The sequence below is a fragment of the Cupriavidus sp. GW822-FHT06G04 genome, assembly GCF_058799075.1.
On the sequence record NZ_JBXALD010000016.1, the window covers coordinates 1 to 56,458 of the forward strand.

Below are 56,458 nucleotides of genomic sequence, written 5' to 3' on the forward strand. Positions count from 1 at the left end.
GGAGCCCGGTGCGCGAATCGCGCACGCCGGGATCTGTGCGGGGGGTGCCCAGTAATGGGCATTCCTACCGCGACATTCGATCGACCGGCAACCCATGCCTTCCCATCGCCATCCGCCAACCAAGGGACCGCCCACTAAAGGCCGCGGCGCAGTCAGCAACCTCCAGGGACGCTTCGAGCGCGACCAGCGCGAAGCGTTCGACGACGGCTGGCTGACGTCCGAAGCTGAGCCGTTGCAAGCGGTCGAAGCTTGCCGTCGCGCCGACGGTCCGGCACAGCCGGCCGGGGCGTCGTCATCGAAACTGATCACGCAGGTCACCATCGAGCAGGCGCGGTCAATCCTCACGCGCAATGCGTCGCCTGACATTCCGTTCGATGTCTCGCTGAATCCGTATCGCGGCTGCGAGCATGTTATGCGACACTGCATTGTGTTCACAGACTGTAGTACCCTGAATTTGGGGTTGGAAGTCTATTAGGTTGGGCGCCTGCGAAGCGGGCGAACCTTCGAGTGTGGGCAACCTGTGAACCTCATCGAAGGCCGTGCATGGCTTCGGGGTGTGGGCGGGCGAACTGTCCACATAGGGTATACCCACACGATTTGATATGAGGAACGCCCAAATGTCAGATTTGGATGCGGTATCCAAGGATCTGGTCGGTGAGACCGACGAACCGGTTGAATGGGTCGTACGGAAGTTTCGCAAGAAGTCGGCCGGAAGACTTCCTGATAACCCCGGCCAAGCGCCTAATGCTGCAACTATACCCCGCGGCTTCCCATTTGTTATCGACAATATCAGCGGAGCTATCGCCGAGCTCATCTTTTTCTATCTTTACGAAGGGCATTACAAAGAAAAAGCCTGGGTTTTTGTGGAAAACAAACTCAGTTCGTATGCTTTTGATTGTAAAGATTGGTTGATTTTCCTGGATGCATTTGGAATTGTGTGGCATCAGGCAACAGTCGATGATCTTGAAAGCTATATCGGGGTAATGAATGCGACCGTCTCCCCAACATCCGGGGAGGAATATCGTAATGCAACTCCGCGGAGGCGAGTTTCGACGATAGAGGGGCTTTATAAATGGGCGCGCGAGAAAAAATTATATGATGGCCCCCTTCCGTTGAAAGCACTTTTGCTGCCGGCAGTCAAAGAGGGTAATGATGGCGGAGTCGAGTCGCGGCGGAAAATTTACGTGAGCAAAATCGCCGAAGAGGACGAGCCGGTTCGGGTAATGGAAATTGAGCAGGCCCGATCTATTATGAATAGCCTCGGCCGCTTACCATCCGACTTTCTAAAATCCCGAGAAGAAGGAACCTTTGATTCTGTCGACGAGGAGATTCAAGAGTTAGGATTTGATGTGGGTTCCTCGCGTGACAGACTCGCTGGTGAGTATGCGCTGAATTCGGGATTGCGCATCAGCGAGATCCGCAATCTCAGTTATCGACTATTTGAAAAATTTGATTCTAATCTGTTGGCAGATAATCGGAACTACAAAATTCGAATTGTAGGGAAGGGTAGGAAACCGCGAAAAGTCGATGTTCCCGGATGGTTGATTAAAGAGACGCTCGTATATATCGCGTATGAACGCCGACTGATCGCGGAGAAAATCAACATTGCCACCAGTAGCGACGCTCTAATTATAAATCCAACATTTACGCATCAGCACGCGGGAAAACGAGTATCAGTTCGCACGCTCGAGCGCAGATTCGCAAAGGCATGTATCGATGTTGGGCAATGCCAGTTCGAAGAGAGAGCCAGTATCCGGCAGAGAGGGATTCGAGTCGAGAAAAAGGCTTTCGAAAAACAGTTTCCGCTTTTTGTTTTTCATGATCTACGGCATACCTATGCCGTATGGACCTACTATGCGAGAAAAAAGGCTGGAGACAGTGAGCCCTGGCTGTATATCCAGGCCCGTTTAGGTCATGCTCATCTGACGACGACGATGGACACGTATCTGAAAGCCGCTGGCGACTTCGAGGCTGCCGTGTCGGACGCTTTAATGGAGCACATCGGTGGCATCAGGTAATCATTTGCGTTACGCGCAGCTTAGTGACGAACAACTCAAGGCTATTGAGAGTAGGTCGAAGAATGTGATCGTCTCTAGTGAACTGAATTCGTATGTTGGTCCTAAGGAAAATCTTGAATTTTTCGAAAGAGCGCTGGAAAAGCTCCAAGCGACGCTTGCCGGGTGCGCTTGTGCTGAAGAGTTTGCGTCGGCTTTTGTAATTTGGAGTAACAACCCGGATCGTAAAGCGAAGCTCCTGTTTGAGCGAATGCATTCGAGGATTGCAAACAGTTGGGTTAACTATCTGAAGAGGCGTAACTTCGAAAGCCTTAGAACGGAGGAAATTACCCGACTGATAATCGATGATTTTATAAAGTTCATCAGAAAGGAGTGTCACGTTAGTTACAGCACCCAACGTGGCTACTGGGGGGCTTTTCGCAGCCTCCTAGAAGTTATCAGAGAAAGTCCGAGGCTGAGGCATCGGTTGTCCCCAGAGCTCTCTTGGCCAAGCCGACCGTTTCGACGCGAAGGGGCTTCCCATAATCCGACTGAAGCGTTGGATGCAGCAACTCTGCGAGCATTGTTGGTTGCTTGTCGGGCTGAGGCAGCGGAAACGATTCGTGAATTTCGAGAATTACGGCCGATTATCGAAGGGGGAAATCCCTATCTTGGCGACCAAGACCTTGATAGCCGGGGGCGTTATAAAACGATAGAAAGCGCCTTGTGGAGGCTAAAGGAAATCGGATTGCTGCCTATTCCCTGTCTGGCCGATATTAAGAAAATCGATGGAAATTTGGGAAATGCAATTCAGTTTTTTCACGGGATGAGGGCCGTGATTTTGCCATTTTACCCAAGCGCTGACCGATTGGTTCCCTTTATCTTGCTCCATGCTATCTATACGTCTGGAAACACCGGGTCACTTCTCGGTATGCGTCTTCGCCAGATTACTCATAAGAAGGTAATGGGTGTCAAGCGAATAGTTTACAGATTTGTCAAGCCCAGAGCGAAAGGACAGTATTCTAGGAGTTTCGCGCATCAAGATGACGACATTCTCTCGCCTGCGATGCTGCACTCTTTTCTGTTGGAGTGGACATCCTTAATTCGGGGCAAGGCAGGGAAATTCGCTGGCAATCTATATGTGTTTGGCACTCGAGAGGGCACAGTTCGAGGTTTTCTGACAGGCGCGCAGGCAGGGGTTTCTTTTGACGTCTTATGGAAGCGCGGACTGGAAAATTTTATCGACCGCCATAAATTACCAAAATTTGGCATTAAGAACTTGCGGACTACAGGGTTAGACCTAGTCCGCGTCTTGAGTGGCGACGACCTTCGTGCGGTACAGGCCGCAGGAGGTCAGAAAAGTGGACAAGTTGTGCAGGCTCATTATGAAGGCGCCTCCGCCCGGAACCGCAGAAATGAAGCCTTGAGCGAAGTGATGACGACGATGGAGGGCTGGGTTGGCTCTGCCGGGACGCTTGACCCGCGTGTGACACCGACCTACAGCGATATCCTGGCGGCAACCCCTGGGTGGCATTGTGCGGATCCGTTTGATTCCCCCGTTCCCGGTGAAATCAAAGGCCGCCGATGTCAAGCGTTCGGCAGGTGCCCAGGTTGCCCCTTCGGTGCGGTCAACAAGTTTTCTGCCTATTCCCTCGCCCGGGCTTTGCAGCTTCTCGACGAAGTGATTAATGCGAGAGCCTACCTAGACGTACGCCGGTGGTCCGCTGCATATGAAGAAGTCCAACTGGCTCTGCAGAATAGATGGATTCCGTCGTTCGATGACGAAAGCGTCTGGGAAGAAGCCAAAAAGTTGTCACTCAACCCGTTAGGAAGGTTGGAATGAAACCATCGGCGAAAGCGCCGTCAGCGGCGCACAAAGTTGTGGAGGTCGACACTCCCCTTATACGAGTGTCCACGCACTCAATTTGGCCCGACTATTCCTGGCGATTGGACACCACCACTCCCGGGCAGACCAACCGGATGTTTTGGGATTTCGCGTTGCCGGACGGATCGCGCTCAACTGACAGCCAGCATCAGGTCTTACTGGAATCATTCCGCGAAGTTTGCTGGGGAATGCTCGAGGATGGTGGTTGGTACGGGGCAGCGCTTTCGCCTGGAAGTGGGCCTGCAATGTCCGCGGGCTCGAAAGAGCTTTTTTGCTGGATGAACTATCGTGGCCTTCGGGACTTCGGTGAGCTAACCGAGGAGGCATGGGCACAATACCATTCCGACCTTCCGACTCTTCTTTTGAATCGATTGCGTTTCTATGACGACAAGGACGCCCTGTATGGCAGCGTGGAATGGGGGGAGGTTGAGGATGCAGCAGATGAGGAAGGCTTCAACGACGACGATGCCACCGGTGACCAGGAAAACGAGATCGATGAGACGTTGAACGAAGAGCAGGCGGGCGATACCGCGACCCCTCTCGATGAGGACGATAAGATCACTTACAACCAAGTGAGCACGAGAATTAAGTTAGCTTATTATATTTATGCTCAGCGCTCACGATTAGAAAAAAGAGGGTTGCCGTGTACCGATTTGGTACCGTTCGCGGGGCGGAAAGTGAACGTAGTAGCGGGCGAATTGGCAGCGCATGTTATTAAGCGCATTCCTCCGTTGCCCGATGAGATAGCACAGTTGTTGCTTAAGGCTGCGCTGAAGTGGGTCGACGAATATGCGCCGGATGTGATTCGCCTTCAAAACACTTACCTTGATGCGCGCGAAGAGGCGATTGAGAAGGGACTTGCACGCTCCACCATCAATAAATATGTTCGTACGGCAATTTCAGGATTTTCATTCAATAGCGAAGGTAGCTGCGATGGATCATGGCGAGATCAGCTCACCGCTTTCAATACTCTGATTCAAGACGGTCGAGAAACAATCTTCCGGCAGGTCGAGGCGCTAAGGTACTTCATCGTTCGAGTGCGGACCGCGGCTGTCTGCATTCTTCAGTATCTGGTGGGTCTTCGGGGTAGCGAAATCTGCGGCTTGACTGGTGGTTGGAACGAAGAAAAGGGATTGCCCGTTTGCATCTCCCGAAGGCTTTCCAGCAACGGTCTGATGGAAATGTTCTATTTGCAAGGTGTTGTCAGCAAGGGAAGGCCTGACCCGAAAGAGACGGAGTGGCTACTTGGCTGTCGTCCAGTTGGAGCAGACTATCTGCCCCCTCCAGTTCGCGCTGTCTGCACTCTGGAAAAGCTACTCGCTCCATGGCGCATCTTAGGGGGGAGATCTGAACTTGTTGTCCACTTTGTCGCAGGCCGCGGAGTAGCGTGGAATCCAAAGAAAATCACTGCATTCAAAATCACAACTTTGCTGCGGACATTCAAGAGTTTTGTGGCTTCAGAGGTGAACTTCAATAGACTGCCCTTCGATAGCAAGCGAGGAGAGGATTTATCGATCTACATAGCGACTGGAGGAAGATGCATTACGCCGTCGCAGGGGCGCAAGACCTTCGCTGCCTACGTACTCGATGTCAGAACTTCGCTGCTTCCGGCCGTGCGCCAGCATTTTAAGCACTACAGTGACGCAACCACCGAATCTGCATACTACCCCGCAGACGCCCGACAACGTCGCGATGTCGACGACCTCATTGAGTCAGAGACAATTAACTTCTTTGTTGCCGCTGTTCAGGGAGAAAAACTCACAGGCCGCATGAGCGATGTTATCGCTGAATACTTCAGCCGCGAACAGTTCACTGGGGCTAACGACTATGCTGAGTGCGTTCGCCGCGTCACGGAAGTAGTGACGACACACGATTTGCGGATTTTTTTCTCCGACCACGGAAACTGTTTTATCCGTGCAAAGCCCCTAGAGTCTAGATGCCGAGCGGCGTCGGGAACCGTGAGTTGGGGCGCGACCGTGCCTGATTTTAGTAGTCGAAACCCCGGGATGTGCGCCGCATGTGGTTGCTTTGCAATTGACGTAACGCATCTTAACTTCTGGGCCGAGCGGCACGAGCATTACGCGTTTATGGTAAGACGAGCCAAGCGAGCCGGGCGTGAGCGGGAGTTTGCAGTCCACAAGGCGCGAGCTGATCAAGCCGAGAAGGTGGTGGCGGTGCTTATCGAAGCCTGGGAAGCGAAAAGAGGTTCCTTCTATGGAAACTAACGACGACTCGATAAGCGCCGACTTCATGTCTGCGCTTAAGCGCCTGATAGAGGGCACGCCTACCAACCCAAAGGTCAAGCTGAAAGCTGCAAATGGCAAGCTACGTGTCAACGTTCTCAATGTCTCACTCGAAGCCGGGCACTCGCGGTCCCTCGTTGGGCTTGCGAATTGTGCTTACCCCAAAGTGCGCGAAGCGATTCTCGAAGCAATGGACGACCCCACCGGCCCTCGGGAAGCGCTCAAAGCCCACATCCGGCGGCTACGAAACCTCAATTCGGAGCTTGAGGACATGTTGGCCGAACGCGATAGCTACAACGCGCTGCTGCTTCTGCGATTGAGAGCTTACGAGCAAGGCAATGACATGGCTGGAAGACGAAGAAAGCCAGCGACCAGCGAAGAGCGCAAGATGGCGATGTCTATTGTCAAGGCGCCTAAACAAAAGGGCGAGGAGTAGGTCGCATTGGACTCGCTATGGAGAACCCTCTCCGTTGCGGCTATCTATTGCGAATTGCTGAAGATCCAGTTCGAAGGCTTTCCGTTTTCGGAGGTTGACGGCCATCAAAGCTGGCGTGCGTTGGGGGCTTCCTGATATCGAAAACGGTAGGACGGGCAAACTGCTGACACGCCCGACCTAATATTCCGTTGGCTATTTCCCGTCCGCGTCCTGCCCATCTGGCAACGCAGCCTTTTCAATCAACGGCAACAACGCCTCTGCTTGCAGCAGTAGCTGGGAAACGCGGATGTCCAACGCCGCCGCTATTCGCCCGAGCGTACGCAAGTTCGGCGATCCATCGCCTCGCTCAAGACGGCTCACCGCAGCCGTCTGCAAGCCAGATCGCTCGGCTAGGGTCTCCTGGTTCATGCCTAGGCCCTTGCGCCGAAATCGGACAGCCGCACCGACGGCCTGCTCAAGTTTCATATCCAGCACTTCGCTGTGAAAAACCTTAAGTTTTTCGGCCACGCGAGATGCCGTCCAGATTGCGTTTTGATAAAAATATACGTCAACGTATAATATGGTATAGAAAAGCTATTTTATCTACGCAGTTGGAGCCACTGCGAGCTATCTGACCATGCCGGAACGCCGTTGACTGGCAAACGGAGTGCCTGGCGTTTTGACTAAGGCGGCAGTGGTCACTTACTTAATAGCTGCGAGCCGAGCATCGCTTTAGAGTTGGTGCCTATGGTGCAATCGCGCGGCCGTTGGAGGGCCTGGAAGTGGAAATGGAACACATACGTAAAGGGCTGGCCGCACTGCTGGAAGAGTGGCCCGAGGGGACGGCTAACACTAGGTACAGCGCCGGCAAGGCCATTGATCAGATGAACGAGCTGGAACTGATGTACCAACTGTGCATAACAGATGGGCTCGAAATCATTGGCGATCCCGCAAAGGCCTTCGCTGCGTACGACGCGAGCAGAGGCAGTCTTCGGGTCTACTCAATGAACAACGCCCATGTTCAGCTGACGCCTTGCGACTCTACGAGCCGACTGGCCGTCCTCGAGTACGCTCAGACTCACGGTGCAAGCTTTACCGCCACCCGTGACGAAGTCGTTTGTGCAATAGAAGACGTCACAGCAACGGGGAAGACATACTTCGTGGCGGCGCTAAGGGCCATGGCGAAGTATCACGCCGCCCACAAGCCTGAATAGCAAAGTCAATGATGCCGAAACGAGCCGTTTTTCCTCGTTTCAACTGGCAACAAGTTGCCTGCAGTAGCCAGAACGGCCCACTAGCGGCAGAAATGCTCCCATTGTTGCAGAACGCTTTAGCGCCAGGAGAGTAGTGACATGGCGCGCATAGACCCCTCTCGTTTGTACACGCCAGAGGAGCTCGAATACGAGATTGGCTCCAATCTCAGGCGACTCCGTATCAATCGCAACCTGGAACAAGCCGTCCTTGCCGAGCGCGCTGGCGTGAGCACACGCGCATTGCGTAACCTCGAGTTGGGTAACGGCTCGTCATTGCACACGCTGGTCTGCGTCGTGCGAGCGCTTGGCCGGCAGGAGTGGTTCGACACCATCGGTCCAGTAGCCACCATCAATCCGCTGATGATGACTAGGGATGCAGAGCCCCGCCAGCGCGCGAGCAAGCCTCGCGCAAAGAAACCGGAGACGAACAATGAACCTCAATGACGTGCCAGAGGACTTTCCTCGCAGCACTATGTCCTCGGTAGTGACCGGCGTTCAACCGAAAATTGGTGTCCGCGAAATCGACGGGCGCTACGTCGCTGGGGAGACCGAGGAAGAGCGCTACGAGCGGTGGGACATCTGTGAAGACTTGGCGCGACAGTTGTTGCCAGTTGCGCAGAAGGATGAGACCGAGCATGCGGGGCAGCCGCGCGAGAAGACGCTCTGGCGGATACGCATCTCAGTGTCGCGGAAAGGCTGGTGTTCCGAAGACGAGCTGGATTGGCTCATTGGACGATTGACGGTGCTGCTCCGGGCTTGAGTAGCCAACCAAGGAGAAACAGGCGTGCCGCTTCAGTTGAAAGATGCCCTCGACAAGCTCTACCGACCGCCCAAAGACGGCAAGCGTCAGGTATTGGCAGTGTCGCGGGGTGTGGCTGAGAAATTGCCTCGCCTGGAGTCAGTGGCGGTCATTTCAGTGACTGCGCCAGGGAGGCCGCTGGCCAGGCTGGATGGATTCAATCATGTTTTGCGTCTGAGTTTCGCTGATGTCGACTTCATGAATCCGCAGCTTTCGGCTCGTGGAAAGGAGAAGCTGCCGAATGCTTTCCGGCCAGAGCATGGGGAGCAGATTCGAAGGTTTGTCACGGGGCTGCATGGAGAGATCGCGACCGTTGTCGTGCATTGCGAAGGTGGATACTCCCGATCATGCGCGATTGCGCTGGGACTGCATCGGCTGTATGGCTACGAGGCGGACGCGCGACAAGTTTCGACTGCTAACCCTTCAGTTTTGCACGTCTTGATGACCGTCCAGAAGAAGGTCCCCCGGAAGCCGTAGTCGGCCACATAGTGCTGTTCTCCTGATCAGCCAAGTCACTATCCTCAATTTCGCGATATTCCAACCCGTTGCGTATCGCATTGATGGGCGTCCCTATACTCGGGATGCAATCACAATCGACCGCCTACCTCGACGCGCACGACCTTGCCGCCATCCTCGAGGTCACTCCAGCCACCGTCCGTCGCCGCTCCAAACGACGACCCCATACGCTGCCTGCGCCCGCATACCTCGGCCCCCGTTTCCCACTTCGCTGGCGCCGCGCAGACGTAGAAGCTTGGCTGCGGGGAGTCGGCAAACCTTCCTCGCAAAAAAGTTCACCGCCGTTCGACTGTGAGAACGCCCTTGGTGCCTAGGCGTATTCCGCTACTGCACATGTCAGGGTAGGGCGCGCAACAACTGGCGCCCAAATCATGGCGCCAACGCGAACCTACACTTATATACAGGCGACACATGCCCTGTGCGAGCCGCTGATTGGCTTGGCTCGCAACCCCCTTTCAATCACCAAGCATGAACAACGAACAATCGAGCCACCGGCTCACCGCAGACGACGTCTATGAGGAAGTCGCGAACACCGTCGTCACTTACATGGTCGACTGTGGCCTGAAGGATATCGATGTGATTGCCGGCGAGTTTTTCTTCGCCTTGGATCACGCCTACAAGCCGCTTCCGCGGTTCTGGCGCGACTTTAAATTGCAGCCTGTGATTCACGCTGTATCCACGCAGTATCCTCAGTGGTTTTCCGTAGCACTGCGGCGCGACCGGAATGCAAAAAATGTGGTGCGCATCGTAGAGAAGTTCTTGAAACGAAGCGCATTCGACGAGGCGAACGCAGAAATGCTGATGGTTTTGCCGCCGCAGGACCGGCCGGCGACTGCTGACGACGCCTTGGACTGGATTTGTGAGCGCTTCATTGCCGAAGGCCACTATTCCAAGCTCAGGTTTGCACAATGGATAGGCCTTGATTGTGGGGCGCAGGCGCTCCAAGTGATGCGTGGCCTTGAGCTGGCTGCAGCGGGCATCGAATACTCGAGCCCTTGTGCTTCCTTCGCTCGCGAGATTCGGGACCAGTGCATTGCGAAGCGTCGTGCGGCCCTCAGCTTGGCGTGATGCTTGGCTTGGCCAGTCCCTTGCTTTCCGCTTCCTTGATGACGAGAGGTCATCGACCTCCTTGTTCACCGAGCGAAGCGTGTCTTGATGCCTGCCACGGTGTAGAAGGGTTGCGTCCCCGCGAAACTTCGAAAATTAGAGTAAAACCTCTAATCCGGAAATCTCTGCTCGCTCCAAACCAGTTTTTTCAGTCGGCTTCGGGGCGCCTCAAGAAGCGCGCATCGGGCCTCTTTTCCCCAAGAAATTCACCCCTTAAGATGCGGCCATCGCAGCAGAAACACTCTGCATCCGGGTGATTCCGGGTCATGTCAGATGCAGGAGTTTTGGCGCTATACGGGTTGCAGATCGCAGATATCCACGACGGTGCGGGACACCTCGGGGACCTCATCTGCCGCGTTCGGTTCGACCTGAGCGCGCAATCCTTGTCATAACTTCAGCAGGACATTAGAGATGGAAACGAACTTCATTACGGGCTTTGGCCCGAACTGTGTGCCGGTCGGAAAACTGCATGCCTTGCAATCGGTTGGAGCAAGGTTCAAGCAAGCGCGAGGCTTGCCTGGCAACCTTCCGGTGCTGACATGCCCTATTCGCCAGGAGGACAGGCGCATGTTCGGCCCGTCGTACGAGAATACCAACCTGGGGTTCGGGTGTATCGATCTCGAAGATGGTAGCAAGCTGCAGACAATCCGCTTCCAGATGGAAGATTTGCAGTTCTACTGGGTGGCCGATATCGTCGACCCGGTGATGTGGGCAGCTATCGATGTGTGGCGGATAGTGGGGCGCTTCCCGTTCCTGTTTTACATGCAGAACGGCGACACTTGGGATGCAACTTTCAGCGTTGTCAACGCACCGTTTGGGTCGCTTCGGAATGAAGCGTTTCGACGTGGTGCGAATGTAGCTCCTAGTGCGGCTACCGCGACCGAACTCCTCAGCCTGGTAGCGAGCGGAAGTCTGCAAGCGGGAGCGACAAGCGATATCCCTGGGGTGCCGCTGCGCCACGTATTTGTAAACGCGTTGGTGACGGAATGGGCGAAGGATGTCGTCCACCAAGTCGCGAAGGCGAGCATCGAAGAAGGAACATACGCTTAAGAGCATCTTCAATGCGCGGCCTTCGAGGTCGCGCATTCTTTTTTAGGGCCGCACTGCAGCAAGGCCCTTGGGCGGGGAGGGTTGCAACGATGGCGCGGAGGCGTCTCAAAGCTTCGCGCGCAAGGGAGATTGCGCTACCGCCGGCCGCCCAGGAAGTCAAGCCAGTCCGATGCGTAAGCGCATTGCATCGGCTCAGGGTCTTCTTCGATGACCGGACATCCCGAGAACTCAATGCGCTTGCGGAAGAATGTCGCTGCCGGCTCAGGGATCTCCGAAAGGCGGACGTACCTGGTGTCTCCCGATTGGTGAATGGGGACGCTCGGCACTTGAGGTCGCGGCGGCAACACTTCGATTCCAGTCAATCCTACTGCCAATGCGCGGGCCACCAGGTCAAAAACCGACGCCGCGTAGCGGGGATAGGCATGCAGTGTGCGCTTCTCCCGGTCGCCAAAAGGCGGCTCGCTCAATTGCACGACGTAGTCGGACACTGCGCTACGCTCAAACCTCCCTATGTAGGCAGTAGCAATCTCCTTTCCGGATTCGTCGCGTCCCGGCCGGACGACTTCCACGGTGATTTTCAGCATGATGGACGTCGCTACAGCGACTCTCCTGCGTGACAGCGGAAGCCCAGTGTATGGCGTTCGCAACGTCTGTTGCAAAAATCTTCACGTAACCGGCACAACCTTGCCCGTTGCCGGTGGCGGCTACGAAAAGTGGGGCATCGAGCGTTGCAGCGACCATTGCCGGACCACATAATCTCTCCGTCATGAAGGGGAGGCAAGCGTGCGTGTGGTGAAGTGTTGGCGGTCAGGCGCATGCGGCGCGCATCAGGAGATGACGCTGTGGCCGTGACGCAAGCAGAGACATCGTCGGTCCAACCGCTACACGTGCTCTACTTGGACTTCGATGGCGTTTTGCATCCGGACGCCGCGTACAGGACGAGGAATGGCATTGAGCTTTTGCATCATCCCGGGCACAGCTTGTTTGAGAACGTCCCTCTGCTCGATCAGCTGCTAGCTCCCTATCCCGACGTCAAAATCGTGCTATCCACATCCTGGCTTCTCATCAAGGGAGGGTACGATCACGCGAAGGCTCGACTCTCTCCGAGGCTGCAGGAGCGATGCATTGGTGGAACCTTCCATCGCCGCGAGATGCGCAAAGCCTGGTTCGAAAGCAAGTCTAGGCCGGACCAAGTACTTCTCGACGTCCATCGGCGAAAGCCGGCACGCTGGCTTGCAGTGGACGACTCGCCGGATGAGTGGCCCGACTGGGCAGGCGCGCATGTAGTCCGCACCGACCCTACGCACGGCATTGCCGAAGACCGAGTACTCGCGGAGCTGCGGGCGACGCTGGATTGCCAGTTCCGAATTCATTCTGCGGCGGGACGATGACGCTTTGACTGTCAGGAGTGTAGTGAACTATCGGCAGTCAAGCGCACGCGGCGAAAATCTGAAGATGGCGCACTGACGGCGACTACAAGAGAGACATCGTCGGTCCAACCACTGCAAGTGCGCTAACTGGACTTCGGGCGTGCTGCATGCGGATGGTACCTACCAAACGAGAAACGGCTTCGAGCTCCTGCATCATCCGGGGCACAGCTTGTTCGACACGTCGCTCTGCTGGATGCGGTGCTAGCTCCTTACGCTGACGTCAAGATTGTGCTGTCCACCTTCTGGATTCTCCTCGATGGAGGATACGAGTTCGCCAAGTCTCAGCTCTCGCCAGGCTTCCAGGAGCGATGCATCGGTGGAGACTTCAATCGTCGTGAGACGCGTGAGGCTTGGTTTGAAAGCATGTCCAGGCCAGAGCAGGTCATCCTGGACCTCAACAGAAGGCAACCAGTGCGTTGAATAGCCGTCGACGATTGGTCGGAAGAGTGGCCTATGTCGGCGCAACCTCGTGTGGTGCGAATCGATCCAGTGTTCGGAATATCCGATAGGAGTACGCTAGGGACTTGAGGCAAAAAATCAGTGGGAGTGTTGCGGTCAATCACTACCCGATGATTCCTTAATCTGAGAGTTGTGTTTGACGTGATCTCACTGGGTTGCTTCTGCTCGTATGCGACCCGTACGCTCGCGGTTGGCGAGAACCATCCCCTTCCAGGCACCGTTACGTATCGCGTGATCGATCTTTTTTGCGAGCGTCATCCTGCGGTCGACAGCCGCTTCCATCCTTATGCCTGCTTTGCGTGAGCAATGCGGGCATTCAATGTGACCAGTAACTTCCGAAGTTGGCGCGGCCGCGTAGGACACCCGCCGTTCATCCAGCTCAAAGTCGCACCACTGGCAATAGGGCGTAAGACTAGACATTCCCTTGCTGGGATCCCAGCGCCAGAAAACTTCGCCAAAGGTTCCCTGTGTGAATTCAGCGAGCCTCGGTGTGCCCTCTTTAGGCTCCTGTTGGTCGCTTTCTAAGATCGCGTATCGGCTGCGTAGATACACGGCACGTAGTACCAGCAAGCCCATGAAAATCCATACCAGTTGAACTGGATCAATGAGCGGCGTTCTGAGCCAGGTGCCGAAATCAACCACCCAGTTTGGAATCCAGTTCCAAGACCACTCCAACTTGGCTGACTCGGCCTTGCCAAGCATCCATGTGACTAGCGCACCAACTGTGCCAGCCACTGAAGCATTGTTCCAGAACCCCTTCATGCCGATAAAATTCCGAGTTTTCGTTGTGTTAGTGGGTAATTGTGCCACCATCCGAGGCAGTGTTCAGTAACAGTACCCATAGTTTGCTGAGTGTGTTTGCGCGAATGGCGGCGGCGTGTTGCCGTACCCGAGTATCTATCGTTGCTAGTCTTAGTAGGTAACTGGGCCGAAGTGTGCCCTGTAACCGACCTGTGTCAGGACGAGGCGATTCATGCATTCGACACGAACCGACCCAGCTTCGATCGGACGTCCAAACAGTGCGAAGTTGGGGATGGTGAATGCTTTGGCGTATTCTTCTGCTTCCGGATGGTAGCGACGTAGCGATAGTCCGTATGTTGTCTCAAAGGGGTGTCCACCGGTACGAATGAGGCTAAAGAACGACGGGTAGATTATTCCGTCGAAGCCCGCGTCCCTGGCTGCAATAGAAATGGAGCGTGAGATGTCGTAGGAATGGGAGCGTGCAAGGAATAGCATATGTATGGCCATATCCAAGCTCTCAAACTCCGTTACGTCTTCTTTCAATACATGCGTCAAATCTAGTAGGCGCAGGGTTCGCAATGGTTTGAGGGTGGCTACGTAGAGATCGTCTTCCGCCGTGGCTCTGCATTCGTGAACACAAACGTCGATGTCCTGCGAGCCGTACATTACGGGAAAGCCCGGAGCATCCAACCTCCCTTTACCCGCCAAGTGAATCGGTGGACTATCGTACTCCGCAGGATCATCGGGACGTTCTGGACAGACGCGCATTCGATAGAAAGCCTCATCCTGAGATAGCGATCGTTCAGGATACTCCTTCAAGATTAGTTCGATGATATTGGGTCGTGTCGCAGGGTCTTGCAGGTCCTTCAGTGGTTCAACTTCGCCGACCATCCAAAGGCGTGGACCATAATGGAAGAATCCAATTTTCGCGGCCTCTTCAATCAATTTGATGTCGTTCTTCAGCCATGGCGAAGGGGAGATATCGCTTCTGCCGTAGCGATGCTCGTTAAATTGAATTACTGGAGCTGCTCCATACTTGCATCGGATCGTTGTTCCGCCCACAAAGAAGCGCCACGCAACTCCATTTATGAGGGCCTTAGTTAGCTTCCGCCCACTCGTGCTTTTGCAGTTAGGGCACGGACCATCTTGTTCGAGACCACTGTGCATTGCATCGATCTTTAGGCCTTCATCTACAAAGCAATCGGAGCACAGGAGGGGAACTTCTTCATCTTCGATTTTTGTAGTCATGCTTGGCTTTACAGAAGGGTTAGTTGGATGAGGCGACTTTACTCGATAACGTGCGCAGTGGGACTGCGCCGCAGTAGCCCCGAGAGTACCAAGGTTGGTGCACCATTGTCCCTTCGTAAGTTGCAATGTGCGAACGCCGAACTCGGATTGAGTTACATTGTGACTTTCTTTGTCACAGGAATCCCCCATGGCGACCTACAAGCAACTACTGGCCCAGAAGGAAGCACTCGAGGCTCAACTCGCGGAAGTTCGCGCAACTGAAGTCGCTGGCGTCATTGAGCAGATTCGCACGCTGATGGAGCAATACGGTCTGTCCGTCGATGATATTCAAGGCAAGCGTCGTCGCGGACGCCCTGCAGGAAGCGGAACCGCGAAGGCAGCAAAGGAACCGTTGCCCCCGAAGTATCGCGATCCAAAGACGGGCAATACCTGGTCGGGCCGAGGTCGTGCGCCGGCTTGGCTGGGCAAGAATCCCAATAGATTCCTGATTGCCGAGGAGTGATGGGAAGCCCGTAGCACGCGGCTTTCATCATTGGGAACTCGAAACAAAAAATGGCATCCGCGAAGCGTTCGAGCGCATGGCTCGAGATTGCAGAAGATGATATCGAAGGCCGACTTTGACTCCTGCTCGGTAGGCTCACGCATGCCATTGCACGCTTAGATTTGGCTATCGTCTACATTTTCGATTCTTGGGGGGCTGAGGATGACCCACGAGTCCGTGCGCCAACGGTATCCAGTGCCGTCTAACAGTGTGCCTGCGCATCGCCGTGATGCAAGAGTTGCCCACCGACTCGGCGGCTGGTAAGCCCGAAGTCGAGATTGAACAAGACCTACTTTGAAGAGTGGGCTATTACGACTTCCGCGCGTACACCCAGATGACGTCGAGCGGGGCGAACCATGGGTTCGTGCTTGCAAGGCACCACACGCTGAGCGGGACAGGACTCTGGCGAACGCTCCATTTGAGGGGGGTGAGCTAGGCTGCTGTAACTCCAGCGTGTGGAAGGGCCGCATGTATCGATGGGCGTTCCTATACTGCACATGCAACCGCCATCGACCGCGGTTGGTGAAGGGACGTAGAAGTTTTCCCGTAACCGGCACAACCTCACCGCTTATTCGAAAGCGCAGCCAAAAGAGCGCTTCGAGCCTTGTGCGTGCCCTGTGCGCTTGAACGCCAGTGCTTCATCGCATGCACGCGAAGTCGCAACTGTCGGTTGATTTGCAGGAGCGATGCATCGGTGGAACCTTCGATCGCCGCCAAACGCGAAAGGCATGGTTCGAGAGTATGTCAAGGCCTGAGCAGGTCATCCTAGATGTCATAAAACGAAATCCACCCGCGTGGATTGCTGTCGATGATTGGCCAGAGGGGTGGCCCGACTGGACGAGCCCGCATGCTGTCCGCGCCGACCCTACGCATGGCCTTGCTGAATGCCAAGTACTTTCGGACCTGAGGGTCAAGCTGGATTGCCAATTTGGGTCACCTTAACGCACGATTCGCATCCCAAACCTGGAAAGCAGTGGGGCGCCCTAACGACAGGGTGCCCATCGCGTGCGTTAGTCGCTGTTGAAGCCATAGAGTCTCGCGGGGTTGTCCACAAGAATCTGGTCTCGAATTGCGAGGTTTGGTGTCCAGTCGCTAAGTAGATCTAACAGTGCTGCGTCATCTGGCATACCGCTCCCCAAGCCTGGGTGTGGCCAATCTGTGCCCCACAGGCATCGGTCAGGGGCCGCATTCACTAGCGTCCGTGCCAAGGGCTGAACGTCATCGTGCGGGTAGGGATTGTCGGAAGAGCGGTAGCCGCAGAGCTTCACCCACGTTTTGTTGTTGGAAAGTAGGCCCAGCATTGCTTCAATCTCATCGCGGTATGTCGGAGAGTTGGCTCTAATCATCCCCATATGGTCTATGACGGCGGGCGTCGGCAATGCGGCAATCAACGGTGCTAGCTCCTGAAGTTGGCGGCCCTCCAGGTAAAACTGCAGGTGCCATCCCAATGGAGCGACGCGTTGCGCGACGCGTGCTATCTGGTCGGAGGTCATCCCACCCGCGTTTACCAAATTGAAGCGAACGCCTCTTGCGCCTCTGAGATGCATCCGTTCAAGTTCGGCGTCTGACACGGAGTCATGCAGCACAACCACCGCGCGAGAACGTTCGATGCCAAAGGTTTGAACTGCGTCAAGCGTGCAGCGGTTGTCATGGCCGTAGACGCTAGGTTGCACTACGACCGTGCGCCCTAGGCCAAGCTGCGCGGCCATTTTTCGCCAATCCTGAATGGACGCAGGAGGCGGCGTGTAGTCCCGCGGTACCCCGAATGGATAGACACGCTCGTCTCCAAAAATGTGGAAGTGGCAGTCACATGCCAAGGGAGGGGCTGGAATGCGCGGAGAACGGCTTACAGGCAATGCAGGCAAGCAGGGCGTAGTCATAAGAATCCTGAGCGAGTGCCGTTCACCGGGCACTCATCGCGCGAGATGGGTAAGTGTGTGCAGAAACTTTCTACCGGAACTGAATGGGCTCGATCTACACTTTCGAAGTGACACCCGGCTCAGGCGCGGACGATGCGTCGTCTTTGCCGTCTTCGGGTGTATCCGGCAAGCCCTTTCCCATGGTTTCCGGCAACATGCAGAGGGCGATGATCATGCATCCGTATGCGATGAAGCCAAACATTGCAATTGACTTCCCGAGTGGCATTTTCGCAGCCAGGAGGCCAATAAGCAGGGGGAATAGAGCGCCGACTCCGCGTCCTGCGTTATAGCAGAACCCTTGACCTGCGCCACGCATAGCAGTTGGGTAGATCTCGCTGAGATACGGGCCCAGCGGTGCAAACACCATGTAAGTGAACAATCCCAAGAAGAATCCGCTCGGAAGCATGACGGTATTGGTGATTGGTAGCACGAGGTAGACGACAAGCATCAATGCCGCACCAACGGTACTTACGAAGAAAGTCTTGCGCCTTCCAATGGCGTCTCCGAGAAATGCGCCGATGATGAATCCTGCGAATGCGCCAAGAATAAGGGCGAAGGTGAATGCACCGGTCCCAATCACAGAGAGGCCGCGTTCAGTGCGCAGATATGTGGGAAGCCAAACCTGGTAGACGTATGTGGCGCCTTGACAACCGGTCGTGAAGAGTGACAGCTTAATGGTCGTCGAAAGATACGTCGGGCTAAACACCGCGAAGATGGACTGCTTCGGCTGACGTGCCTTGTTGCGGGTGAAAATCTCCGGTTCATCTACATGACGCCGCAAGAAGAACACGAGGCCGGCCGGCGCGATGCCGATCCAGAATAGCCAACGCCAGGCTTGCTGCTCAGAGACTAGCGAGAACACCACTGTGTAGAGAATCGCTGCGATGCCCCAGCCCACCGCCCACCCACTTTGCACGAAGCCTCCCGCTCGACCGCGATATTTGTCACGGATGACTTCCGCGATGAGCACCGAACCCGCCGCCCATTCGCCACCGAATCCAATGCCTTGCAGAGCGCGAAAAATGAAGAACTGCTCGAAGTTTTGCGCGAACCCACAGAGAAAGGTGAATACTGCGTACCAGGCGACCGTCAGTTGAAGTACCTTCACCCGCCCGTAGCGGTCGGACAGGATTCCAGCGAGCCAGCCGCCGATAGCAGAGGTGACGAGTGCAACCGTTCCAAGTACGCCAACTTGTTGCGTACTGATTCCCCATGCTGCAATTAGCGTGGGTATGACGAAGCTGAACAATTGGACGTCTAGTGCGTCCAAGGTCCAACCCGCGAAGCAAGCCCGCAGCGTCGTATTCTCGCGCGGTGTGAGATCTTTCATCCATCGAAACATTCCGGTCTCCTTGCCCGGAGCAAGCTCCGGCTATATTGGCTACCTCGCTCTTGTCATGGGCGGGTAACTCTTGCGCTCCCTGGTGAGCCAGCCAAAATGGGCCATTAGCCAGGGTTTTGACACATCCGCGTTTGCACCGCCTACGAGAAAGGGTGACGAGGGGCGATTTCAGCAAACACTAGAGGCGATTTTTTTCCAGCCGTGCGCGTCACAGCACTGGCGTTAATGCAGGGTTCCCCTGTAGCACCGCATGGAGGTTGTCCAACGTGAGTCGCAGCATCTGAATACGGGTCTGAACAGTAGCAGAGCCCGCATGAGGAGAGAGCACGACGTTGCCAAGACTTCGCAGGGGAGAGTCGTTGAGGGGCTCTTCTTCAAAGACATCTAGAGCGGCACCCTGAAGCGACCCGCGCTGCAGCGCGTGACAGAGCGCCGCCTCATCGACCACGCTACCTCTCGATAGATTCACGATCCAACCATCGCCCAAGGCATCAAGGACTGTCGCGTCAATCAGGCGATGGGTATCTTCTCCGCCACGACAGCAGAGCACCAGAATGTCTGCCCACCCGGCGAGCGACATGACGCTTGGGAAGTAGCACCACGGGACGTCTTGTTGGCGACCACCGCCGTAGCCGACTGATACGCCGAACGGCTCAAGGCGACGCGCAAACTCTTTACCTATGCGTCCCAAGCCTACAATTCCAACGTGCATTCCACTGAGACTAGTCGTCAATGGATATGCGCCGTTTTGCCACTCTCCAGAGCGCACGTAGTCATCAGCCCCCGGTATTTTCCGGAGCATGGCCAGCAACAGGCCAATCCCGAGTTCGCATACGGCGGCGTCGAGAACGCCTGGCGTGTTCGTGACTGTAATGTTGCGAACGCGCGCCTCCTCCAGCGGAATGCCGTCGTAGCCGACGCCTGAAGTTGCGATAATCTCTAACGCAGGGAGTTGATGGATCAGCTCAACAGGGACGTGGTAGTTGCTGCGGGTTACGATTGCTCGAACTCTTGACCGCAGCCCGTCGTCTTTTAGCACCACATCAGGATCGAGGCAGACGAACTCTTGGTCAATCCGTCGCTGTAGCTCGGGGGGGAATTCCCCCACCTTTACGATTTGTTCCATAGGTCTCTAGTCGCGACAACGTGAGGTTGTCGGGGCGCTCTCATTTGTAGTGCGAGAGCACCTCGGTTCATCCGCCGATGGCTACACTTCTGGCGTGATTCCCTTTTCCTTGATAAGTTGCGCCCACTTGTTGCGCTCTGTGCGCATGAACGCGGCGAAACGCTCCGGAGTTCCGCCCCCATCCTCGGCGCCAAATTCGTCGAGACGTGCGATCACGTCCGGCATAGCAAGCACCTTGTTTACGTCGCTGTTGATTCTGTTGACCATCGCCGTCGGCATCTTTGCCGGTCCGACGAGCCCGAACCAAATGCTGGCGTTGAATCCGGGATAGCCAGATTCTGCGACGGTCGGCACATCCGGAAATGACTTGGCTCGCTTCAGTCCGGTCTGGGCAATGGCCTTCAGCTTTCCGCTTTTGATAAACGGCGCAGTGGTAGTCATGCCTTCAAATGCGTAGTCGACCTGGCCGCCAATCAGATCGTTCATCACCGGAGCAGCGCCCTTGTATGGCACATGCAACGCAGAGATGCCCGCAGATTTTTCAAAGAACGCAAGCGCCAGATGCTGAGCCGAACCAGCTCCCGCGGAACCGAACGAGACCTTTCCTGGGTTCTTTTTGCACCTGTCGACGACCGCTGCCAGGGTCTTCGCTGCTTGAGCGTCGTTTGACACGAGAACTTGAGGGGTCTGTCCAACGAGGGCGATGGCAGTGAAATCGCTTTCCGCATTGAACGGAAGCTTGGGATACAAGCCTGGTGCGATTCCGAGTGCATTGATATGTCCCATGAGCAAGGTGTTGCCATCCGGCGTGGCCTTCGCTACTTCAGTCGCGGCAATGCGGCCAGCGGCACCAACCTTGTTGTCCACAAGGACGGAAATCCCCCACAGGGCGCTGAGCTTGTTGGCGACGATCCGGGCAAGGACGTCGGTGCCGCCGCCAGCCGGGAAGCCAACGACAACGCGCACGGGCCCCGTTGGTAGTGGGCCGCCATTTGCCAAGGCGGGTAGGGCGCATCCTGCCGATGAAGCGGCAAGGATAGAGAGGAATCGGCGGCGTTCCATAAAGTCATGTCTCCTGTTTTTTTGCTGATAGTCCAGTGGCTTGGATGCCTTTGAGGCACTGTGCCTCCAACCGAAGTACAAAAAAAGCGGCTATAACCGTCGTCAGAGCACGTAAAATTAGTCGTTATGGATACGCGATTCCTTCAGACCTTCATTACCGTTGTGGACATGGGTTCCATCGCCGAAGCTTCGCGAAGACTGGACCTGGCGCCCACAACGGTCGCTCAGCAGATTCGTGCGCTGGAAGCGGATATCGGGGCTCAGTTGCTTACGCGCTCGGGTCGTACCGTTAAGCCAACGGTTGTCGGGACCCGGATCCTTGAGCGCGCCCGTGACCTATTGAGCGATGTTCGTGACTTGCATTCGGCGGCATCTGACACTGGATTGCCAGCAGGGCCCTTGCGTCTGGGCGCGACGCCTACTGCATTGATGGGGTTGCTACCGCCGCTGCTACGACAATGGATGAACGCCAATCCGAATATCTCGGTCTTCATCGAGCCAGGCACATCGGCCCGACTCTTGGATCGTGTGATTTCCGGGGAGTTGGATGCGGCAATCCTCGTGCATCCGACATTCGAACTCCCGAAAACTTGTGCCTAGCGTCAACTACGCGAAGAGCCGTTGATCTTGCTGACGCCCAGCAGCATGCAGGTAACGGACCCGCTGGCTACGGCTGCGCGAGAGCCGTTCATTCGTTATGACCGGAACGTTGTTGCTGGAAAAATGGCGGACGACTACTTGCGAGCGCATGGTGTACGCCCGAAAGTGCACTTTGAACTGGACGGCATTGAACACATCGCCAAACTCGTGGCCGAAGGCTTCGGGGTTTCGGTCCTACCCGACTGGCCAGTGATTGGCAATTCTGACCCTGCACTACGTCGTTGGCGCCTTCCCTCCCCATGTCCCTCTCGCCGCGTCGGTATGTGCTGGTTGCGTGCGTCAGTGCGTGCGCAGTTGGCAGAGGCTTTCGTCCAGATGGCCGAAGCTCACCTGGACGAAGGGAAGAAGACGCGTCGCAACAAGTAGTTGCTTAAGAGCGCTCGTCAGCGGGCGTCGAGAGTGCGCCGTGTATGTCGTTTCCGGGATTTTCAGTGCGATTGCGCCGCGGATGAATGAAGAGGATCGCTATCAACGCTGCGAGGCCAGCCATTGTTGCCAACGCGAAGAGGCCACTTGCATAGCTGCTGGATTCGCCCTTGAAGCTGCCAACGAGGTAGGGGCCCGCAAAGCCTCCTAGGTTTCCAATAGCGTTGATGAACGCGATGCCACCTGCCATGGCTGAGCCGCTGAGGTATGTAGCCGGCAGCGACCAGAACGGCCCTTTGCATCCCAGAATCCCGATTGCGGCGACACTGAGTGCAACGATGGACCAGGGTGATGCGCCTAGAGAGCCGGCCAATGCTAGTCCTCCGGAGGCGAGGATCATCGTCAGAGCGAGGAACCAACGCCGCTCGTTAAATCGATCCGACAAGTATCCTATGAGGAGCATGCCCCCGCAGCCTGCAATGTACGGAATGGACGTGATGAGACCGACCTGCATTGTGCTGTAGCCCTGCGCTTTGATGATCTGCGGCAGGAAGAATGACAGTCCAAGGTTGGCAGCAATGGCGCAGAAATAGACGGATGCGAGCACCAAGATAGCGGGATTCGCAAATGCCTGGCGCAGCGCCGAAACGTTGTGAGCACTGCTAGCGCCAGCGTCCTTTGCAAGTTCACTGTCCAACCACGCTCTTTCTTCAGGAGTGAGCCAAGATGCTTGGTCAGGGCGGTCCGTAAGCAATCGGAGGACAGCGAACGTACCTATCACAGCGGGTAGCCCTTCAATGACAAAGAGCCATTGCCAGCCTTTGATGCCCAATACTCCGTCGAGCTCAAGGATAAGTGTGGATAGCGGTGCACCGATAGCAATCGACACGGGAATCGCGAGGCTGAAAATAGCGACAATTCTCGCGCGGTATCTGGCTGGGAACCAGTAGGTCAGGTAGAGAATTACGCCGGGGAAAAAGCCTGCTTCTGCGACACCTAGTAGAAAGCGGAGAGCCAGAAAGCTCGTAGGCCCTTGCACTAGCGCCATAGCACAGGAGAGTATGCCCCAGCTCAGTAAGATGCGGGCAATCCAGCGGCGTGCGCCGAACCGTAGCATCAGGAGATTGCTTGGTACTTCGAAGAGACAGTAGCCGAAGAAGAATATCCCAGCGCCCCAACCGAACATGTAGGCCGTCAGACCAATGTCCTTGTTCATGGTAAGGGCCGCGAAGCCAACGTTTATGCGGTCGATGTAGGAAACCACATAGAGGATCATCAATAGCGGAATAACGCGCCAGAAGATTTTGCGCATTACCACTTGTTCATCAGGCTTTTGCATACTGTCTCCAAACAAATTCAGATTCTCGCGGCGTAAGTGCAGTGAGCCATTCGAACAGTTGCCTCTGCTCGAATGGCTCACCACGTTCTTGAGCGCAGTATCGCGCTCAAGAACCCACCGTCTTATAGTTATGTGACGCTGCGAATTACGACACAGTCGACCATTTGCCGTACTTTGCGACTTCCTTCTCGTCGAAGCCAAAGCCCAGACCAGGCGTCTGATGAAGAACGACACGGCCCTCTTTGTGGTCCAGTTGACGGTCAACCAGACGACGGAAGTTCAGCACCTGGTCATCCCAGAAGAACTCGACATATCGTGCGTTCGGCGTGGCAGCGACCAGCGGTGCATGCACGTCGTGGAACCAGTGCGGACACACCTGAATGCCGTAGCCGGCTGCCATCGCAGCAATACGCTTCCACTCCGTGATGCCACCGCATACGGCAGCGTCCGTCTGCAGGATGGCGGCGCCACCCATATCCAGGAGTTGCTTGTGGTACCAGCGTCCGTAGCCAATTTCTGCGGTAGCGACGGGAATGCGGGTCAGCTTCGCCAGGCGCGCGTGGCTTTCGATGTCGTCGGGGCTGAACGGCTCTTCAATGAAGTACGGATCGTATTGTTCGATGCGGCTAAGGTATTGCATAGCCTGGACGGTATCGGTCCAGCCGTTATTGCAGTCGAGCATCAGCTCCACGTCGGGGCCGATGGCCTCGCGAGCGGCGCGTACCCGCGACTCCTCGCCTTGCGGGGACCAGCGACCGGTCTTCATCTTGACGGCCTTGAAACCCTTGGCAACGTAGCTGGCCATTTCTTCGCCAACCATCTCAGCCGTCTTGCCTTCGACGTAGTAGCCGCCACTGGCATATGCAGCCACGGTCTCTGTTTCGACTGCGCCAAGGAACTTGTGGAGCGGCAGGCCAACGCTCTTAGCATTCAAGTCCCACAGCGCGATGTCCACTGCGCTGATGGCGCGCATCACGGTACCCATGCGGCCTTGCAGAAGAGCCTCTTGGTACATATCTTTCCAGAGGCCTTCGACCGCCAGTGATTCCTTTCCAAGGAGCACCGGGGCAAGAAGTTGTTCAACGGCGACACGGAAGATCTCGCCTGCCGCGCTTCCCACATAGCAGAAACCGATGCCTTCAAGACCGTCGGCAGTGCGTACCTTGACCAGACCATAGTGACGGTCGTACACGGTGCGACTAGAGAGGGAAGTTACGTTATCCAGCGGAACGCGGGCTGCGCAGACTTCGATAGATTTGATGATTGGCACGGACAGGTCTCCTTTGGTTCGCACGTTCATGCGGGTGCAGGAGAACTATGGGGCAAGGACATCTGCGCAAAAAGCGCCTTCATACTTATTCATAACGCGTAAAAACCGTGTTGTTGACGAATTGGTTGCAGGCGTCGCGTTGGCCGCGTACGTGGTGCATGGTGCGCTCGTTAAGGTGCTTTGATGACGAGCAAGGGCAAAGCCATCAAATACAAGCAATAGATTCAGGCGCAATCGTTCAGAGTGCCTGGCGGGGGTCAACTTCGGTCGAGGGGCTGAGAGCAAATCCGCACGCTGATGGAGCGATACGACCTGCCCGTGGAGGACATCCAAGGCAAGCGCCTTCGTGGCCCGCTGGCAGTGGGGCCGCGAAGGCTGCCAAGGAGGCATTGCCTCCCAAGTATCTTGACCCCAAGACGGGCGCGACCTGGTCGGGCCGTGGCAGGGCGCCGGCCTGGTTGGGAGAGTATCCGAACCGGTTTCTGATTGCGGAAGAGTAAATGGGTCGGCACCACCGCCTCTGTCAGACGGTGGCCAGGTATTCGCCAGGTCTACTTGCCTTTTGCGGCGCCGTGTTCAGATGCCGGGGCCATGCACAGAGTGCACCTCAACCTGCTGAAGTGGTCTCAGGGCAGAGAGGACGGTGTCCATTGACCGCGCGTCAACTCTCCAGTTGAAGGTGCAATCCAATGAGTTGTTAGTTATTCCGCCACGATACCTGCTGCCTTGATAATTTTTGCCCACCGTGCCGTCTCGTCCGCTTGAAATGCTCGCAGATGTACGCCATCGCGAAATTCAATCAGATTTCCTGAGGATTTTGAAAATTGCTTAACGCTCTCACTTTTTAGCGAATCGTTAAAAAGTCGACTGAGCTTTGTGGAGATTGGCAAGGGAGTGCCTGCTGGGGAATAGGCCGCAAACCAGTTGCTAAATACATATCCTGAGATTCCTGCCTCTTCCATGGTCGGGACATCAGGTAGCAGTGGATTCCTCTTCTTTCCAGTAACTGCTAGGGCTCGCAGGGATCCTTGCTTTATGTGAGGGATGCCAGTGGCGGTGTCCGTGCTCATAAAATCAACCTGTCCTCCAAGTAAGTCAATGATCGCCTGTGGGTTGCTTTTATATGGAATATGGGTGACTTTTATGCTGCTCATCTGTTGAAGCAGCTCGGTGGATACGCGACTTGACGCGCTGCCAGCGGCAAAAGTCAAAGTGTTAGGTTTGATTCTTGCCGCATTGATAAGATCGGATAGCGAGCGTATCGAAGACTTAGCATTGACGACAAGGACATTCTCACCGCTTCCAAGAAGCGCCAGTGGCGTAAAGTCAGCTACCGGATCATAAGGAAGGGATTTGAACAAGTTGGGGTTGGCGACCTGAGTTGTGTTGCTTGTAAAGAAGATGGTGTAGCCGTCGGGCGCGGACGTCTTAGCTGAGACAGCTGCCAAAAAACCGCTAGCACCTGGCTTGTTTTCTACGACAACGACCTTGCCGGTCTGCTGACCCATCGCTTCAGCCACGGAGCGAGCGAACAGATCTGTGGCCGATCCGGCACCGAATGGAACAATCATTCTGATCGGCTTCTGTGGAAAGCTTGAGGAAATGTCGGTGGATGCTATTGATTCGCAAATAGAGAAGGAAGCGAATATTGCAGCCAGAAAGATTCGGGTCATTAGGATAGTCTCCTTTTTTTTTAAGTGTGGGCTACCCGATATCGATTGGAAGGGATAGCAAGTGAAACGAAAGAGTTTTCCCGTGTGCATCCAGATTAAGGGAATTATTCACGCCGCCGTCCAGTACATCGTCGAGGACGAAGTTCATCGCGCCAAGCCTTGGTAAGAGATAACGAACGACATGAGTTGGCGTCCGATGCCTAAAATGCTCCGTAACACGCTCTTCAGTCACCTGGGTCACAAGTAGATCGTAGTCTTCTGGCCGGTAGACGATCACGCTAATATTTGATCGATTTCCCTTATCACCCGTGCGAGCGTGCGCAAGTTCGTAGAGTGGAACGGTTTTGATTGGCATCAGAGGCCTCATTGCGTGACGAAATGGAAGCGGGCTGGAACCGCGGAACGAGGAACGAAGCAGGTTTGCATCGAGACGCGCCGGCGCTTATTTAGTCTAACGCCGCCACCTCCTGCAGGACCGTTGTTATATAAAGCGTTCACTTCTCGTAGCATGCGATCGATGACGTCTGCTTCAGCATGAGCACCGGCCACGCGCAGCCGTACATCGCTAGCGAAGCCCCGAGCCGTCGATTTCAAAAGACGTCCTGAGTCGTCGCCACTGATGCTCACGACACCAATGAGATCGAATCGAAGGTGAAGCGCACCTTTCAGGCGAGCTTCAATGACTTGCATGCTAAGGCGAGCGCGGGCTTCGGCATTGCAGCCGGAATAGGATATTTCGGCTTCCCCGAGCCAACCGTCGTCGAAGTAGACGTTGGTCTTTAAGGTATCCGGTCGTTGTTGGCCGCGCACTCCGTGTACACGAACCGCGTTTGCACCTATCTGTTCGAGCTCAAGTTCGCCAATATCTGCCACTACGTCGGGCGTGATGAACCGGGCAGGATCATGGATCTCGTAGATCAGTTGCTCCTTGACGGTCAGTAGGTCAACCATTCCTCCCGTGTCGTCCGCCTTCGTGATGATGCAACTGCCATCTGGGAAGATCTCCGCGATGGGGAAGCCTAGCTTGTCCATTCCAGGCACATCTTTCATGCCGGGGTCGCAGAAGTACCCCCCTGTTACCTGGCTGCCGCATTCCAGGAGATGGCCGGCAATAGAGGCACCCGCCAGCTTGTCCCAGTCGTCTTCTTGCCAGCCAAAATGCGCAATGGCGGGGCCGAGAGTAAGTGCTGGATCGGCGACGCGCCCAGTCACGACGATTTGCGCGCCTGCTTTGAGGGCCTCTGCGATCGGAAACGCACCTTGATAGACATTGGCGCTTACTACCTTCTCCTGTGGCACCGATGTCGCAAACAGAGTTGCCATGGCTTCAATGTGGCCATCCAGAGGAACCTCGTCACCGCTGACTATCGCAATTGTCGGAGTTGGCAGTCCAAGTTCGGCGGCGAGTTCCAGAATCCGTTTGGCAGCGCCCTCTGGGTTGGCCGCGCCGAAATTGCCAACGATTGGAATGCCGTGACTAAGACACTTGCCGAGCACGGGGGATAGTTCCAATGCGAGCAACGGCTCATATCCCAGTTGCGGATCGTTGGACTTCGCAATGTGTGCAAACGCAAGCGTGCGCTCAGCTAGGTTCTCGTAAATTAGTACGGCCGGTTGAGCTCGACGGATCAGCGTGTCAACGACCGGCTCAGCGGCGTCAACTCGATCGCCCGAAAACCCTGCACCGCATCCAACGAGAAGGCTCTTCACCATTGTTGTCTCCTGCTAGAAAATGACTGGCAGGATCTTGCGTCAAGTCTATTTTGTAGTAAATTGGGCTTATTCGTAAAATAATCCTGTTTTACTTAACAATGAGACTTTCGACTGCCCAACTAGACGCATTCTTGGCCTTGTGTGAGACGCTGCGGTTCTCGCTCGCAGCTGAGCGAGTACACGTCTCGACGTCAGCATTCAGCCAGATCATCAGTCGCCTGGAGGAGGATGTGGGCGTACGCCTGTTCGACAGAAGTACCAGGCATGTGGCGCTCACCCCCGAAGGAGAGATATTTGAGCTGGGTGCGCGTCGGATTGCTGCTGAGGTCGATTTTGCGATGGATGAACTGCGCGCGAGAATCGCAGGGAAGTCAGGTGAGGCGTCCATCGCAGCGACTCCTACTCCATGCGTGTCTTGGTTGCCCGAGAGGCTGAGTGAATTCTCAAAGGGCAATAGTGGGATACGGATCAATCTGCGCGATGGTGTGTCTCAGCGGTGCTTTGAGATGGTGAGCCAAGGTATTACTGATCTAGCGCTTGCTGCCGAACCCGGTGATTTGGCTGAGTTCGAGGCTACACCGCTATTTGACGCAGAATTCTCGGTCCTGCTGAGGAAAGATGATCCGCTCTCCGCACGTCGGCGCTTGTCCTTGTCTCAACTAGTCGGGCGAGACTTCGTCCATGTTGCGGGCCGGGGCGACGTTTGGGAGCAACGCCTAATGGATTTGCGAAAAGCTGGCATACGCGATTCTGGGTTCGAGGTGACCAACTTTGGAACGCTGGTTGGGCTGATTAGTGCGGGGTTCGGTTTAGGCGTCGTTCCGCGAATGGCGCTGCCACTTTGCCAGCGCGACGACCTTGTCTCTCGCCCGCTGACTGATGCTCACTTCGTGAGGCGGTTTTACCTCGTTCGTCGGCGCGGAAGAAGCTTATCCACAGCAGCCACGCTACTGTGGGATCACTTGGTAGCTGCCAGTAAAAAGTCATCCTCGACTTTTATCCCATGCAACTGACGTGCCGACGTGGGAGCCTCCTAGTATGCTGAAAACCAGGATAATTGTGCAAACAATCTCGATTATCAGGATTGGATAGTTGGCACATACTCGTCCGCGAAGTACATAAAACGGAGGAGACTATGAGTAAATTCGTGCATGCTGTCCCGCGCATTTGCGCTGTGGCAGTTGGGTTGGTTGCGATGCTTACGAGCCCCTATTCAGTTGCCAAATCTGAATGGCCAACTAGAGCAGTGCGTGTTGTGGTTCCGTTTGGTCCTGGCGGCCCAGCTGACGTGGTGGCAAGAGCGATCGGCCAGAGGTTGAGTGAACGTTGGGGGCAGAGTGTCATCATCGACAACAAGCCGGGGGGGAATACGACGATTGGGGCAGTCGACGTTGTCCGGGCCGCGCCTGATGGATACACGTTGCTTCAGGCGATCAACTCGACATTGACCGTGAACCGGTTCACGTTTTCGAAGTTGCCTTACAACGTGCAAAGCGACTTTGTGCCAATTTCGCTCGTGGCAAACGTACCCGTGGTTCTCGTCTCGAACCCGAAGGTACCTGCGAAGAGCATGGCTGAGTTTCTGGCATTGGCGCGTGCCCATCCAGGGAAATACACCATCGGTGGCGGCACCGTAGGGCTTCAACTCGCGGCGGAGCGTCTAAGCCGGGACGCCAAAATCCAGCTTCAGTATGTACCCTACAAGAGCGGAGCGGATGTCACGCGTGCGTTGGCGGGTGGGGAGATCGACATGGCGGTCGATGGTATTGCCGCGAATCTGCCCTTCATCAGGCAAGGCAAGATGCGCGCGCTTGCCACAAACGACACAAAGCGCATTCCCGCTTTGCCAGATGTTCCTACGCTGGCAGAAGCCGGGCTCATGAACTCTGAGGCGGGGCTCTGGCATGCGATTCTCGCCCCGCGAGGGTTGCCAAAAGATATTCAGCAGAAGATTCAACATGACATCGCTGCAGTGTTGAGCCTGCCTGATATCAGGCAACGGTTCGCAGAATTGGGGATGGAGGCGACGGCCAGCACTTCCGAAGAGTTGTCCCAGAAGATCGAGAGTGAAAGTAAGGCCCTTGGGCCGCTTATCAAAGATCTTGGACTGAAGATGGACTAAGGAGAAACGCTAGCAATGTTCTTCTCCGCTCCGCCTCGCATTGAGGCAACCGTGTTTGCCGAGCTCCCACAACATCTGCGTCCTGCTAAACCGAATGCAGAATGGTGCACTGGCCAACCAGCCGGCACGCCGTCCGAGACGCTCTTGGAGGGGCCGTCGTTCGACAGAGACGGAAATCTATACTGTGTGGACCTGCCGAATGGGCGAATCTTTCGTATCGCCGGCGATGGGAGCTTTGAACTTCTAACGGAGTATGACGGCTGGCCGAATGGACTCAAGGTTCATCGCGATGGCAGGCTATTCGTCGCAGACTTCAAGCGTGGGCTGCTCACGGTCGATCCGCAAACAGGGAAAGTATCGTCATTTCTTGAGCGAGCGGGCCTGGAGCACTTCAAGGCAATCAACGACTTGTTTTTCGCGACAAACGGGGATCTCTACTTCACCGATCAGGGATTGACCGGGCTACATGATGCTACAGGGCGATTATTTCGCGTGACGCGAGACGGTAAGGTATCTTGCCTACTCAGCAACATTCCCAGCCCAAACGGTGTTGTCATGGATTTGGAGGAGCGAAGCGTTTTTGTTGCAGCAACTCGTGCGAATGCCGTGTGGCGCGTACCCCTGGACAAGGATGGCAACGCAACAAAGGTCGGTATTTTTGTCCAGCTATCTGGAGGCAACGGGCCTGATGGCCTTGCGCTCGATGCGCAGGGCGGATTGGCTATCGCTCATGTTGGTTTGGGATCGGTCTGGTTAGTCGATAGATTCGGCGAGCCAACCGCAAGGATTCAGGCAGATGGGCATCGACACACAACGAATGTCGCCTTCGGGGGGCATGACGGTAAGACGCTCTTCATCACGGAATCCGGATCGGGAACTATTCTTCAAGCCAGTGTAGAAATCGGGGGCAACCGAATGTTCTCACACCAGTAGCCCGACCGATGGGGCTTGTCGTTTAGGGATGACGGGGAGTTTGTCGACTTGTTGTTTGTGGGACCGAAGGCTTACGATTCGTACGGGACACGAACTGATTGTCTTTGTGCCGGTTTGCCAAGGGCATGCCGGCACAAAGGAAATGCGAATAGCCACGCGTTAGGTTAGACGACCGAGTTCTCGCAAGCGTTTGACTCTTTGCTTTTCCCGCGCGTAGGTGGAAGCTGCGAATTTCCGATAGTCGTCAGCTCCCAAGTAGTTTACCCGTTGATTCAACTGTTGCAGGACTCGGGTGCTGGCGGGCGATTCTAAGGCAAGTCTGAACGCATCCTGTATGAGCTTGATCCTGGATGGCTCCATCCCCTTCGGACCCGCAATCCCATATGGGGAGTCGACCCACACTGGATACCCTTGTTCGACGATCGTCGGTAGCGTGGGAAAGCGGGCAATTCGCTTCTCTGCGAAGGCGCCGATGTACCGCATCTTTCCAGACTCGATATGTGGGACGGCCACGCCGGAAAGCACGGCCGCATCGATGTGGCCGCCCAAAAGTGCGTTGACGACTTCACTGTCGCCTTTGAACGGCACCGCGTTGACTTTCACCTTGGCGGTGTCTATCAACTCCTCGGCTGCAATGTTGGGAGTTCCAAGAAGCCCTCCACCTGAACCGATGCTGAGATTGTTTGGCCGCTGAGTTGCATCGACCACGAACTCCTTGAATGACTTCCACGGCGCGTCGCTTCGTACAGCGATGCCGAACGTGAAGTCGGTCAACAGGGCGATGTAGGTGAAGCTAGTTAGTGGATCGTAGCTCGTCTTGTTCAGATAGGGCTCGCGATAGACAGATTGCGGTATTACTGCGAGTGTGTATCCGTCGGCGGGAGCGCGGGCCAGCGTTGCAGCCCCGACCGAGCCATTGGCCCCTGGGCGGTTTTCGACGACCACCGGTTGCCCCAATGATTTGCGCGCCTCCTCTGCAAGGACACGAACCACCACGTCCGTGGGACCACCTGCGGGATACGGAATAATCAAAGTGATTGGCTTGGCAGGGAAGGACTCCGCTCGCGACGTGGTGGTGGCAAATGGAATACAGCACGCAGCAGCTAACAAAGTCCGCCGGCGGGGCGAATGAACGGTCATCGTTGTCTCCGTTGTTCTGATCTTCTAGGGCACTTTGAGTGCCCGCCGGAGATGCGCGTGCTGCAGTGTGGAATCGCTGCGTGCGGTGCGACCATACCGGTATAACGATTCTTTCGGCACGACCTTTGGTTTGTCCAATACGGATAATGAATCCATCGATTTATTATCTGTATCGACGTTTGGCCCTATGTGACGACTGTCGTCGAAGTCCGATGCCACTCCGCTGGAGAACCCGTTTCCGTTCCTAGCTCTCCATCGGTAGAGTGGTCAAGAAGCGCTGCATCTGGGAAGAGACGTTGTCGATCGCCTGAACGCTACGACTCGCCCGGGATAGGGCAATTGCGCCTTCGCATGCGGCGATGACAAAATCAGCTGTTTGAGTAGCTTCGGTTGGGCCGACTCCATGCTCTGAAATGGCTTCTGCGAGAAGCAGCCGCCATTCGGTGAATGCGGCGTTTGCCGCTTCGAGTGCCTTTCGGTCCGTCTCGCTGTCCGTAGCCTCGACGGCGATTGCCAGAACGGGACAGCCAGCCTGGTAGTCGCTCGCCGCAACGATGTCGCGCCAAACTGAAAAGAACTGCCGCACGCCCTCTACAACGCCACGCTCGAGCGCCTTTCGCAGCTGCTCGGAGATGTATCCAGTGGCCATGGCAACGGCCTCGGAGATCATCTGGGACTTTCCATCAGGAAAGTAGTGATACGTGGAGCCGAGCGGCGCGTGCGCATGCTTGGCGACGTCCCGAATGCTGGTTGCATGTAGTCCACGCCGGCGGAGCATGTCCGCGGCGGCCAATACAAGGCGGTCGCGCGCGGAGGTGTCATTAGAGGGCATGTACAAGCGCATTGCTATAACGAGTGTCATAGCGTAGCATGAGTTTTCGCCTATAACACTCGTTATAACCATGACAGAGGCTGTTGACGTTGGGTCGGGTGCACCGCCCGTGAGGTTGACCATCCCTACCGCGGATGGCTTTCCGCTCGTGGGATATCGTTTCGACGCCCATGGAGCAGAGTTGGGCCGGTTCGTGGTAGCCGGTGCAACTGGCGTGCAGCAGCGCTACTATCGAAAATTTGCGCGCTTTGCTGCTGCGCGCGGCTTTACAACGCTGACTTTTGACTATCGGGGCATCGGACTGTCGCGGCAAGGTTCGTTGCGCGGATTTTCTGCGACTTATCTGGATTGGGCACGGCTAGACGTCACGGCAGTCGTGGCGGCGGCGCGATCGGGCGATACGCCCGTCCGGCTAGTTGGTCATTCCTTCGGTGGGCAGACGCTCGGCCTGCTTCATAACCACGCAGGGCTCAGCGGTGCCTACATTTTCGGGACTGGGGCGGGTTGGGCAGGCTGGATGCCCAAGCTGGAAGCGTGGAAGGTCAGATTGATGTGGAGCGCCGTCTTGCCTGTCCTGGTTGCCACCAAGGGCTACATGGCGTGGAGCAAGTTCGGCATGGGTGAGGACTTGCCTCTGGGCGTTTATCGACAGTGGAAGCGTTGGTGCAAGTATCCCCGTTACTTCTTCGATGACCCCGAGCTCCAGCATTTGACTGCGGCTTTTGCCGAAGTACGTATGCCAATCGTTGCAGTGAATTCGGTGGACGACCTGTGGGCGCCACCGAAGTCTCGGGACGCGTTCATCGAGCAGTACGCGAACTGCGATATTCGGCGCGTCGACCTCTCCCCGCAGCGAGAAACTGCAGGGATAGGCCACATGGGCTATTTCAATGCGGAGGCGTCATGGATGTGGGAAGACGTCCTGTCATGGGCAAGGCCCGTGGCTTCTACCGCGACGTCCCCGGACCAAAGGGAATGCTCGATCGCATGTCAATAGGAAGCCGCTGCGGTGCTACCGAATCTCCACGGCGACATCCCCGACGTCTGCGAACTGCGCCAGGAACTCGTCGCCTGTACGAGCCGCAGCCAGGACGTTGCAGGCACCTGAGCTGACGATATCGTCTTGGCGCAGGCCCATGGATCTCTTGCGCAGCCAGTTCGCGAGCCACGTGACGGCGTGAAGAGGGTTGTTCATGACGTCCCTAGACGACCCTCGGCCGTGCACCTTTCCGTTTCGAATGAGCGTTACGTCGATGCCGTCCTGCAACCTTCGATGCCAGTCAGGAACCGATGCACCATGAATGTAGCGGCCGGAGGCGAAGCCGTCGGCATAGACATACAAGGGCGCAGGAAGCTGCTTGTGCGGGAACCGGCATTCCGCCACCTCAATGCCGATGCGCACGTCGCGGACGGCGCTGGCGACTTCATCCAACGTGTAGGGCGCCATCTTTGGGGGTAGGTTCTGGTCAATTACGAAGAAGAACTCGCACTCGATGACGGGATCCAGCAAAGCCCTTCGTGCGAGGGTGGCCGGCTGAAGGGTGTGAAACTGAGCGAAGGTAATCCCGCATACCGGTCCTGCTGTGCGAAGACGCTCTTGAAGACGGGCGTTAGTCGCCGCAATCTTCCAGCCGGATTGCGTCCACGCAAGGGATTCGGCGACGTCGACCATGATTTCAAAGGCGGCAACCTCGTCGTTGATTTCGAATAGTCGCTCCACATCGGTCACCTGTCGACCACTCGCTCGTGCTTGAGCCAGGGCCTGGACCAGCATCCTTCGTGAGCCTTCGATGTTGTTGACGTCGGCCATGGCTTAGTCGATAGACGCGCCTGTCGCGGTGATTAGACGCTTCCAGGCTTCGGCTTCCGTCTTCATCTTTCGACGCAAATCCTCTGGGGTGCGCTGTGACGGCAGGTTGAGCCCGCGTGCTTTCAGTTGTGCTTGCAGCTCTCCGTCGTCCTGAACTCGCTTACTAACTGCGACGAGGAATTGCTGGACTTCGGAGGGAATGCCAGCAGGAGCAAGCAGCGCGAAGAAGACGCTGACATCGATGTCTTTCATACCTTGCTCCTGCAAGGTAGGGACCTGCGGGAGTAGCGCCGAACGTTCCGCAGAGGTTACGCCGAGGATCTTCAGCTTGTTGGCTTTCAGGAATGGATCGGCCGTGAAGACGTCGGTGAAGGTCATTGTGACCTGATTTCCCAAAAGTGCTTGAAGCGCGGGTGCGGAGCCTTTGTACGGCACATGCATCAATGAGATTCCTGCAGCCTTGGCAAACAAGAGCCCCGAGAGATGGGTTGTCCCACCGCTACCGGCAGAAGCAAAAGTTGCCGGGTGCGCTTTGGAATAGGCAATGAGTTCCGGGATCGAGCTGACGGGAAGGGCTTCGTTGACCAAAACCGCGTTTGGCATGCTGCCGAAATCGGCCACCGGCTCGAAGTCCTTGAGAGGGTTGAATTTCAGGGACCTGTAGAGGCCTGGATTGATGACCAGTACGGGCGAAGACCCGAAAAGTAGGGTGTAACCATCCTTTGTCGCTCTGGCGACATACTCGCCCGCAATGTTCCCGCTAGCGCCGGCCCGGTTCTCAACGATGACCGGCTGGCCGGCCAGGGTGCTCATTCGGGTGGCGACGGCGCGGGCTATAAGGTCGGCGGGCCCTCCCGCAGGGTACGGCACGACAAACGTAATGGCTCGTGACGGAAAATCGGATTTGGCCAGGGTAAAGGGCGCTGCAAAGGCCAGAGTGAGCAGCAGCAGGCCGCGGATGGTGTTCTTCATGGTTGTCCCCGTTGTTCGTAGTTTGCTTATCTTGGGTAATCGTACGGCTGCCGGAGGCGCCATGATTCTGAATCTGATATGGACCGATACGAACTTTGTATTGAATGAGAAGACGCGTTCTCTACCATGACGTTTCGTCACAACGTCGGTCGGAGAACATGGAAAATCGATTGCAGTACGGGGCGCTAACAGGGCTCCGCGTCCTGGATGCGTCCAGGGTGCTTGGTGGACCGCTAAGCGGCCAGATTCTTGGGGACCATGGCGCCGATGTCCTCAAGGTGGAGGGGCCCGAGGGCGACGATACGCGTCAATGGGGGCCACCTTATCTGGGGAGTAACTCTGCGTACTTCTCCGGCGCAAACCGCAATAAGAGCAACACGATCCTGAATCTTCGAGATGCCGCGGACCGTGAAAAATTCCTAGCGTTGCTCGACCAATCGGATGTGCTGATCGAGAATTTCAAGCCCAGCACGCTCCAAGGTTGGGGATGGGACCTTGGGACATTCCTGCAGCGCAATCCGAGGCTGATTCACTGCCGTGTATCTGGATTCGGTGCGAATGGTCCATACGGTGGCTTGCCTGCCTACGACACCGCTGTCCAAGCGCTATGCGGGCTCATGAGCGTGAATGGTGATGAAGCATCCGGGCCGTTGCGCGTCGGGCTTCCAGTCGTTGATATGACGACGGGTCTGAACGCCACGATTGGCATTCTTCTGGCCTTGCAGGCACGTAATCAAACTGGGCGCGGTCAACTGGTGGAAACGACGCTGTACGCAAACGCTGTCTCGTTGCTTCACCCGCACGCCGGCAACTTCCTTTCGACGGGCAGCTGTCCGCAGCCGACAGGGAACGCCCATCCGAATATCTATCCCTATGACAGATTCGAGACGGCAACCGGACCCATTTATCTGGCGGTCGGCAACGATACTCAGTTTCGAACGTTGTGTAGCGAGTTGGCCCTCGAGGATGTCGCGCTGGATGAGCACTTTGCAACCAATCCAGCAAGATCGGTGAACCGTGGAGTGCTTAGGGTAGTCCTTCGGGCTGCTCTGAGTGAACGTGACGGACGCGCGATGGTTGACTTGCTGGTACGAAAGGGTGTGCCATGTGCCCCCATCAGTTCGGTCCAAGAGGCGCTGCAGGATCCGCATACAGCGCATATGGGCCTGCTTGTTGAGATGGCGGACGGCTACAAAGGAGTGGCTTCGCCCATCATGCTGAGCGAGACGCCTCCGACATATCGGATGCCGCCTCCTACGCTTTGAAGAGGATACTGCAATGTCGTTCGATGAAACCAATGCACGTTTTCCGTATGGTTCGAGGAAGCGTTACCACTTGCACCATCCGCATCTCCTTTGTGCTGATCTCGAGGCCACTATTCGGTTCTATCGCGAATGGTTCGATGCGGAGGTGGCGTGGGATGGTATCTACGCAGGAACACGCAATGTTTTCATGAAGATTGGTATTGGTGCTATGCACTTGTATGAGAAGCCGGTTGACACTTTGAAGAAGAATGCGGTGCATCATCTAGGCTTTCAGGTGGTGGGTCTTCAGGAGTTGCATGACCGGATGAAGTCGGCTGGTCTGCATATTCCGTCTGGCGTCCGATCGTCACACGGAGGCGGCTATTTCATGGTCGAGGCGCCAGATAACGTCTTGCTCGAAGTCTTCGAACCTGGCCCTGAGCGGCCAGCCGACGTTCTGGCATACTACGGATACAACCAGCCAGAAGAAGAGCCGCGTTCGTAATTGCATGCGCGCGGCACATAAGAGCCGTGTATGCACAAGGAAGCGATTGAGTTGCGTCACCTCCGCTATTTCGCAGCATTGGCGGAGGAACTTAGTTTCGGCAGGGCAGCAGCGCGATGTCACGTCTCTCAGCCACCATTCAGTGTGGCGATCCAGCAGTTGGAGTCTTTTCTAGGCGTCACGCTGGTCACGCGAAGTAGCCGTAGCGTTGAGTTGACGGAGTCTGGGCGCCAGTTCTATCAGCGCGCTGTGGCGCTCATCAGCCAGGCGAACGCTTCGTTCGACGAAGTCCGGCGATTCGACGGCTTGCTGGCCCAGCGCTTCAATGTCGGATTTCACGCCTCAATGTTGTATCGCGGGCTAGGCGATGCCATTGGTGCGTTCCGAACTCAATTCCCGGATGTCCGCGTCTCACTTCATGAGATGTCGTCGATGAGTCAGCTCGACCGAATTCAACGGGGAGAGCTGGACGTCGGCTTCACGCACTCCATCGTCCCTCATCAGGAACAGCTAATTGATTGCACGACGCTCTTCAACGAGCGTTTCATGATTTGTGCGCCCAAGCACTTCAAATTGCCGAACGAACCGCTGGATCTGGTGCGCCTGAAGGATGAGAACTTCATTCTTTTCAACAGAAGCTCCTCACCGTATTACTTCGATACGATTTTGAGTCTTTGTGTCGCAGCAGGTTTCTCGCCTCGGATCGAGCATCGCGTAAGCCAATGGCTGACTGCGGTATCCGCAGTCTCGATGGGCATTGGTGTCGCCATCGTGCCAGAATGCCTTGCGACAACAGGCATCGGTGGCGTTATTTTTCGAGACATAGAGACGGCAGTACGCTCGCCAGTGCAGTACCTGGTGGCGAAGGACGCGAACGCCCAGTACGCGACAGCCATGCTGGACTTTGCGCGTACCCATATAAGGCCGTCGCGGGGTGCCAACTGACGGACGGCGGTGTTCTGAGGGGAGGGGCGTTGGGAAACGCCCCTTACGCCGACTGTATCAGCCCCAATTCGCGCTACGCTTTTCCACGAATGCCGAGATGCCTTCGCGCGCATCGTCGGTAGCTGCAACGCGACAGAACGTATCTACCGCGTAGGAAACTCCGCGACGGTAGTCACTGTCGACGGCTCGGTGGAATGCCGCTCTGCCAATGCGCATCGCGGATGCGGATTTGGCAGCTAGGCTTGCCGCCAGTGACCGTGCCTCCTCGAGCACCATGTCCGCCGGAACGACGCGATTCACCAGATGCAAGGCGTGCGCCTCGCTCGCAGTGAAGGAGCGCCCAGTGAAGAGCAAATCGAAGGCGACGTGACGACCTACGATGCGCGGCAAGTGGGTAAAGTGGATCGCCGGCAGCATGCCAACGTCAATCTCCGGGTAGCCGAAGCTGGCATCCTCGGCAGCCACAATCAGATCGCAGGAGATCGCCAGCGTCATGCCGCCGCCGCGCGCAGCGCCACTCACCGCGGCAATGGACGGCTTGCCGAGGCGATACTGTGCTTCTGACAACTGGACGTAAAGCTTGTCCAGTAGCGTGTGGACGGTATCTGCCGAAGCACCCTGCAGCGCTGCGATATCAAGCCCGGCACAGAATCTTTTTGGTGCTGCGCTTGCAACGATGACTGCGCGAGCCGAGTCGTCGGCGGCGGCGCGATCCAACGCCCGAATCAGCGCGTCAACCATCGGAACGGTCAGTGCATTGACAGGCGCGTTGTCGAGAACGATTTCGGCGACGTGGTCGCGGACGGTATAGGTGACTAGAGACATGGTCTGCTCAATATTGGGTTGGGCTAGGCGGCTGCGGTTGTCGCAGCGGAAGTCACGGTGCCAGCGCGGTGCAGGCCTTCAATCTGCTCTTGAGTGAATCCAGCTTCGTGCAGGATTTCGTCAGTGTGTTCGCCCAGCAGCGGTGCAGGCCGGCTCGCCTGGCGGGCCTCTCGCCGGAATCGGACGGGCAAGCCGATATTCGAGACGGTGCCCAGGACCGGGTGCTCCGTTTCGACGACCAGTTGCCGAGCCTGGACTTGCGGATGAGCCAGAGCCTGGTCCAGCGTCTGGATCGGCGAGCAGGGCACACCAATTTTCTGTAGCGTATCCAGCCAGTAAGCGAGCGGCTGCGTCGAGAGGCGGGACTGCACCAGTTCGACCGTCCGGGTGAAGTTCTTCACACGCGCCGCATTGGTGACGAAATCCGGATGATCGACCCAGTCCTCGAGGTCGGCCACCGAGCAGAAGCGCTTCCATTGCGCGTCATTGCCGACGCCAAGCATCAACGGCCCATCGGCGGCATCGAATGCCTGGTAGGGCGACATGGACGGATGCGCAGTGCCCATGCGTTGCGGGGCCTTCCCGCTGCGCCAGTAGTTCTGTGCCATGTACCCCATGAATCCAAGAGCAGTCTCCATCAGTGCTACTTCCAGGTACGTGCCTTTGCCAGTGGTATGGCGCTCGAGCAGGGCAGCCAGGATGCCGCTGAGGGCGTGCATGCCCGTGCCGATGTCGACGGGCGAGAAACTTGCTCGCGCAAACTTCCCACCGGGTTCGCCCATGGTGCTGATCATGCCGCTGAACGCTTGCAGCATTACGTCATAGCCAGGCTCGTTACCCAGTGGGCCATCGCGCCCGTAGCCGGAGATCTCACAGTAGATCAGCCGAGGATTCAGGGCACTCAACGTGTCATAGTCCACGCCGAGCTTCCGGGCGGTACCGCCGCCGAAGCCCTGCAGCACCACGTCAGCATTGGCAGCCAACTGTTGCGCGATACGCTGGCCATCTTCGGTCTTGAGATCCAGCGCGATGCTGCGCTTGTTGTGATTGACGGCCAGAAACACGGCAGACTGGCCCGCATCCTGCGGAAGCCATCCACGCGTGTCGTCGCCGGAGCCTGGGGGTTCGACCTTGATCACATCGGCGCCCAGCTCGCCCAGGTATTGGCCGCAGAGGGGCCCGGCCAGCACCTTGCTCAGGTCCAGCACGCGAATGCCTTTCAGTGGTTGCATGGCTTGCGTTTCCTTTGTCATTCCGGCTGGATGCCAAGCCCGCGCGCTACGTCTGTCCATCGCTGAGCGTCAGTTCGGACGAAGCTGACGAGTTGGTCGGGACGCGTGGGCATCGGTTCGGCACCACGATTGCGCAGCGCGGCCACGTATTCAGGGTCGTTGACTGCCTTCGCCGAGGCTGCTCGCAAACGGTCGACGACGGCCTTGGGCGTCTGTGCATGTGCCTGCAGAGAGAACCAGAACTTCAGGTCTGCGCCGGGATATCCGGCTTCCTTCAGCGTCGGGACGTCCGGCAGCATTGGGGAGCGTTGCGCAGAAGTAATGGCAAGAGGTCGCAATTTTCCGCCCTGAATCTGGCCAATGCATGTGGTGAAGGAGTCGAATACGAAATCGACTTGGCCGGCCATGACGTCTGTGAGCGCTGGGGAGCTACCCTTGTACGGGACCGCCACCGCCTGGAACCCCGCTTTTTTCTGCAGCAGGGAGCCATAGATGTGCGGCGAGGATCCCGCGCCAAAGGTCGCGTACGTCAAGGCATCGGGTTTCGCTTTCGCGAGTTGGACGAGCTCGGCTAGTGTCTTTACCTTTAGCTTGTCCGGATGTACCACCAAGACGTTGGGCATGGAGCCAGTCGTCGCAATGGGGACGAAGTCTTTCCCCGGCAGGAAGCGCGCATGGGGGTACATCAGCGGATTCACGGCCTGCATGGCCACGGTGTTGTGCAACAGTGTGTAGCCGTCATTGCCGCTGTCGAGGACATGCTGAGCCCCGATATTGCCGCTGGCGCCGGGGCGATTGTCGATAACGACTGGCTGTCCCAACTCTTTCGAAAGGGCCGTAGCCAATAGGCGAGCGATGAAGTCGGTGGGCCCGCCGGCTGCAAACGGTACAACAATCCGGACAGGCTTGGTCGGCCAATCCGCGGCAAGGAGGGGACCTGCCAAGCCTGCCATTACGGAAGCAGTTGCCCCCAGCAGCAGTGTGCGTCGTGTCGGATTCATAATCGTCTCCTTTGGTTTTGCCCGTAGCATGACGATGGGCGGGATATAAGTCCAAGACAGGATTTAGATATCCGGTATAAGATTTCACGATAGCCACTTCTCCGAGGCGTTTCATGGCTCTCGAACTTCGTGCCCTGCGGGGATTTGTGACGGTGTGCGCGGCGGGCTCCATATCTCGCGCCGCGGAGCGTCTGCACATCGCGCAGCCTGCGCTCAGCCTCCAGATGAAGAACCTGGAGGAGGAGTTCGGCGCCGCGCTGCTCGAGCGAACGCCGCGGGGTGTTTTGGCCACGGCGGCAGGCGAGATGCTGCTGACTCATGCGGCCGACATCCTCCGGCGTGTGGATGTTGCGTACGAGGACATTCGGACAGCTATCAAGCAACCGCAAGGCCGGGTGGCTGTTGGGTTGCCTCAGTCCTTGGCCAAGCTGCTAACCGTGCCGCTCGTGAAGGAAGTCTGCGCGGAATGGCCAGGGATTGACCTTCAGATCATTGAGCAGAGCACCGGATACATTCCGCAAGGTCTGCTGACCGGCCATTTGGATATGGGGATGACCTTTGGTGGAACGCCTGAGCCCGGTCTGCGTGCCGATCGTGTGTTGGAAGAACGGCTATTGCTCGTCGGGCCGCCCGGCGCGCTGTCGAAACATGGTCGCAACGGAATCAACGCCGCAGTCAGTGTGCCGTTTTCCAGATTGCGCGAGTACCGCTTGATTCTTCCCGCTGGACTGCATGGTCTGCGCAGCCTTATCGACCGGTTCAGTGCATCCCATAGCACCGACCTTCAGGTCATTGCAGAAGTGAACGCAATCCCGGAGCTCATTTCGCTTGCGGCTGCCGGTGCGGGCTTCACGATTCTGTCTCATGCCTCCGTGCAAGAGGAGTGGCGAGGCGGCCTTGTGTCCTGCGCGCGCGTTGCCGAAGAGGGGTTCACGCGACAGGTCTACCTTTGCCGGGCGGCGACCCGACCGGCGTCGTTGGCTGTCACGAGCGTGTGGCAGCGTATTCTCGCCATAACCGGGAAGCTGGTAGACGGCGGGCAGTGGCCGGTTCACCGATTCACCGCTGGAGGGGAGGGGGCGGATATCCAACGGTGATGGACTGAGCCTCGTCTAGCCCAACTCAACTCCTCGCCTGGCTGCCCGACCGCGCAGCGGTCTCACAAGGATCGGGAGTGACAATGAAACGCTCGAGCGTAGGGATCTGGTTATTCCGAGCACATTTCAGAGCGTGCATAGAAAAGGGAATAACCTGAACATAAGCTCCCGGAAGCATATCCTCGCTTCTTTAGTGAGGATATCTTTCTTGAGGTATGAAAGGGAATGCCGAAGGCCCCCTGCATGCACGATGTCGGCTCCTTCCACCATCCAAGTTCTGGATGATTCCGACAGTCATTTCGAGCCACGGGCTATCTTCGCCCCCGTGCTGGTTGTCTCAGCGCTTCCCCCACAGCAACCAGTCTCCCTCCATCGCTGCCGTCTCTAGCCGACCAATGGAGCGGTCACCACCGAAGCCTTCTCGCTTGTAAGGCTGGGCCCTCCCGTCGGGCGGCTTTGCGCGTCGGCCGACGTGTGACATAAGCGTATACCGCTCTGCGGCCCTCATGATTGATACTGAATGACATGAATATCGATGGCTGGTTATTCTAAATCGAAATAACCAATCTTATGGCTCCAAGAACGGCTAACTTGAGTGCTACTTTTCACGCCTGCACGCAGGCGACGTTTCGCGAGCCCTCCTACGAAAGGTCGTTGAAAACAAGAGTCAGTCGAAGGTAGCAGCGCAGCTTCATATGGCGGTTTCCACGGCATGCTGACGCATCGGTATCTCACTAATCGACCCCTTCAACGTCCTCCAGTATCCGATGCGCAAGCCGAAGATGAGGGCGGTCTATCATTTGGTCGTCCAGGCGCGCGACGCCCACGGTGCCTGGCTGCGCGAACGCTTCGACAACGCGACGCGCCCAGGCAATTTCATTATCACGGGGGGCGAACGCCTCATTGATCGGATCTACGTGTGACGGATGTCCCGCAGCCTTCGCAGAGAATCCGTCTCGCTTGGCCCATGCCGCTTCGCGAGCAATCTGCTCAGTATCACAGACCGCGGTGTTGACTGCATCAATCGCATCAACGCCAGCCTGGGCAGCCGCGAGAAGGCACATCGTCCGAGCGACTGCGAACGGTGGGGTCAAACTAGCGCCATCATGGGTGGTGAGAGTTCCGAGATCGGCAGCCAGGTCTTCGACACCCCACATCAGCGCTCTAAGGCGCAACGGTGCATTCCGGTAAGAGGAAAGTCCGAAGATGCCCTCCGTTGATTCTGTCGCCATTGCGATGATGCCAGTCTCCCAGTTTCCACCGAGCAAGGCGACTTCGAGTGCTGAAAGATAGTCGCACAGGCGAAAGACGTCCTGAACACCACGGCACTTTGGCAAGACAATCGCGTCAGGTATGTGCGGAATGACGGCGGCTAGATCGTTCAGGATATGAGGGGACGATAAGCTGTTGACTCGCACAAAGACCGATTGGGTCATGTGTTCGGCGTGCTCTGTGAGGAACGCTTTGAGGGTCTTGCGCGCATCAGATTTTCCAGTTTCCGGCACACTGTCCTCCAAATCGAAGATCAGTCCGTCTGCATTTGAACGAAGAGACGCAGCCAGCTTGCGTTCGCTGTCCGCAGGAACGAAAAGCAAGGAGCGGAGTTTGCGGGGGGCTGTCGTGCTCATGGGGGCCCAATATCTGACTATGTGCGGCAGCAGTGCTATGCCGCTGTCGCAGTTGTTGTAAAAAAAGAAGGTACGCAGTGAAGTTGCATACCTTCTCGTCTTCGAGATCGGAGACTTACTGCTGCTTTAAGTCGGCATACTTCCGGTTGCTTTCAATCTGCGGATCAAGAAGTGCCTTCCGGAAAGCGTCACGTCCTTCCTTATGCGCCTCGCTCAACTCGCGCAGCCACTTTCGGTACTGCACAGAGACCTTGTCAGTGACCACGGAAACCTCGTCACTCGTGAGGTCTTGAGGCCATTGGGACTCGATGACCGGTTGGTCCTCTGCGAATACCACGTTGTTGAAAGCGATGTGGAGATAGTCTGAGTCGCCAGCCTGCTCGCGTGCAAAGATGAGGAAATTCTTCGTCGTCGAGTCATCCACAGGGCAAGAAACGTTGAAAAGGACATGCAGCGAATCGCTGGTGTACTTCTTCACCGCCAGGTTGATAGCGAAGGGCATGCTGCAGTGGTAGGAGAACGTACCGATGGGAGCTTCGTCAGGAACGTCCATATCCTCCGGGGTCTCATAGACGAAGCGGAACTGACCGTTCACGCGGTCCATCGGAACCACAGGCGGTTCTGCGTTGTTGGGGTCAAAGAGCGTACCCGGATGTATGAAGGCGAAATGTGAGAAGTCGGTGAAGTTCTCCCACCGCCGCTCTGCCGTCGCCTTCCACCAGTAGGGTTCCTGGACGACGATGCGCATCTTCGGATTTTCTGCGGCACTGAAGTAAGGGATCTGAGTGCAGTCGTAGCTCGAATCCAGGCGAACCCAAATCAGTCCGTAGCGCTCTTCACAATCGAAGCTTGCGACACGCGCCTTGTTCGGAATGGGATTGTCTGGGCACGCCGGAATAACCTGGCACACCCCTTTTGTGTCGTACTGCCAGCCGTGATACGGACACTGAATGCGTCCATCCTGCACTTTGCCGCACGAAAGCTTTGCTGACCGGTGAGCGCACCGATCGCGCATGGCAACGTACTGTCCATCGAGCTTTGCAATGACGATCTGTTCATTAAGCAGTGTTACGCCCATTGGGCCGACACTCGAGGGGTGCGCCTTCTCTAGTTCTGTCACCGTGGCGACCGGATGCCAGAAATGTCGAAGGTAGTCCCTGTCGACCTTAGTAGGTTCGAGTTGCATGTCTTGATTCCTTGTGGTGGATAAGGTTGGTGCTTCTGATGTGCAAGGCGCCCGCTTATAGCGGGCGTCTATTCCCTTCTCGTCGACGGGGCATTCGTTGGGGCGAATGTGCCGTCGAACCGTCCTCCAATGCCTGTGTCGGCATTTCAGTATCCGCATCTGGTACACCACAAGGTAGTTTTGAGAGACCGAATCGTCAACCGAGGGAATTACCTGATCGCCGTTGCAAGAGAGTCCTGCGCAACTCTCCTAGTTCATTGAGAGATCAAGCAACGCACCTGCGACCAGCTTCCATACTGGGAAAGTCCGCTACTGTCGCGCTCATGCCACGATTTCTTGGCTGAGAGTGGTGCATCTCGCACCGTCCTGAAGAACTTCTGCACCGGATCCGTACGTCGGGAAAACACCGAGCAACAGCCTGCCCATCAGGTTCTTCAGCGGTGCTAATCTGGTATACCTGATGTCGCATAACTAAATTACGGAGGAGCACATGCCGCCAAGCTAGTCGCATTCGGCAGCTCAGTAGTAGGGCCTGATTCGTGGAGGAAGCTAGCCAAACGCTGTCACGCTGCACGAGGTAGTTGGAGATACCGAAGAGAGTTGCGCCAGACGCAGCCGAATTCCCAATCACTCAACAACGCACGGTGGGCCGTCGAAGCCCAAAAGCCCCCAATATCGGAGAAATCAGATGCAGCAGCGTAGCGTTGAAGAAAGAATCGGAGCGTTGTCGCTCCTTGTCCTTGGATGCCAGCATGTGCTTGTGATGTATGCAGGTGCAATTGCGATCCCGCTGGTCCTTGGCGCGGCCTTGAAACTGCCCAAAGAACAGATCGCGTTCCTGATCAACGCCGACCTCTTTGCATGCGGCGTTGCAACGCTGGTGCAGGCAATCGGAATTGGTGCATTCGGAATCCGGCTTCCCGTCATGATGGGTGTCACCTTTACGGCAATGGGACCGATGATTGCCATCGGTTCCGATCCGAGTGCAGGCCTTCTCGGAGTGTTTGGCGCAACTATCGGTGCAGGCGTAGTGGGTATCCTGCTTGCGCCAGTGGTGGGCAAACTACTGAGATTCTTCCCACCGGTCGTAACCGGCACGGAGATTCTTGCAGTGGGGCTATCTCTGATGGTCGTCGCAGCAAGCTGGTCGGCGGGTGGCTTCGGAAATCCCGACTTCGGCAACCCCCTGTACCTCGGCATCGCGGCGTCCGTTCTGGTCTCGATCCTTCTCCTTGTGCGGTTCACGAGAGGTTTCATCAGCAATATTGCAATCCTGCTTGGTCTGATGATTGGCTTCGTCATATCCGGGGCGCTTGGTCAGGTCACGATGGGTGAGGTACACGAAGCGCCCTGGTTCGGGTTCATCATCCCATTTCACTTCGGGATGCCGAAGTTCAGCTTTTGGCCGATTGTTGCCATGAGCATTGTGATGCTCGTGACGTTCATCGAGTCCGCTGGCATGTTCCTCGCGCTCGGGGAAATCGTCGATAAACCTGTAGGTGAGCGTGATCTGGTCCGCGGGTTCCGAGCGGATGGTCTGGGGACGATTATTGGCGGCGTATTCAATACGTTTCCATACACGTCGTATGCTCAGAACGTTGGCCTGGTAAGCGTGACGGGTATCAAGAGCCGCTGGGTGTGCGCGACGGCTGGTGTCTTGCTCATGATCCTGGGCCTGTTCCCGAAAGTCGCGATCATCGTCGCCTCGGTCCCACCATTCGTCCTTGGCGGTGCGGGCATCGTCATGTTCGGCATGGTGACAGCTAGTGGCATTAAGGTGCTGTCCAGGGTGGACCTGCATAGCGTGAAGAACCTCTACATCATCGCGATCAGTATCGCCGTAGGGATGCTCCCGGTTGTGTCGCCGAAGTTCTTCTCGAAGTTCCCGCCTGATTTGGCTCCAATTCTTGAGAGTCCAATTCTCATGACCGCCATCGTCGCAATCCTTCTGAACATCTTCTTCAACGGTGTCGGGGATACCAGCGAGGCAAAAGCATCGCTGATGGCGACCGCCAGAGAGGCCGATCTTTAAGTCAGACAGGGTGCAAAAGGCTGCGTCCGCCGAACACAGCCTAACCTCAACGCATACCTGAGACCCGCCGGTTTCGGCGGCAGATACATCCTACGCATCCTGCGCCGCGCGACTATTCGCGGGCGCAGCGGGCACCCTATACCCATTGCAATCATGCAGAACAATCGCTGGCAACTGGCCACGGCGGTAGCCGTTGGCATTCTCGGATGCGGAAGCTCGTTCTACGCACACGCTCAATCATCGGTGACCCTCTACGGACAGGCAGATAGCTATATAGGTACGAACAGAACCCCTGGGGCCGGCAGGTCCTACGTACTCGGCTCAGGTGGAATGCAGACCCCATATTGGGGAATCAAAGGAACAGAAGATCTTGGCGGGGGCATGAAGGCAATCTTTGACCTGAACGCCTTCTATCGAATCGATACCGGTAAGGGTGGTAGCTACGATGGTGAGCCGTTCTTCGCACGCAATGCATTCGTCGGAATGGAGCATGCGAACTACGGGACCATTCGACTTGGTCGGAATACCACCCCGTACTTCATCTCGACGATTCTCTTCAATCCTTTCATTGATTCCTACACGTTCGGGCCGGCCATTAATCACACCTATCTGCCTGCTTCAAATGGAACACTGTACGACCCGGGCGTGATTGGTGACACAGGGTGGGTCAACTCCATCGTCTACTCGACGCCGACCGTTGGGGGCTTTACGGTGAATCTCTCGTACGCCATGGGAGAGCAACCGGGCGCAGCGGGGAAAAACAAATGGGGGGGTAATGTCACATACTTTGGTGGAGCGTTGGCGGCAACTGTGGCGTTCCAGCAGGTCAAGTTCAACACTGTGCCAGGTGACGTGGTCGCGCCGGCATCGCTCGTAGGCTTCCAAAAGCAGAATGCTGTCCAGGCGGGAGTTAGCTATGACTTCACCGTAGTGAAGGCTTATGCTCAGGCCCAATACATCAAGTCAGATGTAAGTAGTGCAAGCGGAGACATTCGTCATATCAATGGGCTGCTCGGCGTGTCCGTACCAATCGGCGCAGGCTCTGTACTGTTATCGTATGGTTATGACCACACCAAGAACGATGTCGCCTCGTTCCGCCGTAACACGGTAGCCATCGGCTATGACTACAACCTGTCGAAGCGCACGGACATCTACGCAGCGTTTTACTACGACAAGCTATCCGATCAATCGCATGCGGATGCGGCTGGGGTCGGTTTGCGGCACAAGTTCTGAAATGAAGTCAGCGTGATCCTTGGCCGGTCCTTTTGGGCCGGCTTTTTTGTGCATGTCGTTCGCCGCCGAGACGCAAATGCAAAGCAGAAAAAAAGCGAGGGCCTCACGCCCTCGCAACATCACAACAACTACACGGAACGGTTTGTCAGGTGATCGTAGTCAGCTGGATCTTCTTAGGCTGCTACTTGGCCACGATACTGGTTGACGAAATCCTGGGCGCTCTTTCCCTTCTTGGCTTCCGCGATGGCAGCTCGCTCGGCGTACAGCTCCCGCACAAACTTCGCGACGAGGCAGCTATCGGCGAACATGTTGTACTTCCAGCCAAGGCCGTAGGCACCCAGGTTGATGTTGTCGATAGTCATGATTCGCATATTCGAATCGTCGGTCGACAGATGCTGGTCGATGACTTTCCGCACGAGTTCCTTGGTGCAGGCAAGCTTGTGTGCGTGCCAGAAGTCCGTGTGCCATTCACCCGGCTTCGGAAGACTGAACGGGTACTGAATCGACCGGCCGGGGCGGTCATAGCCGAGGCCATCCCACGGACCGGTCTCGAATGCCCACCAGTTCACCGGGCCATTCGGAGCTGCGGGGCGAACCTGGGTCCAGTGAACCATGTTTCGGTTCAGCCATTCGTCCGCGAAGCTGTCGTCGTTGTAGGGGTCGAGTTTGCGGATTGCTTCCTTGTCGCCTCGCATTTGCGAGACGGCATGTTCTACTTCGTTCTCGATTTTGAAAATGCAGTGGCTGTAGTCCATGCAGAAGTTGAACGGAACGCCACGCTTTTCAACGAGGTCTGCAACGCGGGAAACCCGGCGGAAGTCCTCGGACCACATGTCGACGTGGCTCTCGTACGTGATCGTGATGCCCTTCTTTTCTGCGTACTCGTACGTGTTCAGATAGGAGGTTACGACTTCCTCATCGGTGATGTAATGGCCGTCGGCATGTTTCGCCCAGACCATCAGATTGTGGTACTTGGCGCCCACTTCCTTGGTCCGGTCGACGTTCTCACGGATCTTCGCTTCGTCGACGCCCAGCGTGTAGGTCCAACTGCCTGACAGAACAGGGAAGTTGTAGTGCTGGCTCGCCTTGATGTATTCATCCAGCGACTTGTCATCCGGAGGGATGCGGTCCACGAAATCCCACAGTCCCGACTCCTTCTGCAGCCGGAATTGCTCCATCACCGGCAGTTCCTCTTCGGACACCGGATTTTCGAGCGACGACGGAAAGACTCCACGGCCAGCGCAGCCGATCAAGAACATCGGTTTCATTCTTCCTCCTTCAGTGAGTAGTTGTATGGCTTGGGTCACGAAGCCAATTCGTCCCGGACGTTCGTGCAAAGTGCTGCAGTGAAAGCGTCCTTGCCCTTGACGGCGGCCATGGAGAGCTCGCGATGCCATTTGCGATACTGGATCGACACCTTGTCGGTCGCGACAGAGATTTCGCCGCTGGAGATTTCGGCAGGCCATTGCGATTGGATGATGGGCTGATCCTCTTCCAGAACGCGTTTCTGGAACGCCAAGTGCATGTGGTCAGGCTGACCGTCTTTCTCACGCACGATGATCATGAAGTTCCGACAGGTTTTCTCGTCGACAGGACAGGCCGTCGTCCAGAGAATGAAGCGAGAGTCGTCGCGCCAGAGCTTGATTTCCAGGTTGATGGAGTAAGGCATCGTGCAGCGATAGTCGAAGTCACCCATCGGCGCTTCTTCCGGAATGCCGTCCATCTCGCGAGGCGGAGCCAGCTTGAACTGCAGTTCACCGTCCACACGATTCACCAGTACGGTGGGATGACTCGCAAAGAACGGGTCGTAAAGCGTACCCGGGTGAACGAACGCAAAGTGCGAGAAGTCCGTGAAGTTCTCCCAACGACGTTCTGCGACGGTATTCCAGATATAGGAGTCCGCCACAATGACCTGCATGTTGGGATTGTCCCAGTCGGCGAGATAGGGAATCTCGGTGCAGTCGAAGCTGTTGTCCAGCCTCACCCAGACGATGTCGTATTTCACTTCGCAATCGAAGGTGCTGACCTTGGCGCGCGGAGGGATGGACTTATCAGGGCACGCCGGGACCAACTTGCAGGTGCCACTCTTGTCGTATTCCCAGCCGTGATAGGGGCACTGGATGAAATCTTCGCCGTTCTTGTTGCAGACCTTGCCGAGAGAAAGCTTTGCGGAGCGGTGTGCGCAGCGGTCGGCTGCGGCGACGATCTTGCCATTCAGGCGGGCGAGCACAACTTGCTCGCCAAGCAGTGTCACGGCCATCGGGCCATGACCCGACGGTTGAGAGCGTTCGAACTCGGCCAGTGTGCAAACCGGATGCCAGAAATGCCGCAGATACGTCTTGTCCTCGAGGAGAGGCTTGTACTGCTCACTCACACTCATTTTTTACTCCAGTGGGGGTTCAGGTGCGATGCCAAAGATACTCGTCTGGTCAGCCAAACGCTCTATCTGGTATACCAGCCTATAGAGCGTGAAATAGCGCGGCAATCAGGGATTACCCCGTTCGGTTTCAGACGTGAGTGGACACAGTGGCACGATGCGTGCCAGCTATGAGGCGTTGCTGTCGCAAAGGCGTGCGTGTGAGGCTAGGTAACGGCGTACTTGGTGTCGCCTTCGAAGGTGAGCTGTACTCTGCGATTCAGCGGAGTCGGCTCATCAACATAGTGCATTAATGATTGTGGTGCGTAATGCGCCAGAATGGTGATGCGTGCACAACAGGGATACCATATCGGTGATCTGGTCGACCAGTTACAATGGCGAAAATTCACGTAGACGTATGCACCGGAACCCGGACTTATGCTAACCCAAAAAATTGTAGGCTCGATTTCCGATGCGATCTATCACAGGAAGCTGCCACCTGGGACGAAGCTGAACGAGCGAGACATCGCTGACCTGTTTGGTGTCAGTCGGACCGTCGTGCGGCAAGCTCTGATTCGGCTGTCACAAGATGGCCTGGTCGACATCTCGCCAAAGCGCTCGTCTGCGGTATGGCGCCCGACATTCGATGATGCTTTCGAGCTTTACCAGATGCTGCTAGTACTGGAAAGCGGTGTCATCGACCAGGTGGTGAAGAGTATTACTCCCGACCAACTGAAGGCTCTGCGCGCGCACACGGAAAAGGAACGGCATGCATTTGAGAAGGGCAAGCACGATCTTGGTGACAAGCTTGGTCGTGAGTTTCACTCCTTGCTGCTCTCGTTCCTGAACAATGAAACGCTGAACCAGATCCATTCACAGCTTCGCCGTCGTGAGGCGCTCATCAATGCGATGTTCCGGGTCGGTTTTGACTATTGTCAGCTACGTGACGAGCATGGAAAGCTCGTGGCCTGTTTGGAGAAGCGCGACGCAGCAGCGGCGAAGGAGTTGTTGGCGTCTCACTACAATCTGGTGATCCGCGGCTACCGCTTCGATGCCTCTGCCGCTCCGGATGTCGACCTCAAGACTGCTTTGTCGCTGTAACGCCCTCTGCGCCGCCTCCAACTCTCTGGCGGCGCCTCCCACCTCCCCCGTTTTTTCTCCCACTAAGTAGTTTCCCCACGTGCAATCCGCTTGGCGCATCGGCTTCTTTGCTATACATTCTGGTATACCAGTTAGGACATCTAACGAGCCACGCAGGAGGCGTAGTGAAAGCAGATCAGTTGCTGTTTGAGGATTGGCATCCGGTGGCGGCCCTGGAAGACTTCGTTCCCGGCCGCACGTTCAGGTCGCGACTTTTGGGTCGCCCAATCAGTTTCAGGAAGGAGGACGGAGTCCTTTCCGGGGATTGGGGCGACGACGGCAAGTCGCAACCACTGTCAGTCAAGGAGGCGTACGGCGCGGTCTGGGCGTCGTTCTCCGCGACCCCGCGGGAGCTGTTCCCTGTCCCAGAATTTGCGGAAGTCGACCGGCGCGTTGTGAGTGCCGGGTCGACACGGGTCAACGTGTCGGGTCCGCGTGCTATCGAGAACTTTCTCGATATGGCGCATTTCCCGTTCGTGCACACGGACATTCTCGGAGCCGAGCCGCTCACCGAAGTCCTCCCGTACAACGTGACGCATGACGTGGAGCGAGATGAAATCATCGCCACAGAATGCCGGTTTGCGCAGCCTCGCGCCTCTGCGACAGCCGTGGAGCCGATCGAGACGCAATACACCTACCGCGTCACGCGACCGAACATCGCCATTCTCTATAAGACGTGCCCGCCGGATCCGTCGCGCTGGGACGTGCTTTGTCTGTTTGTGCAGCCAGTCGATGAAGACTGGTGCATTGCGCACACGATCATGTGCTACGTAGACGAAGTGAACACCGATGAGCAACTGCGGAAGTTCCAGCAGACGATCTTCGGCCAGGATCTGATGATTCTGATTAACCAGGTTCCTAAACGCTTGCCGCTCGCTGTGAGCAAGGAGAACCCGGTCCGCGCAGACGTACTTGCCACGGCCTATCGACGCTGGTTGCGAGAAAGTGACCTCCGCTACGGCGTGATTCGAGACTGATACACAAAGATTGTCCCCCGCTATGAACACATTCGACAGAAACGGTTGGTACCCGATTGCCAGTGCGGCAGACCTTCCGGCACGACACGTATATCAGGCCACTTTGGCAGGGCAAGAACTGGCCGTCTGGCGAGACGATAATGGGCTCGTCAATGCTTGGGAGAACCGCTGCCCCCACCGCGGTTTGCGACTTTCGCTGGGTGTGAACCTCGGCCACGAGCTTCGCTGCCAGTATCACGGCTGGACGTATGAGAGTGGTGGTGGCCAATGCACGTTCGTGCCAGCGCACCGGGACCGCGACGCGAGTCAGACTACGTCCGCCTGTGCTCACACGTTTGCGGTGCGTGAGTCGGAAGGCTTGGTTTGGGCTTCTTTGGGAAATCCAACTGGTGAGCCAGGCAAGAGCGCGGCGACGAAGGGCGGCACCGTGCGAACGCAGTTGCGCAGCCTCCCGTTCAACGTATCGGCCGAAGGGGTCGCGAGCGGCTTGATATCCCAAGCTAACAATTTCGCCGAAGTGTTTGGCGAGAGATGGGGTTCTGTCGAGGCTCAACAGCGGGCTGATGGACTCGTCGAACTGCATGTCGCCGGATCGCCGGAGCGTGCAATTCGCTTCTTTGTCCAACCGCATTCGGCGACGAAGGCTATCGTCCACGCCCAAGCAGTATCGAGCGGCCATGCCTCGATCGCATTCCGCAAGCAATTCGCACAGGTGCTCAACGAGGTGCGACGCGCCCTCGAAGCTGTGGCGGCTGTTGCGCCAGTCACGATGGCCAAGAGTATGCCCGCTACGCAGGCGCCATCCGTAACTGAATCTGTTGTCGTGCCGTTCCCTAGGACTTCCAGCACCGAAATTAAGTGCCGCGTCGAAGCGAAAGTTCAGGAGACGGCAGATATTGTCTCGCTGAGCCTCATTCCGATGGGGCAGGCGATGCCGCAACTGTCGCCCGGCATGCACGTTAGCGTGACAACGCCTGCGGGATGCGTACGTCAGTACTCGGTCGTGAACGCACCTCAAGAGCGCGATGCCATCGTAATCGGCGTGAAGCTCGAACCGCAGTCGCGTGGCGGCTCGCGCTCGATGCACGAGCAAGTTCAAGAGGGTACCGAACTGCTCATTACCGTACCCCGCAATGGCTTTCCTCTGAAGCGCACGGGGCGCCGTCCGGTGCTAGTGGCAGGCGGCATCGGTATCACGCCGATTCTCGCCATGGCCCAGGCGCTGCACGCCAATGGCGATGACTTCGAGATGCATTACTTCTGCCGGGGCGCGGAACACGTTCCTTTTGGAGATCGCCTTCGCTCGCTTGGGGAAAAGGTAGTTATCCATGCAGGTCTGGATCCTGTAGCCACCCGCTGCAAGCTCGACGAGGTAATCGGCGCGAAGGCTCCGGATGCGACGGATGTGTATACGTGCGGTCCTGGCCCGATGATCAGCACTGTCGCAGACGTTGCGATCCAGATGGGGATACCCGAAGAAAACGTTCGATTCGAACTGTTCAAAAATGACGATGTGCCTACTGGTGGCGATGCCTTCGAGGTCCAGCTCGCCATCTCCGGAAAGACATTTACCGTTCCCAGCGACAAATCGCTCCTCAAGGCGTGCTGGGAGAACGGCGTTCAGATTGAGGCGTCGTGCGAGCAGGGTGTATGCGGGACGTGCATGACTGGCGTCGTTAGCGGTGAGCTTGAACACCACGACACATATCTCTCCAAGCAAGAACGAGCGAGTGGCAAGTTGATCATGCCGTGCGTGTCGCGTTGCAAGTCCGGAAAGCTGGTGCTCGATCTTTGAAAGGCCGCACATGATTACCCTTTACGACTACGAACTGTCTGGCAACTGCTACAAGGTGAGGCTGTTGCTCAACATCCTCGGTCTCGAATACGTGAACGAGCCTGTCGAGTTCTATCCGAGCCGCGAGCACAAGTCAGACGCTTTTCTGCGCGTCAATCCGCTGGGGCAGCTTCCGGCGCTGAAGGACGATGAACTCACGCTGCGGGACGCCCAGGCAATCTTGGTATATCTCGCTCGAAAGTACGACAAATCTGGACTTTGGTACCCGGTCAATCGCCCTGCGTTGATGGGAGAGCTTCAGATGTGGCTCGCATTTGCGGACAGCCTCACCGGGTCCATTTCCGCGGCGCGGCTGCACGACCTATTCTTCTTCGACTTCGATGCGGCCGCCTGCCAACGTCGGGCTCATGACCTGTTGCGCGTGTTGGATGAGCACCTGTGGGACCGAGAGCAATCAGGAGGAGCCTACTTGTGCGATGCACCGCATCCGACCGTCGCTGACTTGGCATGCTTCCCTTACATCGCATTGTCTGACGAGGGTGGTGTCTCGTTGTCGGACTATCCGGCAGTTCGTCGTTGGACCGACCGCGTGAAGCGAATCCCAGGCTTCGTGGTTATGTCTGGTGTGTTCCCAGCATCGTCAACTCTGGAAGAGCCGGTGGTGGCCGCCGCCCTGGCAAGTTAGTAAAGAAGTTCAGCCCTTCAGGCCCCCTTCCGTTCAGTCCAACCCTCTGAAATGGAATGAACGGTGGGGCGAAGGCGGAGCACTAGTTCTCTCTCCAACCTAGCAATCAGAAAGATTATGAAGACAAAAGCTGCAGTCGCATGGAAAGCCGGTTCGCCCCTGACTATTGAAGAAGTGGACCTGCAAGGTCCTCGCGCCGGTGAGGTCCTCGTTGAGATCAAGGCAACAGGGATTTGCCACACGGACTACTACACCCTGTCCGGCGCGGATCCCGAAGGCATCTTTCCGGCGATCCTGGGCCATGAAGGTGCAGGCATTGTCACGGAGGTTGGCGCAGGCGTGACTTCCCTTAGGCCAGGCGACCATGTCATCCCTCTCTACACCCCCGAATGCCGTCAGTGCAAGTTCTGCTTGTCGCAGAAGACGAACCTTTGCCAGGCGATCCGCTCAACGCAGGGCAAGGGCTTGATGCCCGACGGAACGTCCCGCTTCTCGATTGACGGCAAGCCGCTGTTCCACTACATGGGCACGTCGACGTTCGCCAATCACATCGTGGTGCCGGAGATTGCCTTGGCGAAGATTCGCCCGGATGCACCTTTCGATAAGGTTTGCTACAT

Annotated in this window: 52 protein-coding genes and 3 pseudogenes (1 of these 55 cut by a window edge); 31 read left to right on the forward strand and 24 right to left on the reverse strand. The window is 56.5% G+C overall.

What is annotated here, in order from left to right:
- Positions 1–94: 94 nt before the first annotated feature.
- From AC1RKI_RS26915 to AC1RKI_RS26935, 5 genes and pseudogenes are all read left to right on the forward strand, one after another.
- Positions 95–424 (forward strand): annotated as a pseudogene (locus AC1RKI_RS26915) (PA0069 family radical SAM protein); the annotation flags it as partial.
- 193 nt (positions 425–617) lie between these two features.
- Complete coding sequence (locus AC1RKI_RS26920) at positions 618–2,018, forward strand: tyrosine-type recombinase/integrase (protein WP_197497546.1); 1,401 nt, start codon at positions 618–620, stop codon at positions 2,016–2,018.
- Positions 2,005–3,837 (forward strand): hypothetical protein, encoded by a 1,833-nt coding sequence (locus tag AC1RKI_RS26925; protein WP_156546084.1) that lies wholly within the window; start codon positions 2,005–2,007, stop codon positions 3,835–3,837. Before AC1RKI_RS26920 ends, AC1RKI_RS26925 begins: the two co-directional genes overlap by 14 nt.
- A 104-nt stretch (positions 3,838–3,941) precedes the next feature.
- The gene (locus tag AC1RKI_RS26930; protein WP_492798110.1) at positions 3,942–6,104 is read left to right on the forward strand and encodes a hypothetical protein; all 2,163 of its coding nucleotides are present in this window, start codon (positions 3,942–3,944) and stop codon (positions 6,102–6,104) included.
- Positions 6,094–6,558, forward strand: a complete 465-nt coding sequence (locus AC1RKI_RS26935) for a hypothetical protein (protein ID WP_066739195.1) — start codon at positions 6,094–6,096, stop codon at positions 6,556–6,558. The genes AC1RKI_RS26930 and AC1RKI_RS26935 overlap by 11 nt, the downstream gene beginning before the upstream one ends.
- A 192-nt stretch (positions 6,559–6,750) precedes the next feature.
- Here AC1RKI_RS26935 and AC1RKI_RS26940 read toward each other — a convergent pair whose 3' ends face one another.
- Positions 6,751–7,065 (reverse strand): helix-turn-helix domain-containing protein, encoded by a 315-nt coding sequence (locus tag AC1RKI_RS26940; RefSeq protein ID WP_082926555.1) that lies wholly within the window; start codon positions 7,063–7,065, stop codon positions 6,751–6,753.
- A gap of 260 nt (positions 7,066–7,325) precedes the next feature.
- Between AC1RKI_RS26940 and AC1RKI_RS26945 the strand changes: the two genes are divergently transcribed.
- From AC1RKI_RS26945 to AC1RKI_RS26970, 6 genes are all read left to right on the forward strand, one after another.
- Positions 7,326–7,751, forward strand: coding sequence for a hypothetical protein (locus tag AC1RKI_RS26945; protein ID WP_156546080.1), 426 nt, complete (start codon positions 7,326–7,328; stop codon positions 7,749–7,751).
- A gap of 138 nt (positions 7,752–7,889) precedes the next feature.
- Positions 7,890–8,234 (forward strand): helix-turn-helix domain-containing protein, encoded by a 345-nt coding sequence (locus AC1RKI_RS26950; protein ID WP_066739193.1) that lies wholly within the window; start codon positions 7,890–7,892, stop codon positions 8,232–8,234.
- Entirely contained in the window at positions 8,221–8,550 is a 330-nt protein-coding gene (locus AC1RKI_RS26955) for a hypothetical protein (protein ID WP_066739192.1), read from the forward strand. The genes AC1RKI_RS26950 and AC1RKI_RS26955 overlap by 14 nt, the downstream gene beginning before the upstream one ends.
- Positions 8,551–8,574: 24 nt before the next feature.
- On the forward strand, positions 8,575–9,066 hold the full coding sequence (locus AC1RKI_RS26960; RefSeq protein WP_156546078.1) for a hypothetical protein: 492 nt from the start codon (positions 8,575–8,577) through the stop codon (positions 9,064–9,066).
- A gap of 507 nt (positions 9,067–9,573) precedes the next feature.
- Entirely contained in the window at positions 9,574–10,173 is a 600-nt protein-coding gene (locus AC1RKI_RS26965; RefSeq protein ID WP_066739190.1) for a hypothetical protein, read from the forward strand.
- Positions 10,174–10,623: 450 nt separating this feature from the next.
- Positions 10,624–11,262, forward strand: coding sequence for a hypothetical protein (locus AC1RKI_RS26970; RefSeq protein WP_066739189.1), 639 nt, complete (start codon positions 10,624–10,626; stop codon positions 11,260–11,262).
- 134 nt (positions 11,263–11,396) lie between these two features.
- Here the strand turns inward: AC1RKI_RS26970 and AC1RKI_RS26975 are convergent, their stop codons facing one another.
- Positions 11,397–11,846 carry a hypothetical protein gene (locus AC1RKI_RS26975; RefSeq protein ID WP_066739188.1) on the reverse strand — a complete coding sequence of 150 codons (450 nt, stop codon included), beginning with the start codon at positions 11,844–11,846 and terminating at the stop codon, positions 11,397–11,399.
- A gap of 258 nt (positions 11,847–12,104) precedes the next feature.
- Here AC1RKI_RS26975 and AC1RKI_RS26980 point away from each other — a divergent pair, with 258 nt between their 5' ends.
- On the forward strand, positions 12,105–12,653 hold the full coding sequence (locus tag AC1RKI_RS26980) for an HAD domain-containing protein (RefSeq protein ID WP_066739187.1): 549 nt from the start codon (positions 12,105–12,107) through the stop codon (positions 12,651–12,653).
- 645 nt (positions 12,654–13,298) lie between these two features.
- Here AC1RKI_RS26980 and AC1RKI_RS26985 read toward each other — a convergent pair.
- Both AC1RKI_RS26985 and AC1RKI_RS26990 read right to left on the reverse strand, forming a co-directional pair.
- Entirely contained in the window at positions 13,299–13,913 is a 615-nt protein-coding gene (locus AC1RKI_RS26985; protein WP_066739186.1) for a hypothetical protein, read from the reverse strand.
- Positions 13,914–14,063: 150 nt separating this feature from the next.
- Positions 14,064–15,140: an RES family NAD+ phosphorylase gene (locus AC1RKI_RS26990; RefSeq protein ID WP_066739185.1), complete on the reverse strand. Its 1,077-nt coding sequence runs from the start codon at positions 15,138–15,140 to the stop codon at positions 14,064–14,066.
- A gap of 187 nt (positions 15,141–15,327) precedes the next feature.
- Here AC1RKI_RS26990 and AC1RKI_RS26995 point away from each other — a divergent pair, with 187 nt between their 5' ends.
- Positions 15,328–15,642: an H-NS histone family protein gene (locus AC1RKI_RS26995; RefSeq protein WP_082926554.1), complete on the forward strand. Its 315-nt coding sequence runs from the start codon at positions 15,328–15,330 to the stop codon at positions 15,640–15,642.
- Between the two features lie 684 nt (positions 15,643–16,326).
- Positions 16,327–16,623, forward strand: a complete 297-nt coding sequence (locus AC1RKI_RS27000; protein ID WP_197497545.1) for an HAD domain-containing protein — start codon at positions 16,327–16,329, stop codon at positions 16,621–16,623.
- Positions 16,624–16,691: 68 nt separating this feature from the next.
- Here the strand turns inward: AC1RKI_RS27000 and AC1RKI_RS27005 are convergent, their stop codons facing one another.
- The 4 genes from AC1RKI_RS27005 to AC1RKI_RS27020 form a co-directional block, all read right to left on the reverse strand.
- Positions 16,692–17,561, reverse strand: coding sequence for an amidohydrolase family protein (locus AC1RKI_RS27005; RefSeq protein WP_066739184.1), 870 nt, complete (start codon positions 17,559–17,561; stop codon positions 16,692–16,694).
- Between the two features lie 94 nt (positions 17,562–17,655).
- Complete coding sequence (locus tag AC1RKI_RS27010; protein ID WP_066739183.1) at positions 17,656–18,942, reverse strand: MFS transporter; 1,287 nt, start codon at positions 18,940–18,942, stop codon at positions 17,656–17,658.
- 208 nt (positions 18,943–19,150) lie between these two features.
- Positions 19,151–20,068: a 2-hydroxyacid dehydrogenase gene (locus AC1RKI_RS27015; protein WP_066739182.1), complete on the reverse strand. Its 918-nt coding sequence runs from the start codon at positions 20,066–20,068 to the stop codon at positions 19,151–19,153.
- An 81-nt stretch (positions 20,069–20,149) separates the two neighbouring features.
- On the reverse strand, positions 20,150–21,130 hold the full coding sequence (locus AC1RKI_RS27020; RefSeq protein ID WP_066739181.1) for a Bug family tripartite tricarboxylate transporter substrate binding protein: 981 nt from the start codon (positions 21,128–21,130) through the stop codon (positions 20,150–20,152).
- Between the two features lie 126 nt (positions 21,131–21,256).
- On the opposite strand from AC1RKI_RS27020, the pseudogene AC1RKI_RS27025 reads away from it, so the two are divergent.
- Positions 21,257–22,156, forward strand: a pseudogene (locus AC1RKI_RS27025) (LysR family transcriptional regulator).
- 4 nt (positions 22,157–22,160) lie between these two features.
- On the opposite strand, the gene AC1RKI_RS27030 reads toward AC1RKI_RS27025, so the two are convergent.
- Both AC1RKI_RS27030 and AC1RKI_RS27035 read right to left on the reverse strand, forming a co-directional pair.
- Positions 22,161–23,495, reverse strand: coding sequence for an MFS transporter (locus tag AC1RKI_RS27030; RefSeq protein ID WP_066739179.1), 1,335 nt, complete (start codon positions 23,493–23,495; stop codon positions 22,161–22,163).
- A 145-nt stretch (positions 23,496–23,640) separates the two neighbouring features.
- A complete protein-coding gene (locus tag AC1RKI_RS27035; protein WP_066739308.1) occupies positions 23,641–24,765 on the reverse strand; it encodes a mandelate racemase/muconate lactonizing enzyme family protein in 1,125 nt (374 codons plus the stop codon).
- A gap of 347 nt (positions 24,766–25,112) precedes the next feature.
- Here AC1RKI_RS27035 and AC1RKI_RS27040 point away from each other — a divergent pair.
- A pseudogene (locus tag AC1RKI_RS27040) lies at positions 25,113–25,265 on the forward strand (H-NS family nucleoid-associated regulatory protein); the annotation flags it as partial.
- A gap of 201 nt (positions 25,266–25,466) precedes the next feature.
- Here the strand turns inward: AC1RKI_RS27040 and AC1RKI_RS27045 are convergent.
- From AC1RKI_RS27045 to AC1RKI_RS27055, 3 genes are read right to left on the reverse strand one after another with little or no spacing between them, the layout of a single operon-like run.
- Entirely contained in the window at positions 25,467–26,438 is a 972-nt protein-coding gene (locus AC1RKI_RS27045) for a Bug family tripartite tricarboxylate transporter substrate binding protein (protein ID WP_082926553.1), read from the reverse strand.
- Positions 26,439–26,469: 31 nt separating this feature from the next.
- A complete protein-coding gene (locus AC1RKI_RS27050; protein ID WP_492798103.1) occupies positions 26,470–26,793 on the reverse strand; it encodes an AtuA-related protein in 324 nt (107 codons plus the stop codon).
- An 8-nt stretch (positions 26,794–26,801) separates the two neighbouring features.
- Positions 26,802–28,151, reverse strand: coding sequence for an acyclic terpene utilization AtuA family protein (locus AC1RKI_RS27055; RefSeq protein ID WP_492798101.1), 1,350 nt, complete (start codon positions 28,149–28,151; stop codon positions 26,802–26,804).
- Between the two features lie 98 nt (positions 28,152–28,249).
- On the opposite strand from AC1RKI_RS27055, the gene AC1RKI_RS27060 reads away from it, so the two are divergent.
- The 3 genes from AC1RKI_RS27060 to AC1RKI_RS27070 all read left to right on the forward strand — a co-directional run bounded on the left by AC1RKI_RS27060 (position 28,250) and on the right by AC1RKI_RS27070 (position 31,206).
- Entirely contained in the window at positions 28,250–29,164 is a 915-nt protein-coding gene (locus AC1RKI_RS27060; RefSeq protein ID WP_066739177.1) for a LysR family transcriptional regulator, read from the forward strand.
- Between the two features lie 122 nt (positions 29,165–29,286).
- Positions 29,287–30,273: a Bug family tripartite tricarboxylate transporter substrate binding protein gene (locus AC1RKI_RS27065; RefSeq protein ID WP_066739307.1), complete on the forward strand. Its 987-nt coding sequence runs from the start codon at positions 29,287–29,289 to the stop codon at positions 30,271–30,273.
- 15 nt (positions 30,274–30,288) lie between these two features.
- The gene (locus tag AC1RKI_RS27070) at positions 30,289–31,206 is read left to right on the forward strand and encodes an SMP-30/gluconolactonase/LRE family protein (RefSeq protein WP_082926550.1); all 918 of its coding nucleotides are present in this window, start codon (positions 30,289–30,291) and stop codon (positions 31,204–31,206) included.
- Between the two features lie 159 nt (positions 31,207–31,365).
- On the opposite strand, the gene AC1RKI_RS27075 is transcribed toward AC1RKI_RS27070, so the two are convergent.
- The gene (locus AC1RKI_RS27075; RefSeq protein WP_066739176.1) at positions 31,366–32,346 is read right to left on the reverse strand and encodes a tripartite tricarboxylate transporter substrate binding protein; all 981 of its coding nucleotides are present in this window, start codon (positions 32,344–32,346) and stop codon (positions 31,366–31,368) included.
- Positions 32,347–32,590: 244 nt separating this feature from the next.
- On the reverse strand, positions 32,591–33,178 hold the full coding sequence (locus tag AC1RKI_RS27080; protein WP_492798098.1) for a TetR/AcrR family transcriptional regulator: 588 nt from the start codon (positions 33,176–33,178) through the stop codon (positions 32,591–32,593).
- A gap of 109 nt (positions 33,179–33,287) precedes the next feature.
- Here AC1RKI_RS27080 and AC1RKI_RS27085 point away from each other — a divergent pair, with 109 nt between their 5' ends.
- Positions 33,288–34,175 carry an alpha/beta hydrolase family protein gene (locus AC1RKI_RS27085; protein WP_492798096.1) on the forward strand — a complete coding sequence of 296 codons (888 nt, stop codon included), beginning with the start codon at positions 33,288–33,290 and terminating at the stop codon, positions 34,173–34,175.
- Between the two features lie 15 nt (positions 34,176–34,190).
- On the opposite strand, the gene AC1RKI_RS27090 is transcribed toward AC1RKI_RS27085, so the two are convergent.
- Positions 34,191–34,988, reverse strand: a complete 798-nt coding sequence (locus tag AC1RKI_RS27090) for a 2-keto-4-pentenoate hydratase (protein ID WP_066739174.1) — start codon at positions 34,986–34,988, stop codon at positions 34,191–34,193.
- A gap of 3 nt (positions 34,989–34,991) precedes the next feature.
- Positions 34,992–35,960 carry a Bug family tripartite tricarboxylate transporter substrate binding protein gene (locus tag AC1RKI_RS27095; RefSeq protein ID WP_066739173.1) on the reverse strand — a complete coding sequence of 323 codons (969 nt, stop codon included), beginning with the start codon at positions 35,958–35,960 and terminating at the stop codon, positions 34,992–34,994.
- A 158-nt stretch (positions 35,961–36,118) separates the two neighbouring features.
- On the opposite strand from AC1RKI_RS27095, the gene AC1RKI_RS27100 reads away from it, so the two are divergent.
- From AC1RKI_RS27100 to AC1RKI_RS27110, 3 genes are read left to right on the forward strand one after another with little or no spacing between them, the layout of a single operon-like run.
- Positions 36,119–37,225, forward strand: coding sequence for a CaiB/BaiF CoA transferase family protein (locus AC1RKI_RS27100; protein ID WP_066739172.1), 1,107 nt, complete (start codon positions 36,119–36,121; stop codon positions 37,223–37,225).
- A gap of 13 nt (positions 37,226–37,238) precedes the next feature.
- Positions 37,239–37,709: a VOC family protein gene (locus tag AC1RKI_RS27105; RefSeq protein ID WP_066739171.1), complete on the forward strand. Its 471-nt coding sequence runs from the start codon at positions 37,239–37,241 to the stop codon at positions 37,707–37,709.
- A 30-nt stretch (positions 37,710–37,739) separates the two neighbouring features.
- A complete protein-coding gene (locus AC1RKI_RS27110; RefSeq protein WP_066739170.1) occupies positions 37,740–38,654 on the forward strand; it encodes a LysR family transcriptional regulator in 915 nt (304 codons plus the stop codon).
- A gap of 57 nt (positions 38,655–38,711) precedes the next feature.
- Here AC1RKI_RS27110 and AC1RKI_RS27115 read toward each other — a convergent pair whose 3' ends face one another.
- The 3 genes from AC1RKI_RS27115 to AC1RKI_RS27125 are packed head-to-tail and all read right to left on the reverse strand — an operon-like array spanning position 38,712 to position 41,712.
- Positions 38,712–39,479 (reverse strand): enoyl-CoA hydratase/isomerase family protein, encoded by a 768-nt coding sequence (locus AC1RKI_RS27115; RefSeq protein WP_066739169.1) that lies wholly within the window; start codon positions 39,477–39,479, stop codon positions 38,712–38,714.
- Between the two features lie 23 nt (positions 39,480–39,502).
- The gene (locus AC1RKI_RS27120; RefSeq protein ID WP_492798092.1) at positions 39,503–40,711 is read right to left on the reverse strand and encodes a CaiB/BaiF CoA transferase family protein; all 1,209 of its coding nucleotides are present in this window, start codon (positions 40,709–40,711) and stop codon (positions 39,503–39,505) included.
- Between the two features lie 17 nt (positions 40,712–40,728).
- Positions 40,729–41,712, reverse strand: coding sequence for a Bug family tripartite tricarboxylate transporter substrate binding protein (locus AC1RKI_RS27125; RefSeq protein WP_066739168.1), 984 nt, complete (start codon positions 41,710–41,712; stop codon positions 40,729–40,731).
- Positions 41,713–41,825: 113 nt separating this feature from the next.
- Here AC1RKI_RS27125 and AC1RKI_RS27130 point away from each other — a divergent pair, with 113 nt between their 5' ends.
- On the forward strand, positions 41,826–42,809 hold the full coding sequence (locus AC1RKI_RS27130; RefSeq protein ID WP_066739153.1) for a LysR family transcriptional regulator: 984 nt from the start codon (positions 41,826–41,828) through the stop codon (positions 42,807–42,809).
- A gap of 734 nt (positions 42,810–43,543) precedes the next feature.
- Here AC1RKI_RS27130 and AC1RKI_RS27135 read toward each other — a convergent pair.
- Both AC1RKI_RS27135 and AC1RKI_RS27140 read right to left on the reverse strand, forming a co-directional pair.
- Entirely contained in the window at positions 43,544–44,437 is an 894-nt protein-coding gene (locus AC1RKI_RS27135; protein WP_066739152.1) for an HpcH/HpaI aldolase/citrate lyase family protein, read from the reverse strand.
- Between the two features lie 115 nt (positions 44,438–44,552).
- Positions 44,553–45,623 carry a Rieske 2Fe-2S domain-containing protein gene (locus AC1RKI_RS27140; protein WP_066739151.1) on the reverse strand — a complete coding sequence of 357 codons (1,071 nt, stop codon included), beginning with the start codon at positions 45,621–45,623 and terminating at the stop codon, positions 44,553–44,555.
- Positions 45,624–46,311: 688 nt separating this feature from the next.
- On the opposite strand from AC1RKI_RS27140, the gene AC1RKI_RS27145 reads away from it, so the two are divergent.
- Both AC1RKI_RS27145 and AC1RKI_RS27150 read left to right on the forward strand, forming a co-directional pair.
- Complete coding sequence (locus AC1RKI_RS27145) at positions 46,312–47,655, forward strand: nucleobase:cation symporter-2 family protein (RefSeq protein WP_066739150.1); 1,344 nt, start codon at positions 46,312–46,314, stop codon at positions 47,653–47,655.
- A gap of 153 nt (positions 47,656–47,808) precedes the next feature.
- Positions 47,809–48,888: a porin gene (locus tag AC1RKI_RS27150; RefSeq protein ID WP_066739149.1), complete on the forward strand. Its 1,080-nt coding sequence runs from the start codon at positions 47,809–47,811 to the stop codon at positions 48,886–48,888.
- Between the two features lie 173 nt (positions 48,889–49,061).
- On the opposite strand, the gene AC1RKI_RS27155 is transcribed toward AC1RKI_RS27150, so the two are convergent.
- Positions 49,062–50,156: a sugar phosphate isomerase/epimerase family protein gene (locus AC1RKI_RS27155; RefSeq protein WP_066739148.1), complete on the reverse strand. Its 1,095-nt coding sequence runs from the start codon at positions 50,154–50,156 to the stop codon at positions 49,062–49,064.
- A 35-nt stretch (positions 50,157–50,191) separates the two neighbouring features.
- Positions 50,192–51,268: a Rieske 2Fe-2S domain-containing protein gene (locus tag AC1RKI_RS27160; protein WP_066739147.1), complete on the reverse strand. Its 1,077-nt coding sequence runs from the start codon at positions 51,266–51,268 to the stop codon at positions 50,192–50,194.
- Between the two features lie 414 nt (positions 51,269–51,682).
- Between AC1RKI_RS27160 and AC1RKI_RS27165 the strand changes: the two genes are divergently transcribed.
- The 5 genes from AC1RKI_RS27165 to AC1RKI_RS27185 all read left to right on the forward strand — a co-directional run.
- Entirely contained in the window at positions 51,683–52,345 is a 663-nt protein-coding gene (locus AC1RKI_RS27165; RefSeq protein ID WP_066739146.1) for a GntR family transcriptional regulator, read from the forward strand.
- Positions 52,346–52,509: 164 nt separating this feature from the next.
- Complete coding sequence (locus AC1RKI_RS27170; protein ID WP_066739145.1) at positions 52,510–53,361, forward strand: aromatic ring-hydroxylating oxygenase subunit alpha; 852 nt, start codon at positions 52,510–52,512, stop codon at positions 53,359–53,361.
- Between the two features lie 22 nt (positions 53,362–53,383).
- Positions 53,384–55,156 (forward strand): PDR/VanB family oxidoreductase, encoded by a 1,773-nt coding sequence (locus tag AC1RKI_RS27175; RefSeq protein WP_492798088.1) that lies wholly within the window; start codon positions 53,384–53,386, stop codon positions 55,154–55,156.
- A 10-nt stretch (positions 55,157–55,166) separates the two neighbouring features.
- Positions 55,167–55,841: a glutathione S-transferase family protein gene (locus AC1RKI_RS27180; protein ID WP_492798086.1), complete on the forward strand. Its 675-nt coding sequence runs from the start codon at positions 55,167–55,169 to the stop codon at positions 55,839–55,841.
- Positions 55,842–55,958: 117 nt separating this feature from the next.
- Positions 55,959–56,458, forward strand: partial view of an S-(hydroxymethyl)glutathione dehydrogenase/class III alcohol dehydrogenase gene (locus AC1RKI_RS27185; protein ID WP_492798085.1) — the 5' portion only. The gene runs 607 nt beyond the window's last position; only the first 500 of its 1,107 coding nucleotides appear in the window; the start codon lies at positions 55,959–55,961; its stop codon lies off the right edge, out of view.

Bases quoted from the DNA above. Each gene is read 5' to 3' on its own strand.
- AC1RKI_RS26995 (WP_082926554.1), top strand. From the start codon at position 15,328: ATGGCGACCTACAAGCAACTACTGGCCCAGAAGGAAGCACTCGAGGCT.
- AC1RKI_RS26965 (WP_066739190.1), top strand. From the start codon at position 9,574: ATGAACAACGAACAATCGAGCCACCGGCTCACCGCAGACGACGTCTAT.
- AC1RKI_RS27075 (WP_066739176.1), bottom strand. From the start codon at position 32,346: ATGACCGTTCATTCGCCCCGCCGGCGGACTTTGTTAGCTGCTGCGTGC.
- AC1RKI_RS27175 (WP_492798088.1), top strand. From the start codon at position 53,384: ATGAACACATTCGACAGAAACGGTTGGTACCCGATTGCCAGTGCGGCA.
- AC1RKI_RS27140 (WP_066739151.1), bottom strand. From the start codon at position 45,623: ATGCAACTCGAACCTACTAAGGTCGACAGGGACTACCTTCGACATTTC.
- AC1RKI_RS27150 (WP_066739149.1), top strand. From the start codon at position 47,809: ATGCAGAACAATCGCTGGCAACTGGCCACGGCGGTAGCCGTTGGCATT.
- AC1RKI_RS27015 (WP_066739182.1), bottom strand. From the start codon at position 20,068: ATGGAACAAATCGTAAAGGTGGGGGAATTCCCCCCCGAGCTACAGCGA.
- AC1RKI_RS27090 (WP_066739174.1), bottom strand. From the start codon at position 34,988: ATGGCCGACGTCAACAACATCGAAGGCTCACGAAGGATGCTGGTCCAG.
- AC1RKI_RS26955 (WP_066739192.1), top strand. From the start codon at position 8,221: ATGAACCTCAATGACGTGCCAGAGGACTTTCCTCGCAGCACTATGTCC.
- AC1RKI_RS26985 (WP_066739186.1), bottom strand. From the start codon at position 13,913: ATGAAGGGGTTCTGGAACAATGCTTCAGTGGCTGGCACAGTTGGTGCG.
- AC1RKI_RS27125 (WP_066739168.1), bottom strand. From the start codon at position 41,712: ATGAATCCGACACGACGCACACTGCTGCTGGGGGCAACTGCTTCCGTA.
- AC1RKI_RS27055 (WP_492798101.1), bottom strand. From the start codon at position 28,151: ATGGTGAAGAGCCTTCTCGTTGGATGCGGTGCAGGGTTTTCGGGCGAT.
- AC1RKI_RS27070 (WP_082926550.1), top strand. From the start codon at position 30,289: ATGTTCTTCTCCGCTCCGCCTCGCATTGAGGCAACCGTGTTTGCCGAG.
- AC1RKI_RS27065 (WP_066739307.1), top strand. From the start codon at position 29,287: ATGAGTAAATTCGTGCATGCTGTCCCGCGCATTTGCGCTGTGGCAGTT.
- AC1RKI_RS26920 (WP_197497546.1), top strand. From the start codon at position 618: ATGTCAGATTTGGATGCGGTATCCAAGGATCTGGTCGGTGAGACCGAC.
- AC1RKI_RS27180 (WP_492798086.1), top strand. From the start codon at position 55,167: ATGATTACCCTTTACGACTACGAACTGTCTGGCAACTGCTACAAGGTG.
- AC1RKI_RS26950 (WP_066739193.1), top strand. From the start codon at position 7,890: ATGGCGCGCATAGACCCCTCTCGTTTGTACACGCCAGAGGAGCTCGAA.
- AC1RKI_RS26935 (WP_066739195.1), top strand. From the start codon at position 6,094: ATGGAAACTAACGACGACTCGATAAGCGCCGACTTCATGTCTGCGCTT.
- AC1RKI_RS27115 (WP_066739169.1), bottom strand. From the start codon at position 39,479: ATGTCTCTAGTCACCTATACCGTCCGCGACCACGTCGCCGAAATCGTT.
- AC1RKI_RS26975 (WP_066739188.1), bottom strand. From the start codon at position 11,846: ATGCTGAAAATCACCGTGGAAGTCGTCCGGCCGGGACGCGACGAATCC.
- AC1RKI_RS27130 (WP_066739153.1), top strand. From the start codon at position 41,826: ATGGCTCTCGAACTTCGTGCCCTGCGGGGATTTGTGACGGTGTGCGCG.
- AC1RKI_RS27005 (WP_066739184.1), bottom strand. From the start codon at position 17,561: ATGACTACGCCCTGCTTGCCTGCATTGCCTGTAAGCCGTTCTCCGCGC.
- AC1RKI_RS27045 (WP_082926553.1), bottom strand. From the start codon at position 26,438: ATGACCCGAATCTTTCTGGCTGCAATATTCGCTTCCTTCTCTATTTGC.
- AC1RKI_RS27105 (WP_066739171.1), top strand. From the start codon at position 37,239: ATGTCGTTCGATGAAACCAATGCACGTTTTCCGTATGGTTCGAGGAAG.
- AC1RKI_RS27080 (WP_492798098.1), bottom strand. From the start codon at position 33,178: ATGCCCTCTAATGACACCTCCGCGCGCGACCGCCTTGTATTGGCCGCC.
- AC1RKI_RS27095 (WP_066739173.1), bottom strand. From the start codon at position 35,960: ATGAAGAACACCATCCGCGGCCTGCTGCTGCTCACTCTGGCCTTTGCA.
- AC1RKI_RS27100 (WP_066739172.1), top strand. From the start codon at position 36,119: ATGGAAAATCGATTGCAGTACGGGGCGCTAACAGGGCTCCGCGTCCTG.
- AC1RKI_RS27165 (WP_066739146.1), top strand. From the start codon at position 51,683: ATGCTAACCCAAAAAATTGTAGGCTCGATTTCCGATGCGATCTATCAC.
- AC1RKI_RS27010 (WP_066739183.1), bottom strand. From the start codon at position 18,942: ATGTTTCGATGGATGAAAGATCTCACACCGCGCGAGAATACGACGCTG.
- AC1RKI_RS27135 (WP_066739152.1), bottom strand. From the start codon at position 44,437: ATGAGCACGACAGCCCCCCGCAAACTCCGCTCCTTGCTTTTCGTTCCT.
- AC1RKI_RS27050 (WP_492798103.1), bottom strand. From the start codon at position 26,793: ATGCCAATCAAAACCGTTCCACTCTACGAACTTGCGCACGCTCGCACG.
- AC1RKI_RS27145 (WP_066739150.1), top strand. From the start codon at position 46,312: ATGCAGCAGCGTAGCGTTGAAGAAAGAATCGGAGCGTTGTCGCTCCTT.
- AC1RKI_RS27120 (WP_492798092.1), bottom strand. From the start codon at position 40,711: ATGCAACCACTGAAAGGCATTCGCGTGCTGGACCTGAGCAAGGTGCTG.
- AC1RKI_RS27000 (WP_197497545.1), top strand. From the start codon at position 16,327: ATGCACGCGAAGTCGCAACTGTCGGTTGATTTGCAGGAGCGATGCATC.
- AC1RKI_RS27160 (WP_066739147.1), bottom strand. From the start codon at position 51,268: ATGAGTGTGAGTGAGCAGTACAAGCCTCTCCTCGAGGACAAGACGTAT.
- AC1RKI_RS27155 (WP_066739148.1), bottom strand. From the start codon at position 50,156: ATGAAACCGATGTTCTTGATCGGCTGCGCTGGCCGTGGAGTCTTTCCG.
- AC1RKI_RS26945 (WP_156546080.1), top strand. From the start codon at position 7,326: ATGGAACACATACGTAAAGGGCTGGCCGCACTGCTGGAAGAGTGGCCC.
- AC1RKI_RS27030 (WP_066739179.1), bottom strand. From the start codon at position 23,495: ATGCAAAAGCCTGATGAACAAGTGGTAATGCGCAAAATCTTCTGGCGC.
- AC1RKI_RS27060 (WP_066739177.1), top strand. From the start codon at position 28,250: ATGAGACTTTCGACTGCCCAACTAGACGCATTCTTGGCCTTGTGTGAG.
- AC1RKI_RS26970 (WP_066739189.1), top strand. From the start codon at position 10,624: ATGGAAACGAACTTCATTACGGGCTTTGGCCCGAACTGTGTGCCGGTC.
- AC1RKI_RS27110 (WP_066739170.1), top strand. From the start codon at position 37,740: ATGCACAAGGAAGCGATTGAGTTGCGTCACCTCCGCTATTTCGCAGCA.
- AC1RKI_RS27020 (WP_066739181.1), bottom strand. From the start codon at position 21,130: ATGGAACGCCGCCGATTCCTCTCTATCCTTGCCGCTTCATCGGCAGGA.
- AC1RKI_RS26990 (WP_066739185.1), bottom strand. From the start codon at position 15,140: ATGACTACAAAAATCGAAGATGAAGAAGTTCCCCTCCTGTGCTCCGAT.